Genomic DNA, 41,584 nt, shown 5'->3' on the forward strand with positions numbered 1-41,584 from the left:
TGCTGGCGACCATAGCAAGAGTGAACCACCTGATCCCTTCCCGAACTCAGAAGTGAAACCTCTTCGCGCTGATGGTAGTGTGGGGTTACCCATGTGAGAGTAAGTCATCGCCAGCTCATTATTCGAACACCCTCAACTCACGTTGGGGGTGTTTTTTTATGGGAGAAAGAAAATATTAAAAACTATAAAAAGTGAAGGCAAAATAAAACCATCAGGGGATGGTTTTAAAGAGTAAGCATACTTTCTAAATTTGATTAGATTTCACGTAGTTGTCGACGTGCATGTTTAAGTGCTGTTCTTAAACCCTCTTCTAGTGTTGGATGGTAGAACGGTTTATCTAAAATATCCTCAAGTGTGAGTTCTTCATCAATCATCCAAGCCAATAAGTGCGCCATGTGCTCAGCAGCATCCACAAATAATTCAGCACCTAATAACTTTTGACTTTTATTATTAATATAAACTTCAATCGCACCTTTATTTTTTCCCAGCACCAAAGCGCGACCTTGTTTTTCATAAGAAACAAAGCCTGTCGTAAATGCAATATTTTGCTCTTTCAGTTGTTTATAGTTTTGTCCTACAGATGCCATTTCAGGTGAGCTAAACACAATACCCATAGGTGTTAATGTTTTAATATTTTCAATGTTTGGAAAGTTTAAGCAATTATGTACAGCTAGACGTCCTTCATGTGCTGCTTCATGTTGAATGGGGGTGTTAGTGTGTGCATCACCCACAATAAAAATAGCATGCCGTCCGAGTTGTTTGGTGTGTGCATCAATTGGGAGCTGTTTGATGTTGTTAAAACTCGTATCAATATTTTCAAGTTGAAGCTGATCTAAATAGCTGCGTCTACCCGTGGCAACCAATACATAATCGGCAGTTAAGCTCTGTGTTTGTCCATCTTCTTGATATTCAATTTGCACGCCTTGTTCTGTTCTTTGTAGTTGTGTTGGCAAGGTTTCAAATTTGATATTCAATTCTTGACTAAGTGTATTTTGTGCAATGGTTTGTAGTTCTGGGCTGCTGAGTGAACCAACTTTACGACTACGTGCAAAAATAGTGGTCTCTACCCCTAAGCGTTGCATAGCTTGAGCCAATTCGATTGCAATTACACCACTGCCAATGACGGTCAAAGATTGCGGTAAGTGCTCTAATTCAAAAATTTGATCTGATGTGATTAAGCGTTCGCCTAAGTTTTCTTTCCAGGCTTGGTCATAAGCAGGAGTAGAACCGACTGCAACAATAAAAGCTTTTGCGTGATATTGTTGTCCATTCACTTGAATTGTATGGGCATCAATAAAAGTCGCAAAGCCTGAAATCTTATGGGATGCTTCCCAGCGATCTACATCTTTTTGTGTGGCACGGGTAAAACGATCACGTAATTGACGTACGTGCGTCATGATTTGGGATGTATCAATTTTTGCATCTACCGTGAGTGCAACTTCTTGTGCATGTTGAATGTCGTGCATGCGATTGGCACTAGAGATGAGGACTTTGCTAGGCATACAACCAACACGGGCACAGGTGGTGTCCCATGGACCGTGATTGATGATGAGTAGGTTTTGGGTGTATTTAATTGCTTCTTTATAGGCGCTAATGCCTGCGGTACCTGCACCAATAATAATGAGGTCGTACATGATGGTTACACCTATTTTATTAAATGGTTAACTAATATTTAATTTATAACCTTTAAGTTGAAATAACTACAATTAACAGCCGATATCACGATTTAATTTGTGGCTTGGAAGATTTACATTGAAAGTTTTTGTAATTTTGAGTAAATTCCGTTAAAAGCCGTAAACTATCTTGCGGGTCTGTGACATTTATAAAAACGATGGGTACGAATATGACATATTTTATTAACTTAAAAAAATTAGGGGTAAAGTCTACAGTATTGGCTTCTTCTATCGCATTGGTTGCGTGTGGTGGTGGTGGAAGTGATGGTTATTACAATACAGACAATAATAGTCAACCAAATACAGGAGGAAATAATGGAGGCGGCAATGAATCTACAGATAATACAGCTCAAGTTCCAGAAAGCTTGAATATTAGTTTGCAAGATTCGAGTGGCCAAAATATTGTTCAGGTTGTAGATAATTCAACTGTACAAATTGCTGTTCAGGTCTTAAATGCAGATAAAGGTGGAATTTCTAGCAAAAATGTACGATTAGCGATTAATGATTCAGATAAATTAGGTGTAACAAGCAAAAGTTCCTTAGTTGCTACAGCTGAAGATGGCATTGCTATTTTTGAGCTTAAAATTCCTTCAATTAATATTGAATCTGGTAAAGTACAATTAACTGCAACTGTAGATGGCACACAAGTTAAACAGGTATATACCCTTAATATTAAAAAATCTAGTGTAATTGTTAGTGATTATACTCTAGATGTGCCACAAGGCCTTACGATTGATTTACCAAATGGGGCAGTTGAATTTTTTGTCCAAGTGACTGATCCAAAAGGTGGTTCTAAGTCAGGACAAACCGTTGAATTGTCTTTACCTGCTGAGTTACAAGGATTGCTTGTAATTAGCAACGGATCATCTGTACAGACAGATAGTGAAGGTAAAGCAAATTTTAAACTTGTAGCAAATAAAAATTTAACTGCGGCACAAATTCAACAGCTTGTAGATACATCTAAAATACTAAACTTTAAACTCATTGATGAGCATCGTGCAGAAAAGCAAGCAACTACGTCTCTAACATTTAAAGATATTGCAACAATTGTCGATAAACTTGAAATTATTAAGCCTGATGCACCGATTGCTGCAAAAAATGGCGAAGCACGTATTCGTGTATATGCCAAAAATTCCAATAAACAAGATTTAGCAGGTAAAAAAGTTCGCCTGGAGACCAATCAATCTGGTCGTGGTGTGACCTTGGATAAAACTGAAGCCATTACAAATGCACAAGGTTATGCGGAATTTATCCTAAAAAGTAATTCTGATACACCACTTGCTTTGAAGGATGAAGGGATTGAACTTAAAGCAACTTTCCTAGAGAACCCTGAGAAATTCGCGACCATTACTGTTGATGTCATTACTGCAGATGATAGTGCAACCGATCAAGAAGCTATTCAACGTCTAGAAATCGCTTCATCTTATAAAATCAATGCAATGTCTGACAGTGTTGAAATTAAGGTAAAAGCGATTGCGAACAATGGACATGCTGCGAAAAAAGGTAAAATCAAACTTACCTTGAATAGCGAAGCTGTAGCGAATGCTGTTAAGTTAGAAGGCAGTAGTGATGGTGTTAACTTTGATTTAAATGAAAGTCAGTCTGTCGGTGCAGAGGGTTATGTCACTTTCAGAATTAAAACACCAGCATCGCAAACAGCAGCAGCTGTAGAAGCATTAAAGGCTTCAGGGATCACAGCGACGTTTACAACAGATAACGGTATTAGCAATAATATTAAAATTGTTGTTGAAGATAAGGCTGTTGCAACTGAAGCAGTTAAGTATCTCTTAATTGACCCAATCAATGAAAACTTTGATCCTACCAAGAACCAAGACATTACAATTAAAGTAAAAGCAATTGGTGAAAAAGGTGGCCCTCTTAAAAATGAAAAAGTATCAATTAAATCTTTACTTTCAGATGATCAGCTGAATAAGTTGAGTCTAAGTTTAAGTACAGCTGCTGAAGTTTTAACAGATGTAGATGGTTATGCAACGTTTGTTTATAAGTATCAATATAATAAATCTGCAGAACAGCAAGCGTTGGCTAAGCAAGGGATTACTTTTACATCCACGGCATTATCTAATCAAAAGACTCAAACAATTAAAGTTAACTTCAATACAAAGAGTGTCAGTGACAAAGTCAGCCTTGATTACTTTACTTTAGATACTGATGGTTTAGCTCAAATTGCACTTAATCAACAAACTGAAATTGTAGTGCGTACGCAAGCCTTTGGTGTTGATGGTGCAGTTCTTGCAAATCAAGAATTAGCTATTGGTATTGATGAAACTGCGATTTCAAATGGTGTTTCATATGCCACAGCAACTAAGCTTGTATCGGATGCACAAGGTAAAGTTGAATTTAAATTAAAAGTTGCAGCACGTAATTTAACTGAATTAAATACCTTAATTGAAAAAGGCCTAACTGTTGCAGTAGTGTCTTATCGTAATGATGGTTCTAAGCATTCGGTTACTCGTAAAATTGACTTAGTTTCAAACTCGATTATTGACACTGGAACGAGTCAAGTGGATTACCTCATGGTAGATCCAATATTAACCCGTTTTGACTATACGCAAAATCAAGAAATTACCGTTCGTGTAAAAGCATTAGATGTCAATGGAAGCCCATTAGCAAAAGAAAAAATTCAATTAAAATCTGCCCTAACTAATCAGCAGATGCAGCACTTAGGCTTAAGTTTTACGACCCAAGCAGAACAAATCACTGATGCATTAGGTTATGCAACGTTTAAACTTAGTTACCAGTATAACGAAACGCCTGAACAAGAAGAGCTAGCGAAAAAAGGTCTTACTTTCAATGCTTTGGCGAATGGTAAGGTCAGCAATATTCGCATTAACTTTAAGGCTCCGAGCGATAGTATTGACTTAAGTTTCTTTACTGTTGATACAGATGGACAAGCCTTAATTTCGACCACTACAGATACACCGATCAAGATCCGTGTCAAGGCAATGGGTACAGATGGTAAGGTTTTAGCTAACCAACGTATTAGTATTGGTATTGATAATACTGCAGTTTCAAATGGCGTAACGTATGCAACCTCTAACAACCTAGTTACAGATGCATTAGGTAATGCTGAGTTCGTTTTAAATGCGAAACCAAAAAATAAAGATGAACTGAATGCATTGCTTGCGAGTGGTGTAACAGTCGCTGTTAAAGCAACTGCAAAAGATGGTTCTGAATATACAACTCTAAGAACGATTAAGCTTATTGAGCAAGAGCAAGTATCGCAAGTATCTTCACTACTAATCGATCCGTTACAAGCAGCATATGACTATACAAAAGACCAAACAATTCAAGTGCGCGTGAAAGCGATTGGTCAAGCTGGTCAGTCTTTACGTAATGAAAAAGTGAGCTTAACGACAGCCCTTAGTGCACAAGAGTTAGCTGATCTGAATTTAAGTCTTGTTGGCGATGCGACGAAACTGACTGATGATTATGGTTACGTGACATTCACATTTGACTATAAATACAATGCACAGTCTCCTGCACAAAAGAAACTGTTAAATGGTTTTGAAATTACAGCAACTGCCAATGGAAAGACGAATAATACGATTATTAACTTTAAAGCACCTGCAAATGAACAAGAAATCAATCTTGATTATTTAGTGGTATCTACAGGTGGTCGTGCAGTTATCTCAACCGATCAACCAACAGAAGTGATAATTACAGCAACTGCATTGGCAACAAATGGTCAGATATTAAAAGACCAGACTGTGAAAATTGAATTGAATGAAACAGAAACCAATAGTGGTATTTCATTTAATTCTGCGACAGAAGTTGTGACCAATGCACAAGGACAAGCCACATTTAAAGTCAACATTGCACCAGAAAATGCATCTGAATTAGAGGCATTGCTTGCATCTGGTTTGAATGTTCGTTTATCTGCACAGCGTGTAGATGGTTCTGCATACAAAGTATCAAGAAAAGTTGAACTTTATAAGTCAGAAGCAGAAGCACCAAGTGAAGTTGATTATCTGATCATTGATCCAATTAGTGTTTATGACTACAGTAAAAATCACATTATTGCGGTACGAGTGAAGGCGATTGGTGAAGATGGTAGCGCATTACGTAATGAAAAAATTACATTGCGCCCTGAAAACATCTCAAGTGCAGAATTAGCGAAACTTAATTTAAGTTTAAATGGTGCTGCTGAGCAATATACCGATGATCAAGGCTATGCTGTCTTCGAATTTAGCTATAACTATGATGCACAATCTACAGAGCAAAAACCTCTTGCATTGAAAGGTGTAGCATTATTGGCGACTGCAAATGGTAAAGAGCAGCGCACAGTTATTAACTTTGCGGAAACTCAAACTAATACGCTTGATTATCTTGTCATTGATATGATTGGTAAAGCTGTCATTGATACGGATGTAGAAAATAAAGTTGCGTTATCTGTGCTTGCAAAAGGTACTGATGGTTCAGTTTTGGAGAATCAAAATGTTCAGATTGAATTAACCAATGAAAATGGTATCAATCTTCTTACAGCTTCGTCAGTAGCAACTGATGCAGAAGGTTATGCAAAATTTGAATTCAGTGTGCATCCAAAGAACCAACAGGAATTAGAAGCATTATTGGCAAATGGCGTAACAGTGAAAGTCTTATCTGCAGTTGCTGATGGATCTGTTCGTCAAGCGCAACGTAAAGTTGAATTAGTACAAGCTCAAGTTGAATCTAAAGTTGAGACTTTAGTTATTGATCCAATCTTAAACTCATTTGACTATACTCAAGATCATACGATTCAAGTACGTGTTAAAGCATTAGATGCTGATGGCAGCACGCTTAAAAATGAAAAAGTCGCAATCACGACAGATATTCAAGAGAAATTAGCACAACTGAACTTTAGCTTGAATGGTGCAGCTGAACAGTTTACTGGTGATGACGGCTATGCGATATTTGTATTTGAATATAAATATGCAAAATCTACAGTACAGCGTGAGATCTTAAATGGTGTAACTGTTACCGCAACTGCAAATGAAAAAACACAGACAACAAAATTGAACTTTAGAGAGTCTTTAACTTCAGAAGCTTTAGACTATATTTCTATTGATACAAATGGTTATGCTGCGATTGAAGAAAACGTACAAACTGATATTACCGTTAAGGTACGTGCAATCAATGTGGGTGGTAAAGCACTTGCTAATCAAGATGTCGCGATCAGCTATAATGAACAAGCACATAATAATGGTGTTTATTTACTTGATCCAACAGGTGCGAATATTGGGGCACAAACCTTTACGCAAAAAACCGATGCTGATGGTTATGTGACCTTTACCTTTAAGGCATTGCCACGTAATAAAGCGGAAGTGCAAAAGCTGATTGATGATGTGACTGGTGATTTACAGGTTACATTAACAGCTAAACGTGCTGATGGTTCGAATTATGAAGCTTCTCGCCGTATTGATTTAAGAGCTCCTGATGTTGAATCTACACCTGCAGAGGTTTTAATTGATCCAATTCTGCAAGCATTTGATTATTCAAAAGATCAAAAAATTATTGTACCAGTAAAAGCGTTATCTGCTGATAAGGGTGCTTTACAAGGTGCGAAAGTAACGATTGACACACCAAATTTAACCTTAGAACAGTTAAAAACTGCTCAGTTAACCTTAACTGGTGAAGCAACGAAGTTTACTGATGCCAATGGTTACGCTTATTTTGAATTTGAATATAAGGTTGCAGGTACACAAGCGCAGATTGATTTGGTCAGCCCAGGGGTTCGTGTCACAGCGACCACCAGCAATGGTAAAGCTGCTATTCAGACCTTGAACTTTAAATCGCCAAATGCGGGTCAGATTTTAGATTACTTTACCTTGAATGCAACTGATTATGTAGTTGCATTGGATGTGAATACACATAAGACAATTCAAGTGACGATTAATGCAAAAGATACTGAAGGTAAGGCATTTGCAAACCAAGTTGTTTCACTTGGTCTAAATGAAGCTGCTTTAAGTAATGGTGTCAGCTTTGCTTCGCCATCTCAAATCATGACAGACAGCAATGGTCTTGCAACATTTGAAGTAACGATTAATCCTCAAAATCAAGCTGAAATTGAGAATCTAGCTGCAAATGATTTGGAATTTACTGCGACTGCACGACGTGCTGATGGTTCTGCATACACGTTAGTTCGTAAAGTTGAATTAGAGAAAGCCACTGTGGTTTTACCAGACTTAGCAGATCTTGTCTTTACGACAGTTGATGGTGACCCATTAGATACAATTTCTGTTCTAGGTGGTGAAACACGAGTCAAAATTACAGCAGTTGATGAAAAGGATAATCCTATTCCAAATACGCCAATCGCAATTGCTTTATCTAGTTTAACTTCTAGTCGTGTGACATTAAGCAATGTACCAACTCAAACTAACAGTAAGGGTGAAGCTGAATTTACGGTTACCGTTTCTGAGGGCGCATATGATGCTAGTTTGATCAAAAATGGTATTGTCTTTGCAGTAGTTGGTACGAACTTAAATAATGGCGATCGTTTACAGCAAACAAGTGTAATTAGTATCACCGCTCCAGCAAATGCTTTAAATCCGCGTTTAACATCAGATGTAAAAACAGTGACAGCTGGGCAAACAGTTAAAGTGTATGCAGCTGTTAAAGATGAAATGGGGATTAATACTGCTAATGGTACACCAATGCAATTAACTCTGAATCCAGAAGCGATAGCTGCAGGTATTAAGCTGAGTGCTGAAGGAGTGGTAATACAAGGAAACGGTTCAGTTCCTATTGACTTGATTGTGCCAAAAGGTATTACAAAAACAGTATTAAGCTCTATTATGGTTACGGGTACTATTCGTGATCCACGTGGTAATAAACTTCAGACGGATCTAACTTTTACTGTTCAAGATATTAGTAATCCTTATCACTTGACGATAGATAGCAGTCGAGTATCTTTGTCATCATCTGGTGATAGTGCATTTGTAACAGTTAAACTTCTTGATGCGAATCAAGGTGGAGTTGCCAATGAAACTGTAACTTTAGCGATTGATGACCCACGTAATGCTACGAGTATTAATGGTTCTTCACAAATTACAACAAATGAGTTTGGTGAAGCTGTATTTGAAGTATCAATGAAATCATTACAGGGAATATTATCAACTCCTGTTCTACCAATTGAATTAACAGCAACACATACCACTGCAACAGGTGCTATAGTAACTCAACCTAGTAGTATTCAAGTCCATTCACCAACAGTTCTAGCACCAACATTAGATTTAAAAATCAAGTCATCTAAAGATAAATTGAATCTAAGAGGCGATAGTGTTGAAGTGTCTGTATTAGTAGTAGACTTAGAAGGATCAAGTCAAGCTGGTAAAGCTGTAACTTTAACAATTCCAGCTTATAGACGAAATGGTGCTTATATTCATGGAGCATCAACTATTGAAAGTGATGAAAATGGTTGGGCAAAATTTACAATTGTTATTGATGAAAGCTTGCGTGATCGAAACTATGACTTTGCTACTGCTGACCTACGTGTAGAGGCTATTGTTAAGGATGAACAAAATACAGAACGACGTGTACCTCATCGTATTGATGTTGTAAATTCAGAAGTGCCAGTTACTGTTGGTTCTATTGCTGTTAACTTTAACCCAACAGAGATTACATCAACAGCTAATGGGGTTTATTATCAAAAAGAAGGTTCTGTTCAATTAGTTGATGTTGATGGTAAACCTGTTGCAAATCAGGATGTTGTTCTGGATATTCGTCCAACTTCTTATGTCATCGGTGAATGGGTGTTTGGTATTCAAAAAGATCCATGGAAAGTCGTGACTAAACCTGTTTTAGATGCAAGTGGTAATCCTCTAACTAATCCTGATGGGACACCTAAGACAGAAGATGTAAAAGAATTGGATGCAGTTTATCCATTCACAAACTTGAAAGGTTGGATTAAACCAAATGATTATTACTATCCATTAGTTAATACAACTCCTTCACAGACATTAGCAAAGAACGAGGCTATTACTTGTCCAATTAATGCGAGTAATTCAACTTGGATGGCTAATGGACAAGCATTACGTGTAGTTCGTTTCTTAGGTGGTACAACAAATAATAGTACGACACATCCATATACTGCGACTTATCGTACAGATAGCACGGGTAGATTTGATTTCATTATTGAATATCCGAAAGCTAATGCACAATGGGTATCTGTAGAAGTTGGTGCGAAGGCGACACTTGCACGAATACAAGATGGAACACCAATTAGAGGTTATACAACACTAACCCTTCCAAGTTTAGCGAGTGACTATGCTGCCGATGGAAGTTATGCTCCTAACCGTATAAGTCCATATACAACTTGTGTTAATTGATCTAACTAAAAAACAGCGCTTCGGCGCTGTTTTTTTTGAGAACTTCTTTTTAAAAGTTAAACAGAAGTTCCCATGCTGACACCCACAGTAGGCTTAAAATTCATTGAACTACAACCCATCAATGCAAGACTGCAACATATAACCAGTAAAAATTTACTCATTAGGTCAAGCTCTGAAATTAAAAGGAAATGTTAACTAAAAGTACATTTCCCCCAAATACCTTAGTCATCCAGCAGGTCCATCTGTTTCGCCAGTTGATATAAGTTATTAGAGCGATTTCCTGTACGGCAGAACATCAAGATCGGTTTTGGTAATTCGTTATAATGGTTAGCAAAGGTGCGCACATCAAGCTCAGTAATCTGGCCGGCAACTACTGGCTGGAAGACATAATCCAGACCTGCACTGCGAGCAGCTTCCTCAATTTGTACGCTGGTTGGCTGTTCAGGGCCACCTTCCATATCTGGGCGGTTATTAATAATTGACTTAAAGCCTTTCTCTACAACTTGGCTCACATGTTCAGGACCAATTTGACCCGCAAAACCGACTTGTTCAGACATGGGAATACTCCATCATTTTATTCATGACAATATGCTTTATGATAGCATTAAGCAGATTCAAGAGCAGAATGTTCTGAAATATTTATAACGATGATAACGATAAAATAACGCAATGGAGCGCTTATGCATTCCTATATGGTTGAGCCTTTATATGTCAAAAGTGATCACGAGGTGATTGCTGCAGATTTTTATCGCCCTAAATCTATAGAAAAACCCGCGGTGATTCTGATGGCGCATGGTCTGGCCGTCTTACGTCATTTTAAATTGGTGCAATACGCACAATATTTTGCTCAGGCAGGCTATGCGGTGGTGCTATTCGATTATCGCTATTGGGGCGGGAGTACGGGGCGTCCACGTGAATTGGTATCCATAGAGGCGCAGTTAGATGACTGGCGCAGCATGATTTCACATATTGCGGAACGTAAGTCGATTGATGCCAAACGTATGATTCTGTGGGGAACTTCACTGAGTGGCGGATATGTGCTGAGTTTGGCCTCACGCTTACACAATATTGCCGCGGTCATGGTACAAGTGCCTTTTGTAGATGGTGCGGAAAGTGCCAAGTTATATCCTTTGCAGCAACTTCCGAAAGCCCTAAAAATCTCCAGTCAGGACTATATGGGAGCAAAGGTGGGAATGGCGCCCAAGACCTTGCCGGTGGTTGATCGTCATGAACTCTGTTTTATGCCGACACAAGACAGTTATGAAGGATATCTATCCATTGTGAATCCAGATTATTACTGGAGTGGTCATATCCCAGCCCGGGTATTCTTTAAATTGATGCGATATCGTCCTATTCAGGAAGTCCGCAAAATCACTATTCCTGTCCTGTTTATCGCAGCACAACAAGACAGCCTGATTCCCATTGAAGCCAGTCGGGAAACCGCAACCAATATTGCACCATTTGTACAATATCATGAGTGGAATATGCGGCATTTTGATATTTATCATGGTGAATGGTTTGAAAAAGCAGTCTCGACCCAATTAGAATTCTTACATCAACATATTGGAGTGCGCTAGATGATCATTGTATGCCCGAATTGCCAGGCTAAAAATCGTGTGCCTGAAGAAAAATTAACGGCCGATCCAGCATGTGGTCAGTGTCATCAAGCTTTAGTTCCATTAGCGCCGATTGAGCTAAATGAACAGAACTTTAGTCAGTTTGTCACCCATAGTGATCTTCCCATCCTGATTGATCTATGGGCAGACTGGTGTGGTCCATGTAAAATGATGGCACCACATTTTGCAACAGTTGCCAAGCAGAATCCGCAGGTGGTGTTTGCCAAAATTGATACCGAGGCCAATCCACGCTTAAGCAGTGCATTCCATGTGCGCAGTATTCCAACACTGATATTGATGAATAAAAGCAATGAAATTGCTAGAATAAGCGGCGCGCTACGAGCGACTGAATTACAACAGTGGTTGGATCAGAAACTCAATGCCCAGTCTTAATGCACTGTTCGTGCTAATTTAATGCAAATGTCCGGAGTGAACGTGTCAGATTCTCATGCAAAACCAGAGGGAGTGCTTTCCCTACAAACAATTGCCATGCCAGCAGATACCAACTGGAGTGGAGATGTCTTTGGAGGCTGGATCGTTTCACAGATGGATTTGGCTGGTGCGATTCATGCCGAGCGTTTTAGTAAAGGACGTTGTGCCACGATTTCCATTAACCAAATGACTTTTTTGGTGCCTGTAAAAGTGGGCGATGTGATCAGTTGCTACACCAAAATTTTGAAAGTGGGCAATACTTCAATTCAAATGCAAATTGAAGTGTGGGACAGCCATGATGATTCACGTGAAGCTGTGCGTGTTACCGAAGGGGTATTTACCTTTGTTGCGGTTGATGTCAAAGGCTCAAAACGTCAGATTCCTGAAGAAGCCAAACAGAAGTTTTTAGAAGCTCAGGCTAGTCAAGCATCATAAGTATCAAGCTAGTCAAACATCGTAATGAAAAAAATCCCAGCACAGTAGCTGGGATTTTTTCTTGGAGAGGAAACAGGCGTTAGGCTTGTTTCTGCTTTAAATGTGCTTTTGACACCCATGCCCACAACATTTCACACTGAATCGGAGCTTCGCCTGATTCATCAATCACACTGACATTGACCAGTGTTTCACCTTTGTCGGTGCTGTGCATGAGTTGTTGCTGTTCTGGGCTGAGTGTGGCAATGGCTGTCATTGCACCTTGAGTTGGACGTTTAAAGTCCACTTTCAGGCTTTTAATCAGCACAATGGCACTATCAGGTACATTCATAGCAGTCACAAAACCTGTAGCAGTTTCGGCAAGCAGCGCCATAGCACAGGCATGTACCTGTCCAATATGGTTTTGCATGGCTTTATGATTGGCAAGACTGACCACCACTTGCGATGGGGTTACTTCTTGATAGCGAATTTTCGCAGTGCCCACCATCGGCACGACACGGCCAAAGGCTTGACTTAAAAGGCGGCTTTGAATGCCTTTCGGCAATTTTGATGTTGCTTTGACCAGTTTATTTAAGCGATTGGTTGGTGCCATGACATCCCCAAATTAATCTTTAAAGTTGTTAAATTGCAGCGGCAGACCAAATTGTTGCTCTTTCAAGAACGCCATGACTTGTTGCAATGTATCGCGTTTCTTGTCGGTCACTCGAATTTTGTCACCCTGAATAGAAGATTGCACTTTAATGCCACTGTCTTTAATGGCTTTGTTAATTTTTTTTGCGGTATCTGAGTCAAGACCATCTTTAAGTTTGATCACTTGAATCACATTTTTACCCGATGCGGTCATTTTTTGTGGGTCAAGCGCCTGAATGTCGACTTTACGCTTATAGAAGTGATTTTCGAGCATGGTATACACTTGCTCACATTGGAAATCACTTTCAGTGGAGATTTTAATCTCTTTGTTTTTTTCATTGAGGTCGATAGAAACATCCTGACCACGAAAATCGAAACGAGTACCGATTTCTTTTTGTGTGTTTTGAACCGCATGATTCACTTCAAAAAGTTCTAATTCAGAAACAATATCGAAAGAAGGCATAATGAAGACCTTTGCAAATGGAAACAATATCTGAGATGCTAGGGATGTTTTCTTCATTTGCCAAGTGTTGTTTTACATCAAAGGAGTGCGCAATGATCCGTAAACAAGAAATTACAACATTTGAGTTCCCAGCTGACGCGATTATCTGGGATGTACGTGATGCAAGTGCTTATGCAGAAGCTCATGTTAAAGGTGCTGTGAATCAGCCAATTAACGATCTATCAGCAGAGAGTCTTACTCAGGTGTCGGCGGATCAACCCATTTACATTTTATGTGGTGGCGGAAGTAAAGCCCCACGTGCAGCGGAAAAACTAGAAGGTTTGGACAGCTCACGTGAATATGTGGTTTTAATGGGTGGTACACGTGCTGCGCGCGACGCAGGCATGCCTTTGGAACAAGGTCACTAAGTATCATCAATATGAAGAAAGCGCCGTAAGGCGCTTTTTTGTTGGGTATCGTTTTATTTCTATTTTCTCTAAGCGAGCGTTAGCTTGAAGGTGGAGGAGCTTTAAAATAAGGCTTCTTGGTTTTCACCTTTTTTTGAAAACGTGTAGCTGCCAGTTTTTGTACTAAGTTTTTAGGTACAGCGCAGGCTTCTGCTAAAACTTGTGCCGCCAGTATTTCACTGCACAACGGGGCAAATAAAAAGCCTTTAGAACCGAGTCCTGCAAAGCTGTAAATTTCCTGATCATCACGCATTTTGCCAAGTAGGGGAAAATAATCCTTACTTTGGGCGCGTAGCGAAGCGCGACCTTGCCAAGTATCTACGGGTGCTAAGTTTTCGGCATACGCAGGAAAGACACTGTGGATAAGTTCGTAGTTATGCACATGGTCTTCTGCCAAGACGTCACAATCTTCCCGATTTGGATAAAACGATGCACCTAAAATCAGTTGATCGGCATTGAGCTGCATGCAATAGCCGCCATAGCTATAGGCTTGTGATAATGGCAAAGCCTGATCTGTATTATTTACCCAGCTAACTTGCCCACGAATGGGTTTAAGCACAGGGTAATGCTCAAAAAAAGCACCGCTTTGCAGCGCTGCACAGACGATGACATGATCAAACACTCCAAGTTCAGTATCTACGCTGTGTAAGATCAGTTGCTGTGCTGTCGTGGTGATTTGTTTAATTTGAGCTTGCTGAAACTGAATGTGCGGATGCGCAAGAATTTCATCACGCAGTTGATGTGGAGAAACTGCTCCTGCTTGCAATAAGCTTAAACTGGCAAAGTCGCTTTGTGGCGTAAGTTCGGTTGCACTCTGTGCTGCTAAAATACCTTTTGGGTATTGTGTGGCTAAATCCAGCAATTCATCGGCATGTTTAAGTGCCAGTTGATGAATCTGCAACGGACGAAATGCTTTGAATGCGGCATAGTGATTTAAAGCATGTTGCCATGCCAAAGTCATTAAATGATCAGCACTTTGATGAATTGGGCAAAGTTTTGGGTTTAAGAGTGCCAAAGGATTGCCAGAACCGCCTGCAAGTGGCGCTGTTTGGTCATAGAGCGTGACTTGATGCCCTCGTCGGGAAAATGCCCACGCACAGCTTAAACCCGCAATTCCTGCGCCTATGATCGCAATATGGCGCTGTTGGTTGCTTGTTGTGGTATTTGTTGTAATTTGAGTTTCGTTCTGATCGGATATTGGCTCTATTTCAGGCGCTTGCCAGATGGCTTTCAGCATTTCCCGTTTATGCCCAAAACCGCGTGGGCGGGTGATGTGAATACCGTGTTGTTTTAAGCCACGTTTGAGTACGCCTGCCACACTAAATGAGGCAAAAGTCGTGCCATAATCGGACAGTGCTACAATCGGGTTGAGCACGGTTTCCTGCCACATATCGGGGTTACAGGCGGGTGCAAAGCCATCTAAAAACCACGCATTGACAGGAGCAGTTTTAGCAATGACAGGAAAAACTTCCTGAGCATCGCCTAGCCATAAATCTAGGCTAAAGCGTTCATCTGGAAAGTTTAAACGATGACAGCCTGCAATAGCGGCAGGGTATTGCTGAATCAGCTGTTCAGACAGATGACTGAGTTCGGGCCAAGCCGCTAAGGCACGTATAAGATCGGCTTTGCAAAGTGGAAATTTTTCGACAGAAATTGCGTGTAAATGGCTGTGATTATTAGGGCGTACCTGTTGCCATAATTGCCAAAGCGCTAAAATATTTAAGCCTGTACCAAAGCCTGTTTCGCCTACACAAAAATATTCAAAATTATTCAGCGCTGCTAAACGGATGGGTAAGTCATTGCCCTGTAAAAACACATGCCGCGTTTCGAGCAGGCCATTGTCTTTAGAGAAATACACATCACCAAACTGTTTGGAAATGGGCACATCAATGCCATCGACCAGTTGCCAATCCAGCTCGGCAGTTTGAATAGGCTGAAACAAAACAAAAGTCCTTTAAATGAAAAGGTGCGCAGTCAGATTACCATTGACGACGACGCTTGGTATAAACATAACTGGCAATTAGAAAGCCGAGCAATACGCCTACTGCCAGTGTCGCTGCACCATATAAAAACATTTGTGCACTGCGTTCACTTTGCAGCACTTGGACTTGCACGCCTAAATTATCATTTTTAAGTTGCAGTTCCTGATTTTGTGCTAAGGCATCTAGGTTGGCCTGTTCGAGTTGTTGCAAACGTGTGCTTTGATCTTTAATCAAGGCTTTGGTTTTGGCTTCCTGAAGGGCTTTATTTTTGGCAATTTGTTCTGCAGTTAGGGACTTATCTTGTGCAGGAGTAACCCCATTGGCTGTTGTTACAGTTGCCGTGTTGGTCACAGCAGCAGGAGCAGGTGCATTAGGTGTGGTTGTGGCTGGCTCAACTGCATAAACAGGTGAACTGAGCAGAACAGCAACAACACTGGCAACAACGAAACGCATAGCGCTTATCCTTGAGGGAATGCTTTATTGAATGGCTTAACGTCAATGTGGCTATATACGCCTTCTTTTAAGAAAGGTTCATCTTGTAGCCAAGCATCGAGTGCTTCACGACTGTCAAAATCGACAATCATGGTGCTGCCATAAAAGCCTGCTTGTGGATTGCTTGGGTCTTTTGGCATTGCCCCCGCCACAATTAAGCGACCTTCGGCATCGAGTTGTTGCAAACGTGCAAGATGTGCAGGACGGGTCGCAAGACGTTTTTCCAGTGTACCTTCACGGTCAGTACAACTCAGAACAAATAAAGGCATAGTTACTCTCGAATATCGCAGATCAGAAATTATTCAGATGTTTTAAAGTATTTGCGCAATACAATAAACTGCACAATGATAAAGGAAAACATCACAATCATGTCACCAAAAGCAGTGAATTCGCCCCAATATTTTCCGTCCATAAATAAAAATGCAAAAAATACGTGTAGGAAAGACATGACTGCAAACATGGCTGCCCAAGTATAATTCAGGTTTTTCCAGCCAGCTTCGGTCAAGTTGAACACAGGCCCAAATAAGCGTTGAATCAGTGGTTTACGGTCTTTGCTGAACCATGGTGATAGCAAAAAAGCACCTGCAAATACAATGTTTAAAATGGCAGCTTTCAGGCGAATATAAAAGTCATCGCTTAACATTAAAGTAACGCCACCAAAAATTACGGTCATAAACAGCACAATCCACTGTTGTTTATCTAAACGGAATTTTTGCATGATGAACAATGCGCCGTACACCACTAACATCGAGATGATCAGACCTGTGGTGGCCACCAAAATATGGTTGTTATCGACACCGCCTGCAGAGCCGATGAGTTGTAGTAATTGATGATTAGTGTCTTTTGGATCTACAGTTTTGTATAAATAAAAGAAAATAATGAGGGGCACAAAGTCTAAAAGTGCTTTCATGTTAGAGTATCTAAATCTGATCAAATAAATGACATAGTATAAGTGATGCACGGCGTAGATTTACATACACACAGTAATATTTCTGATGGAACTTTGTCACCTGGAGAATTGGTGTCTGCGGCAATTCAGCAGGGCATTCATACCTTGGCATTGACTGATCATGACACAATGGATGGGCTGGCTTTGGCAGAGCAAGCGGCTCAGGGGCAAGATTTAAAGATTATTTCGGGAGTGGAAATTTCCAGTCAATGGTCACGTCCTGCCACTAAAAAAAGCTATAGCGTGCATGTGGTGGCGCTAAACATGCAAAATCCTGCACCTTTACAGGCGCTGCTGGAACAGCAAAAACAAATTCGTGCAGAACGTGCCAAACAAATTTGTGATTTACTCACTCCGCTGATTGGACAAGATATTTATAATGATGTACTTCTTAAAGTCGAAGGCGTAGCAGATCGGATTACCCGTACGCACATTGCCAAAACCTTACAAGAAAAAGGCATTGTAACGCGTGTGCAGCAAGCATTTGATAAATACATCAAAGAAGGCAAAAAGGCTTATGTGAAATTTGATGGCTTGAGTTTGGAAGATACGATTCGGGTAATTCATGACAGTCAGGGTTTTGCCGTGTTGGCGCATCCAACCCGTTATGATTTATCTGCGACCAATATTCGTTATTTGATTGAAATTTTTGCCAAATATGGGGGTGATGCAGTGGAATTGCCGCCTAATATTGACCCTGCATCGACCCGTCAAATGGTGGATCGCATGATTGCTGAACATGGTCTAAAAGTATCTGTCGGCAGCGATTTTCATGGTGAAAATATGCCGTGGATTAAATTGGGCAATATTCCGCGGGTGAAAGATGGTCAAATTGGGATTTGGGAGAGTTTTGTTGAGTAACTCCCTCATCCCAACCTTCTCATATAAGCAGATGTGATATCCATTATTAAAATTTAGAAAGGATAAAAACTCCTTCTCCCTCTGGGAGAAGGTTGGGAAGAGGGTCTAAAGCAAATTATTGTCCTGTGCCTGAATTGGTGGTGGCGTTGGTTTACCCAACGTACCCAATAATTCAATTTCAATGGTTCTTACCATGGCATCTAAAGGTAAGTCATTGCTTTGCGTGCCAAAAGGTTCTTCAATTTCAGAACTGAGCGCATCCAGACCTAAAAAAGTATAAGCCAAAATACCGACCAAAAGCGGAGTCGCCAATCCGAGTGTAGACCCTAAACTAAAGGGCAACATAAAACAGAAAAAGTACACTGTTCGGTTAAGTAGGACTGAATACGCAAAAGGGAGCGGTGTGGTAGCAATACGGTCACAACCCGTGAGTACCAAACTCAGCTCTGTGACGTGTTGATTCATTTGTGTGTAAATAATATCGGAAATTTCGCCCTCTTTAAGTGCTTGCATTAACTCCCATTGAATCAAACTGAGCGTGTATTGCGGCGCATTGGCTTGTTGATACAGTTGGGTAATTGCTTGCTGACTCATGCCACTGGTTTGAATTAACTCGGTTGGATTGGCAGTTTGATGACGCAGGCGGTCGCGCAAGACATTGGCAAATACAATGACGTGCTGAATGACGCGTTCACGTCGTGCTTGACTAAGTATACGGCAGTCGCGGTCAAAGTGGCGCGCGTTGGCAATCAGCATGCCCCAAAGTTTACGTGCCTCCCACCAACGGTCATAACAGGCAGAGTTTTTAAAGCCCAAAAAAATCGACAGCACCACCCCAATTAAAGTAAAGCCAACCAAAGGCAATTCTGGAAAATGAAAATAACCAATATAAGACAAACCGCCAATAATGGTGGAGATCAACATCACCAAGCCCAAAGGCGGTAAGACCTTCGGTAAAATCGTGCCCCGCCAAGAAAACAGTAAGTTAAATACACTGGGTTGATCGACTATCATTTTATTAGAATCATCACAATTTTTTGATGATCTTCTGTGCTTGTGCAGGCTTTGTCAATATACAAATTTTAAGTGTGCTCAAATTTAAGCAGTTGTTGTTCGGCAAAGGAAAAATTACCTTCACTTGAGATGATACAGTGATCGATCAAACGCAGCTCTAGCAACTGACAGGCTTGCTGAATCTGCTGCGTCAGGACTAAATCTGCAGGTGAAGGTTGTGGTAAGCCGAAAGGATGATTGTGTGCAATCACAATCGCTGTGGCATGTTGACTAATCGCAAAACGTAGCAATTGATTAATGGAAATTTCACACGAATTTAATGCACCATAAAATAATTTTTTAAAGCTGATTTTGCGTAAACAGGCATCAAGGCAAAGCACCGCAAACACTTCTTGGGTTTCGCCCAAAAGTTCAAAACGCAGATACTCCATCAAGCGTTTGGAATTGCTAAGCTCAAGTGCATCTTGTTTTAAATGTTCGGCTACATAGCGCCGTCCAAGTTCTTTAACTGCCATGAGCTGTGAATATTTACTGTTACCCATGCCGTGAAATTGACACAACTCGGCAATGGGTGCATCGAGTAAAGTAGTGAGATTGCCAAAATGCTGAATTAGCAATCGTGCCAACTCCACCGCAGAATGTTGCTGTGAGCCTGAGCGCAAAAAAATAGCCAATAGTTCGGCATCAGATAAACTGGCAGCACCATTTTGAATGAGACGTTCACGTGGCCGTTCTTGTTCAGGCCAATGTTTAATAGATAAATGCATTGTTATTTGACTTTGTTATTCTAAATTTGAAACTTAAATCCCAACAGATCTCTTGGGAATGACATTATTTAATGCTATTGTGAGCCCCACTGCAACAAAAAGGTGGCTTATTTGTGAGCTTCGATTTAAGCGTACTCCCTCATAAAAACATTATTTTAGCTGTGACAGGCGGCATTGCGGCCTATAAAAGTGCGATTTTAGTGCGTCGTTTAAAGGATGCAGGGTTTAGTGTTCGCGTGGTCATGACCAGAGGGGCACAAGCTTTTATTACACCGCTGACCTTTCAAGCATTGTCGGGCAATCCTGTACATACCGAATTATTAGATACCGAAGCCGAAGCAGGCATGGGGCATATTGAATTGGCACGGTGGGCCGATTTAATTTTGGTTGCGCCCGCCAGTTGCGACACCTTAGCCAAATTTGCTGCAGGTCTGGCCGATGATTTGCTCAGTACTTTATATTTAGCCACCACTGCACCAGTTTGGGTTGCACCTGCCATGAATCAGCAAATGTGGGCAGCCAAAGCCACACAGCGTAACTTAACCACTTTGGTGGAAGATGGCGTGCATGTAATTATGCCCGATGCGGGCGAACAAGCCTGTGGAGATGTTGGTTTAGGGCGTATGCCAGAACCTGAAGCTTTGGCGCATCAGGTGACGCAGTATTTTCATCAGGCACAGCGTGCTTTGGTGGAAAAATTTGGCATGTTGGCAGGCAAAAATGTCACCATTACAGCAGGCCCAACCCGCGAAGCTTTAGACCCTGTGCGTTATATTTCTAACCATAGTACAGGCAAAATGGGTTTTTCTTTGGCTGCAGCCTGTTATGCAGCAGGGGCAAAAGTCACGCTTATTGCAGGCCCAGTTAGTTTAGATACGCCAAATGGGGTACAGCGAATTAATGTGTCTTCTGCAATTCAAATGCTAGATACCAGTTTGCAGATGCTTGAACAAGGCTGTGATATTTTCATCGCTACAGCCGCGGTGGCAGATTACCGTGTGGCAGAAATTGCGGAACATAAAATTAAAAAATCAGGCGATGAGCTGAATGTGGCGTTGGTCAAAAACCCTGATATTGTTGCGACCATTGCGCAACAGGAAAAACGTCCGTTTATGGTTGGCTTTGCTGCAGAAACCCGCAATGTAGAAGAGTATGCAGCAGGCAAGTTGGTGGCGAAAAAACTGGATATGATTGCCTGCAATGACGTTTCCCGTGCCGATATTGGTTTTGCTTCCGATGAAAATGCCATGACGGTATTTTTTGCCGAAAGCTACCGTATGGAAAAACGCGATTTGGAAAAAGCCTCGAAACAGGAAATTGCGCAGCAATTGGTCGAAGCGATTCATGATGCCTTGTATCGAGATCCATCTCAGGATGATGATTTTTAATTTTGATCGTCCATCAGCAAACGGATGACATAAAAAACCGCTGAAATTTCAGCGGTTTTTTTATATCCAATCGCGAATTAAGCTTGACCTTCAGCTGCAGCGGCTTGAGCACGTTGCATATTGGCTTCAAACTCGGCATCGAAGTTGATTGGCGTTAACAATAATTGTGGGAAGCTGCCTTTGGTAACCATATCATTCACTGCTTCACGCAAGAATGGGAACAAAATGTTCGGGCAGTATGCGCCAAGAATGTACGGTAAACGCTCTTCTTCAACGCCATCAATCAGGAAAATACCAGCTTGGGTAACATCAACAATAAATGCAGTATCGCCCGCGTTGTTGGCTTGAACCACAACTTTTAATGCTACTTCAAAGTGGGTTGGATCAATTTTTTCTGCAGAAGATGACAGGTTGATGTTCAATTCAGGCTGCCATTCTTTGGTAAATACTTGTGCCCCAGGAACTTCAAAAGAAATGTCTTTGGTATAAATACGCTCTAATGCCAATTGTGGTTGAGCTTGTTGTTCTTCACTCATGTTAAATCCTTAAGAGTTGGTTATCGTGTTATGTTTATGCCAATAATTGATCGAGCTTGCCTTCGCGATCTAACGCATATAATTGGTCAAAGCCGCCAATAAACTGGTCATTGATGAAAATTTGTGGAACGGTACGATGATTGGTGCGTTGCATTAATTCAACACGTACTTCAGGCGCTTCATTCGACAAATTAATTTCTTTATAGGCAACGCCTTTACGCTCAAGGAGTTGTTTTGCACGAATGCAGTATGGACATACAGTCGTTGAATAAATAGTGACTTCAGCCATGATTGTTCTCCTTGCGAAAAATATTGGGTAAAACTATTTGCTTTTTACTAAAGGTAAACCTTGTGCTTTCCAGTTGCTAATACCGCCATCTAAACGATAGGCATCGGTATGTGCGACCTGTTGTAAAGCACTGCCTGCAACCTGACCCAAGTTACAGATAAAGACCAATGGACGATCTGAGGTTTTTAACTCTTCAACATGCTTGGTAATTTGGCTATAGGGAATATTGCGGCTACCACTGATATGACCTTCACGAAAATCTTTGGCATCACGTAAATCAATCAACATGGCATTTTTAGCTTTGACTAAAATACCCAAAGATTGTGGGGAAATTTTGCGACCATTGCGTTGACCTTCTAACACAAAGAACAACACTACCAATACAGCCAGCGTCCCAAATAAGAAGGGATGATTCCCCATAAATTCGAACCAACGTTCCACAAGTCACCTAATTACAATGTCAAAATTGTTCAAGAGTATAGCGTATAAATATGGCGATCAAAAACACCGCTTCAAGAGCAGCGCCATAATAAAATTAATTTTTTTGTTGCGCTTCGGCAATTTCATCACACAGTCTTAAATAACTGTCTAAACGACGCGATAATATTTCACCTTCTGCAGCAGCCAGTCGCAGCGCACATTGCTTTTCATGTTTATGGGTACAGTTGCGGAATTGGCAATGCCCCAGCAGGTTTTCAATTTCAGGAAAACCATTTTGAATTTTATCTTGGCTTAAGTGCCATAAACCAAATTCACGAATCCCCGGTGAGTCAATTAAGGCTGCACCATCTCCAAAGCCAATTAAGCGGGTAGAGGTTGTGGTGTGTTGTCCAAGTGCTGAGTTTTCTGAAATGATATTGGTCTTTTGCGCCGCTTCAGGCACGATGGCATTAATCAGCGAGCTTTTCCCCACACCCGATTGTCCAACAAAAGCCACCGTTTCACCTGCCAAACGTGCCGCCAAATGCTCTAAATTCGCATCGGACTGGGTTTGCATGACTTCATACCCCAAGTCTTGATATTCCTTAAGCAAGTCTAAAATCGGGTCGTTTTCTTTGAGCAAATCAGATTTGTTTAAGACCAATAAGGCGGGAATATCGGCATCGGCACAAGCAACCAAATAGCGGTCAATCAAGCCCGGTGCAGGTTCAGGCAAAGGCGCAAAAACAATCACAATCAAACTGATATTGGCGGCAACAGGTTTAACTTTGTGATAACGATCAGGTCGGGTCAATAAAGATTGGCGTGGATGAATCGCGGTAATAATCCCTAAACCTGTATTCGGATCGGCTTGCCATTTGACCCGATCTCCCGTCACCAATAATTCTAAATTGGTACGAGTGTGACAGCGCCAAATACTTCCCATTTCAATAGGTTTCCAAAATGGTTCTGGCTCACCTGCGTGCACCACCGGTTTTTCAGGATGAATTTCAGGAACAGATAAAGCCTGAACTTCTAATTGACGACCATAGTGTTGTACCACCAAGCCTTCTAAATCATGTGAAGTGTCAATGTCTGCCTGACGTGACTTGTGTTGTTTTTCAATTCGACGTTGCTGTTGTTCAGTCAATCGACGCTTACGAATTAAAGCCATTCATATCCTAAAAAAACCATGAACTCAGGATGGCAAAAATAGCATGAAGCGGGGGCACAGTTACAGCCAAGAAGCAAGAAATTTGCTATTATGCTGTTTTTAAGCCGAATAAGATTGCACATTTATGAGCAGCACGCCTGATACTCGCCTCATTTGGATTGATTTGGAAATGACAGGTTTAGATACCGATAACGACCAAATTATTGAAGTGGCTACCATTGTGACCGATGATCATTTAAATATTTTGGCAGAAGGTCCTGTGCTGGCTGTGCATCAACCTGATCGTATTTTAAATGCCATGGATGAGTGGAATACACGTCAGCATGGACAATCGGGCTTAATTGAGCGTGTGCGTCGCAGCAAACTCACTGCGCAGGATGCAGAGCAGCAAACCATTGAGTTTCTAAAAAAATGGGTCAATCCTAAAACATCGCCAATGTGTGGCAACTCAATTTGCCAAGACCGCCGTTTTTTACACCGTTTAATGCCTGAATTGGAACAGTACTTCCATTATCGTAATTTGGATGTTTCATCAGTGAAAGAGTTGGCAAAGCGCTGGCGTCCAGAAATTATGAGCGGTTTGAAAAAGAATGCGTCGCATTTGGCGATGGATGATATTCGTGATTCGATTGCTGAGCTGAAATATTATCGCCAATACTTTTTTATTATGAATCAGGACTAAAACCTTTTTCTGCGTAGGAGATGGAGCTGTAACAGTAACAGCGATCTCTTACGCTTAAACTGTGTTGGTCACTCATAAATAAGAAATAATAAGATATGACTCAGCATTGCCTTATGCCTTACTTTATATAAAGATATTAGAGGCAAGTTTGTATAAAGCTAAGCAATGCTTAGGTGTTCATTGGTTAAAAGCCAAGCAAAACCAAAAGCTTTATTTTCCTGCCTGCCAAAATGCTTCACCTGCCTGAATTGGGTCGCCTGTTTGCGCCAAAGTCTCAAGCCAGACATCATATTGCGCGATGATTGGATGTTGGCTAGGGTGAAAGTCAGGTTTAAACCAATCACGATATTGTGATTGCATTTTGCGTAATTTCCCTTGTTTGCCAAACAGCCATTGCAAGCCACGTACATTCATTTTAAGGCGCTGGGTACGATTAAACCCATCGCATCTCAGCATGACATTGGCGCGGTACAGGGTAAATCCGAACATTAAACCTGTGGTCAGCACCAACGCCATTTTTCGGGTCACTTCAGGCACATTGCCCACCTGTTGCATCACATCAAACGCCACATCACGATGTTCCATTTCTTCAATCGCATGCCATGCAAATAAGGCGCGGACATAAGGATGTGCATCTTGTAGCGTGTCTTTTTCGCCATAAAAAGTTTCTGCCATAAGTGCAGTTAAATGTTCCGCAGCCGCTGTCATGGCGATGTTGTATTGGGGCGAGCGATATTTCAGTTCAAACTTAAACACTTTGTTTAGACGCTGAATAAACTGATCTACAGGCATGCCTTGATCTTTCATAACCTGATTCATTTTGTCGTGTGCAATGCCGTGCTGAGCTTCTTGCCGAATAAAATCGGCAACACGTTGTTTTAAGTCTGGGTCTTGAATTTGATCACGGAACAAACGTACCGATTGAATGAAATAACGCTCGCCATCAGGAAAAGTCAGGCTTAAAGCATCAAACATGCGGGTCAAAAACGGGTCACCTGCAAACCAGTAACGCGGCACATCGGCTAATTTAAAATCGAGATTGCTGCGTACTATGGGCGCAACATGATATTGGACAAGTGCATTCATTTTATTTTATTTCACTCTGGTCAATCCTGTTTGCATTATGTCGGGCTTTGGCAGATTTGTTTTGACAGTATTTGCCAGTTTTTATACATTAAACGACAAAAGAAAATGATGCATGTCAAAATGAGCAAGCACATGAGCGAAATTCAAATTCCAAATGGCTATTATCAACTTTGGTTACGCTATTTATCTGCACAGGGCAGAGTTCCTGAGCAGCTTGGATTTTCGCCTGCACAATTGCAGCATTTACAGCATGTGTTAGCATTGCCTATGGATACCCAATCGTCTTATCAATTTTTTAATGAGATCATCCAACACAGTATTCAGTTTTTAGATTGTCCAACGCTTGTTTTTGAATTGGCGCGTTATATTCAGCCTGAACATTTTGGTGTGCTCGGCTATATGGCATCGCGTAGTAATAGTGTTGCAGAAGCCCTTCAATATATGATGCGTTTTAGTCGTTTGGTGGTAGATGGTACGGCAGCCGTACCGATGCGACTGGAACAACAACCAGATGCTTTATATTTATCATGGCCGTTGGTGGATGAAAAATACAGCTTGGTTCATGAAATGACTTTTGCCTGTATGACTCAATTGGCCATGCAAATTTTTGATTTTCAACACTCTCCGATACGGGAGATTCATTTTGCCCATGCACCGCGTATGGCGATGCTGCATTATGAAAAGTTTTATGGTTGTAAGGTTTTATTTAAGCAAGCGGAATATCAAATTGTTTTAAATTTAGAAAGCCTCAGTTTAAAACCACAGCAAGCCGATCCCTCTTTAATTCATTTACTCACCAAACAAGCTGAAGATGCGATTGCGTTAAAACCACAATTAGAAACCGTGCAGCAGCAAGTCCAAGAGCAGGTGGCGCATTATTTACGTTATGAACAGCAAGTGCCGAGCATTGAATGGGTGGCGCAGCGTTTATTTCGTTCAGGGCGTACGTTACAGCGTCAGCTTAAACAGGAAGGTACGGGTTTTAAACAGATTCTGGAAATAGAACGGATGCAGCGCTGTGAAAACTTACTGCGACAAAATGTGAGCCTAAGCGATATTGCACAGTTGTTGGGTTATTCAGACCAATCGGCTTTGGCGCGTGCCTATAAAGCCTGTACAGGACAGACCTTGCTAAAACGTAAACAGCAGTTGCAGCAAGCTGAGGATGCACTTTCTCTACAGCAAAATACGCCATAAATAGTATGGATTGGCTCATTATCAACAGGTGATTTCGCGCTAAGAGATTGAAAATAAGCTGTGTGTAGCCATGACCGAATCAGCTTTTGCAAGGTTGATAAAGCCTAAGATAAAACCTGAAGTTGTTTATTTTTATCAATATTTTTAAATTTAAAAGCACGATTGAGCAAGTTTCAAAAACCGATAAGCAGGCAAAATTAGGCATCTTTGATCATTGAGAAAAAAGCGCAAATATCAGTAAATGTAGCCTCGCGGTTGTTCTGAATAAATCGTTTTGCAAACAGAAATGCAGCAACTCATGCCTGTGCGCTATTCATTGAGTAAAAAATAGCGTTACAATGGGTCAATTTGTATTTCTACAATAGCAAATGTCTCAGTTTTAATCATTCAAGGAAAATACAACCCTATGTCACGTTTAGCCACACGATTTGCACAGCTTGAATCTCAACAGCGTAAGGCCTTGGTTTCTTATGTTATGGCAGGTGACCCTCATCCAGAAGTCACAGTTCCGTTGTTACATCAAATGGTCGAGGCAGGGGTAGATGTCGTTGAATTAGGTTTGCCGTTTTCAGACCCAATGGCTGATGGTCCAGTAATTGCCCTCGCTGCAGAGCGAGCGTTGGCAGGTGGAACCAATACGCTAGATGCTTTAAACATGGTCAAAGAGTTCCGTCAAAAAGATCAGGAAACTCCTGTGGTATTGATGGGATATTTAAACCCTGTAGAAGTCATTGGTTATGAAAAGTTTGTTGAATATGCACATGACTGTGGTGTCGATGGTGTACTTCTGGTCGATTTACCACCTGAAGAAGCCCAAGAATTTGATGAAGTCCTGAATAAATATGGGATGAATCAAATTTTCTTGTTAGCGCCAACTTCTACACCAGAGCGTATTCAATTTGTTGCAAACCAAGCCAGTGGCTTTATTTATTATGTTTCTTTGAAAGGCGTGACGGGTGCAGCAACACTTGATGTTGCAGAAGCAGCAACCCGCATCCAACAGATTAAAGCTGTAACCAACGTGCCTGTGGGTGTGGGTTTTGGCATCAGTGATGCTGCATCTGCCAAAGCAATGGGCGCGGCTGCCGACGCAGTCATTGTCGGAAGTGCTTTTGTAAAACAATTTGCGAGCTTAGCACCAGAACAAGCCGTCATTGCAACGGTTAATAAAGTGAAGGAGCTTCGAGCTGCGCTCGATGAGTTAGTATGAATCAAGAAGTGAAAACAGGGAAAATTCTAAGCCCATCGACGCCGTGGACTGCACGTGGTGTACCTGGTATTGAAACACCAGATGAGCAACAAGCGTTAAAAGCGATCTTTACTGAACCAACGATTGAATGTCCAGAATGTCATGCCTTGGTGACACGTACGGCAATGTCGTTCAACGCTTATGTATGCCCACAATGTGATGAACATTTACGTATGAAAGCGCGTGAGCGTTTAACTTGGTTCTTTGACCAAGTGCAAAACGAATTAGGTCAAGAATTCTCTGCCAAAGACCCACTCAAATTTGTAGACAGCAAAGCTTATCCTGAGCGTATGACTGAAGCGCAAAAGAAAACGGGTGAAACCGAAGCTTTAGTGGTGATGCAGGGCTTATTAAAAGATATGCCAGTCATTGCTTGTGCATTTGAGTTTGATTTTATGGGCGGCTCAATGGGTACCGTAGTGGGTGACCGTTTTGTGCAAGCTGCTGAACGTGCGATTCAGCAAAAACAACCGTTAATTTGCTTCGCAGCATCGGGCGGTGCGCGTATGCAAGAAGGCATGTTGTCATTAATGCAAATGGCGCGTACTTCTGCAGCAATTCAACGTATGAAAGAAGCAGGCTTACCTTACATCGTAGTATTAACACATCCTGTATATGGTGGTGTAACTGCATCATTGGCGATGCTGGGTGATGTGCACATTGCAGAACCTAAAGCGATGATTGGTTTTGCGGGTAAACGTGTCATTGAGCAAACTGTACGTGAAAAACTGGAAGAACCGTTCCAACGTGCAGAATACTTACTTGATCATGGTGTGGTCGATCAAATTGTCCATCGTCATGCATTACGTGATACAGTTTATCGTATTCTTGCGAAACTGATGAACTTGCCTTGAACACAGCACCTCTTGCAACCGATGATTTAAACACATGGCTCAATTATTGGAGCCATGTTCACGTTACGGGTATTGATTTAGGTTTGGAACGGGTCATTCCCGTTGCAGAAAAATTGGGTGTAACCCATCCTAAAGCTAAAGTCATTACGGTTGCGGGAACCAATGGCAAAGGCTCAACCACAACCACTTTAGCGGCTATTTTAAATGCGCAGGGCTATCGGGTTGGGTTGTACCAATCGCCGCATATTTACCGTTTTAATGAACGGGTCAAATTAGCAGGTGTCGAGGTCGATGACCAAAGTTTGATTGATGCTTTTGTGCAAGTCGATCAAGCACGACGTGATTGCGATCTGAGTTTATCTTTCTTTGAAGCCACGACTTTGGCAGCCTTTGTGATTTTTAAAGCACGTGACTGCGATGTGTGGGTGCTTGAAGTCGGTTTAGGCGGACGCTTAGATGTGGTCAATGTCGTTAATCCAGATGTGGCGGTTATTACCAATATCGGTTTAGACCATGTCGATTGGTTAGGCGATAGCATCGAAAAAATTGCCTATGAAAAAGCAGGCATTATTCGTCCTAACATTCCTGTCATTTTTGCAGGTCAGCAAGATTTGCCTCAAGCTATTCAAGATAAGGCAGCAGCTTGTAATGCACCATTGTTTACCCTGAATCGTGATTATTTTTATCGGGACATGCAAGATGGTGAGTCGTGGATGTTTGCTGCATCGGGTTGTACCTTAAAACTTCCAACAGGCAGTTTAGCCCTCGATAATATTTCAACGGCTGTGGCAGCAGTCTTGCACAGTGGTTTAGAAATCACCCAAGACGCAATTGCACAAGGTATTCAAACGGCCAAATTGGCGGGACGTTTTGAAATTCGTCAAATTCAGGGCAAAACCGTGATTTTTGATGCAGGACATAACCCGCATGGCGTTGAATTTTTGTTAAAGCAATTGCGCAATTTCTTAAATTACAATAAACAGTACACTGAAGTGGTCAGTGTTTTTTCAATGCTTGCAGATAAAGATATAAATTCTGTGGTTGAGTTATTGAAAGATAGTGTCGTAATGTGGAAAATTGCCACATTAAATGTGCCTCGTGCGGCAGAGATCACGGTTTTGGATCAGGCTTTGCAAGGCGAAACAATACAACACTTCGACAGTATACAATTGGCTTTTAAATCAGCACTGGATGAAACAAAAAATAATCAGCTGATTTTGGTATGTGGATCATTTCATACCTTAGAAGCGGTATGGGAGTATTTGGAAGAATGTCAATGAATAACAAACAGCGCTGGATGGGTGGCGTTGTTTTATTAGGTGGTGGTGTTTTATTGGCAGCATTGCTTTTAAAAGGGCAAGAAGAAATACATCAAAATAATGTGAAAACCCCAAGCCAAGCTGAACAAGTTCAGAATAAAAATGCCAATCAAGCAGAAATGGTGCAATTGCAGCCTTTAACTGTCGATGTGCAAACCGAGCAGCGTCTGCTTGAAGAACAACGCCGTGCACGTGAAAAAGCAGTGGCAGAGCAAGAAGCGCGCGCAGCCGAATTTTTGGCAATGCAGCAACAGGCTGAAGCTGAAGCAGCACGTAAAGCAGCAGAAGAATACGCAGCTTTAAATGCCCTGCGTTCAGGTCAGCAGCAAAGCTCAGACAATATTCCACCTGAACTGGTGGAAGATGAACAGGCTAAGCAAAAACGTTTGGCTGATGAAAAAGCCGCTCAGCAAAAGAAGTTAGAGCAGCAAAAGGCAGCAGATGCCAAGAAGGCTGCAGAGCAAAAAGCAGCACAAGAGCGTAGTGCCGCAGAGAAAAAAGCTGCAGATGAAAAACGGCTAGCTGAAGAAAAACGAATTGCGGAAGAGAAGCGCAAGGCTGAAGAAAAACGCCAAGCCGATGCAAAACGTAAAGCTGAAGAAGAGCGTAAAGCGGCAGAAGCGAAAAAAGAAGCAGAACGTAAGGCTGCTGAAGAAAAACGTAAAGCAGATGAAAAGCGTAAAGCCGAAGAAGCCGCTAAGAAAAAGGCTGAAGCAGAAAAAGCGCGTAAGTTACTGGAAGAAGGCGACAAGCAGTGGATGGTACAAGTGGCTTTGGCAGCCAACCAAGCCAATGCTGATGCTTTGGCGGCTAAATTAAAAGCCAAAGGTTATAAAGTCACCCAAAGTCCAACCTCTAAAGGTGTGCGGATTATGGTAGGGCCATCTAAAGACCGTGATGCTGCAGATGCAACCCGCAAGAAAATTACCGCAGACCCAAGTTTGAATATGAAATCTGCATGGGTGATTGACTGGGTACCGTTAGATAAACGTGACTAGATCATTCGATCAAAATGTTTATTAAAAAGGATTTAATCTTTTGGGTTAAATCCTTTTTTAATGCTGATTGAATTTAGGCGTGTTTCAAATGCTTTGATTGTAAAAAGCCTATCCGAAGATAGGCTTGCTCATGTAACACTTAATTAAGTGCGGTTCGGTTGTTTGGTCAAACGTAAATAAGGCTTGATGGCTTTATATCCACTTGGGAAGCGTTCTTTAAGTTCCGCTTCATCCTGAATGGCAGGCACAATGACCACATCTTCACCATCTTGCCAGTTGGCAGGCGTTGCAACCTTGTAATTGTCAGTCAGTTGTAGTGAATCAATGACACGTAAAATTTCGTGGAAATTACGTCCTGTAGAAGCAGGATAAGTAATGATCAAGCGTACTTTTTTATTTGGATCAATAATGATTAATGAGCGGACAGTCAGTGTTTCGCTGGCATTCGGGTGAATAAAATCGTACAGGGTAGACACTTTACGATCTTGGTCAGCAAGAATTGGGAAATTAACCGTTGTATCTTGAGTTTCGTTAATATCTTGAATCCAGCCTTTATGAGATTCAGCATCATCTACAGAAAGTGCAATCGCTTTGACATTGCGCTTGCTGAATTCATCTTTCAGTTTTGCGGTATAGCCTAGCTCGGTGGTGCAGACAGGTGTGTAATCGGCAGGATGCGAAAATAGAATGCCCCAGCTGTCACCTAAAAATTCATAAAAATCAATTGGGCCTTCATTTGAATCTTGCGTGAAGTTGGGTGCAGTGTCACCTAAGCGAATAGTCATTGTGTACCTCTGTCTTGTTTTGTTGTGTGATGTGTGCGTACTACTATGCGCCATTCCTTTTGCAGAATTAAATAGTGTTTTTGTATGTGCTTATGAGTAAATTGAATATGCTGTGTCGTTTTTATTGCATTTTCAAAATAGATTGATGTGTGATTGCTATATATCGTCCGCTCGAAATTTGTTACATTAACTGCCACTTAGCAGCGAGAAATGGCAAGTAGAGATTGGAATTTTTAATAGGTTTTTGTGCAAAACCCTTGTACTTCAAATTTCTAGCACCATAATAACCACTAAGAAAAACCTATTTATTTGACAAGCAAGATTTAGAGAGTTTATTCATGTTGGCAAGTCTGATCGGAGGAATCTTCGGTACTAAAAATGAGCGCGAACTCAAACGCATGCGTAAAATCGTAGACAAGATTAATGCGCTCGAGCCGACGATATCTGCCTTAAGCGATGCAGACTTATCTGCAAAAACCGAAGAATTCAAACAACGTTATAACAAAGGCGAAAGTTTAGATAAATTATTACCAGAAGCATTTGCAGTATGTCGTGAAGCGGCTAAACGTGTCATGAGCATGCGTCACTATGACGTGCAGTTGATTGGTGGTATTACCTTGCACGAAGGTAAAATTGCAGAAATGCGTACAGGTGAAGGTAAAACCCTAATGGGAACTTTGGCCTGCTATTTAAATGCTTTAAGCGGTCAGGGCGTGCACGTCATTACTGTGAATGACTACTTGGCGCAGCGTGATGCTGAACTCAACCGTCCTTTATTTGAGTTTTTAGGTTTAAGCATTGGCATTATCTACTCCATGCAAGACCCGACTGAAAAAGCACAGGCTTATCGTGCAGACATTACTTACGGTACCAATAACGAATTTGGTTTCGACTACTTGCGTGACAACATGGTGTTCTCACTGAGTGAGAAAAAACAGCGTGGCCTGACGTATGCCATTATTGATGAAGTGGACTCGATCTTAATTGATGAAGCACGTACCCCATTAATCATTTCTGGTCAAAGTGATGACTCATCGCAGTTATATGCAGCAATCAACACCATTCCGCCAAAATTGCATGCACAAAAAGAAGAAAAAGTAGCCGATGGTGGACATTTCTGGATTGATGAAAAACAACGTACTGTAGAAATGACCGAAATTGGTTATGAAACGGTAGAAAATGAATTAATTCAAATGGGTTTATTGGCAGAAGGCGAAAGTCTGTATTCTGCATCTAACCTGAATTTGGTGCATCACGTATCTGCAGCTATTCGTGCGCACTTCTTGTATCAACGCAACGTGCATTACATCATCCATGATGGTGAAGTGATTATTGTCGATGAAAACACAGGTCGTACCATGCCTGGCCGTCGCTGGTCAGAAGGTTTGCACCAAGCGGTAGAAGCCAAAGAAGGTCTAGAAATTCAGCCCGAAAACCAGACTTTAGCGACCACAACCTTCCAGAACTATTTCCGTTTATACAAAAAGCTTTCGGGAATGACGGGTACTGCAGACACTGAAGCTGCAGAAATGAAAGAAATTTATGGTCTTGATGTGGTCATCATTCCAACCCACCGACCAATGATTCGTAACGACCAAAACGATTTAATTTATTTAAACCGTACAGGCAAATACAACGCGATTATTCAAGAAATTCAACGTGTGCATGAAGCAGGTGTCGCACCAATTCTGATTGGTACAGCGACCATTGAAGCTTCAGAAATTTTATCGGATAAACTGCGTGAAGCGGGTATTCAGCACGAAGTATTGAACGCGAAGCAACACGAACGCGAAGCTGACATTATTGCGCAAGCAGGCTCACCACGTGCGGTGACTATTGCCACGAACATGGCAGGCCGTGGTACAGATATTTTGCTAGGTGGTAACTGGAAAGCCCTGCTAGCCAAAATTGAAAACCCAACCCCTGAAGATGAAGCGCGTTTAAAGGCAGAGTGGGAACAAAATCACGACATGGTGTTAAGTTCAGGTGGCTTACACATTATTGGTTCAGAACGTCACGAATCGCGCCGTATTGACAACCAGTTGCGTGGTCGTGCAGGTCGTCAGGGTGACCCAGGCGTGTCACGTTTCTATTTGTCACTTGAAGATGACTTAATGCGTATTTTCGCAGGTGATCGTGTTGTAGCAATGATGCGTGCTATGGGCTTGCAGGAAGATGAAGCGATTGAACACAAAATGGTGTCACGCTCTATCGAAAATGCACAGCGTAAAGTTGAGGCACGTAACTTCGACATCCGTAAAAACTTGTTGAAATACGATGACGTAAACAACGAACAACGTAAGATCATTTATTCACAGCGTGATGATATTCTGGCAGAAAGCACGCTGCAAGACTATATTGAAGAAATGCACCGTGAAGTGGTCACAGGTATGATCGCCAATTATATTCCACCAGAATCGATTCATGATCAATGGGATATTGAAGGTTTAGAGCGTGCCTTGCGTGATGATTTGGGCATCGAATTACCAATTAACCAATGGCTCGAAGATGATCGTCGCCTAGATGAAGAAGCTTTAGTAGAACGTATTGCCGATGAAATTGTCACACGTTATCGTGCACGTCGTGAGCAAATGGGTGATGAATCTGCAGCGATGTTAGAACGCCACTTTATGCTCAGTTCACTTGATCGTCATTGGAAAGATCATTTGGCGGCTATGGACTATTTGCGTCAAGGGATTCATTTACGTGGTTATGCACAAAAGAACCCTGAGCAAGAGTACAAAAAAGAAGCCTTTAACTTATTTGTGAATATGTTGGGTGTGATTAAAGCCGATGTCGTGACCGATCTTTCGCGTGTGCATGTCCCAACACCTGAAGAATTGGCAGCGATGGAAGCTCAACAGCAAGCGCAAGCAGAAGCGATGCAGCTTAATCTTTCACATGCTGATGTAGACGGTTTAACGGGCGAAACCTTTGAATCAGAACCACAGTATAGTGCTGCTGAGCAAACTGTTGTTGCGCCTGCGAGCCGTAACTCGCCATGCCCATGTGGTTCAGGACTGAAATATAAACAGTGTCACGGTAAAATCTAAACCTGACTTGTTACAACTTAAGCAGAACTTTGGTTCTGCTTTTTGTATTTTGGGGCGCAAAATCTTTGTGGTAATAGTTTTGCAAGATGTGTATAGCATTTGCAGATTTTGGAATTAAATGCTATTTAGTTGCACATGCAATATCCACGTGTGGAACAAAAAATGAAAAAAGTATTACAACCTTTAATGATTGTTGCCTTGAGCTTGCCTACTTTCGCATTTGCAAATGCGGCAACAACGACAACTCCTGCAAAAGTTCAAGCTGCTGTGGGTGCGACCACTGCACAGGTACAAGTGGATAATGGTCACGTGACTGTGGCAAGCCCACGCACAGGTATTCGTTATACCTTTGCCAATCCAGATCAGCGTCCAATCGTGTTGCATACTGCAGCGATTGCACCTGCGAATGCTGCCAATGTAAATCGTATTGTGGCTGCAAATCCTGCTTTATCTGCAGCAAGTCAAGAACGTGCAAAACAGGCTTTATTGGGTGAAACCGTGGTTGCGACTACGCCATAATCCAAATAGGCTCAATCAGTATAATTTTAGTTGCTGATGCATTACATTGAAGATTAAAACCAGTCCATACGGGCTGGTTTTTTATATATGACCTTGTGTATTAACAAAAGTTGAGTCAAGCAGGGAGGATGCTCGATTTTTTCTTCAATTTCCACTAAGCTGTGACATTCTCAAATTTGTACTGGAAATTTCAAAATGGCAGTTGGTGACGTCTCTATGCCACACATGCATGTGGTCAAAGGTGTAAAAATTGGTTCAGCAGAGGCTTATGTGCGTTATCAGAACCGACGTGACCTGGTTATTTTTGAATTTGCAGCAGGCTCAAATGTAGTGGGCGTATTTACTCAAAACGCATTTTGCGCTGCGCCTGTGCATGTGTCCAAAGCACATTTAGCTCAAGGCAATCCGCGTTATTTGGTCATTAATACAGGTAATGCCAATGCGGGTACAGGCAAATTGGGTATGCAAAATGCAGAAATCACCTGTGCCAAATTGGCTGAATTGGCAGGTGTATCTACCCAAGAAGTTTTGCCATTTTCTACAGGTGTGATTGGTGAGCAATTGCCGATTGAGCGCTTGGTTGCTGGTTTAGCGCCTGCGCTGGCATCGTTACGTGAGGATGCTTGGCATGATGCTGCGACAGGTATTATGACCACAGATACCACACCCAAAGGTGCATCTGAGCAGTTTGAGTTAGATGGCATTACTTATAGTATGACAGGTATTTCTAAAGGCGCAGGTATGATTCGCCCAAATATGGCGACCATGCTTAGCTATGTTGCAACCGATGCACCAATTCAACGTGACATCTTGCAGCAATTGCTCAAACGCAGCGTAGAACAATCATTTAACCGTATTACTGTAGATGGCGATACCTCGACCAATGATTCATGTATCTTGGTGGCGACAGGTCAGGCGGGTGGCACTGAAATTTGCAGTGAAAATGACCCGCGTTATGCTGTGGTATTAGATGTTTTGAATCGTGTGATGTTGCGTTTGGCACAACTGATTATCCGTGATGGTGAAGGTGCAACAAAATTCATCACGGTACGTGTTGAAGATGGTGACAATACCCAAGAATGTTGTGATATTGCGTACAGCATTGCACATTCACCATTGGTAAAAACGGCCATTTTTGCCTCAGATCCAAACTGGGGGCGTATTCTTGCTGCAATTGGTTATGCAGGCGTGCCAAATTTAGACGTTGAAAAAATTCAGGTTTGGTTGGATGATGTGCAAATTTGCAAAGATGGCGGTGCTGCTGCCGACTATACCGAAGCAGCGGGCGCGCGAGTCATGGCACAAACCGAAATGACCATTCGTGTAAATTTAGGACGTGGTCAAGCGACAGATACAGTCTATACTTGTGACTTGTCTTACGATTATGTCAAGATCAACGCGGATTACCGTTCGTAAAAATTCAAATTGAGTGATAAAGCCTCCGTTGTGAGGCTTTTTTAGCATTCAATCGGCAAAGGGCTGGTGAATGAGTAAATTGCCCCCATATCATCAGTGACTTGAGTAAGCTTGTGTTCGGGCAAGCATGAAGATAGAGAAGACGTTGTTATGAATGATGCGACCAATTTAATTGCCAATGAAGCCAAATCAATTGTGCAGGCGCATTTAGATCGCTTGGGTGAAACCAAAGAACATCATTTGAGTGAGCAAGCCAAGCAGGAAAAATTTGCGCAAATTAAAGCAGAACTCGAAAAGCACAATGCTGTCTTGGTTGCCCATTATTACTGCGATCCTGAAGTACAGGAACTGGCTGAATTAACAGGTGGCTGTGTTTCGGATTCACTGGAAATGGCACGTTTTGGTCGTGATCATGCGGCAACCACGTTGGTCGTAGCTGGTGTAAAATTTATGGGCGAAACTGCCAAAATTTTATCGCCAGAAAAAACCATTCTTATGCCAACTTTAGAAGCGACTTGTTCGCTAGACTTAGGTTGTCCTGTCGATGAGTTTAGCCGCTTCTGTGATGCGCATCCTGATCATACAGTCGTGGTTTATGCCAACACGTCCGCTGCGGTAAAAGCGCGTGCAGATTGGGTCGTTACCTCAAGCTGTGCGGTTGAAATTATTGAACATCTCGATAGCTTAGGTGAAAAAATCATTTGGGCGCCAGATCAGCACTTAGGACGCTATATTCAAAAGAAAACTGGCGCAGATATGCTGCTTTGGGATGGTTCGTGTATTGTGCATGAAGAATTCCGTTCACGCGGTATAGCCAATATGAAAGCCATGTATCCGGATGCAGCAGTTTTGGTGCATCCAGAATCACCAGAATCAGTTATTGATGTAGCTGATGCAGTGGGCAGTACCTCGCAACTTATTCAAGCGGCAAAAACTTTGCCACACGAGCGTTTAATTGTGGCAACAGACCGCGGTATTTTCTACAAGATGCAGCAAGCTGTACCAAATAAAATTCTAATTGAAGCACCAACTGCAGGTGAGGGTGCAACCTGTCGTTCATGCGCACACTGCCCGTGGATGGCGATGAATGAATTGGATGGAATTTTGCATGTATTGCAAACAGGTGATCAAGAAGTATTCGTTGAACCTGCCATGGCAGAACGTGCTAAATTACCACTAGATCGTATGTTGAATTTCAGTGCGAGCTTAAAACGCTAAAATTGATTGAAAAATATCAAAAATGCTTGATAAATATACGGTTGAAGCTTTTTTTTAATTTTTTTTAAATATAGGTGTTGACGTCTTCGGGCGTCGCGCCTAGAATGCACACCGTACCGCACGATGTGCGATACACAAAAAGCTGAGATGAATCGGAGCATAGCACAGCCTGGTAGTGCACCTGGTTTGGGACCAGGGGGTCGTAGGTTCGAATCCTACTGCTCCGACCAATTCTTCAAGGCAACGTATCGCATGATATTATGTATCATCGGTCATGCGCCTGTAGCTCAGTTGGATAGAGCATCCGCCTTCTAAGCGGATGGTCACAGGTTCGAATCCTGTCAGGCGCGCCATTTTTTGGTAGCTTGGTATAAAAGAACCAAACATGATGGTGGATGTAGCTCAGTTGGTAGAGCCCTGGATTGTGATTCCAGTTGTCGCGGGTTCGAATCCCGTCATTCACCCCAATTTCGGAGCATAGCACAGCCTGGTAGTGCACCTGGTTTGGGACCAGGGGGTCGTAGGTTCGAATCCTACTGCTCCGACCATTTTTTAAATAGAACAGATGCTAAGTAGAAATGGTCAAGTCAATAAAGATACCGCGTTAAGTGGTTTTTTTATGCCTGAAATTTGTGAAAGCCTTGTTAGGTTTAAAATTGGCTTCATATTAGTTATTGGTCGGCATAAAAAAGCCTCAAGAATGAGGCTCAATATAAGAAAAGTTTTAGTGTCTTTTTTATTAAGGCACAATCGTCACATTGACGCGTCGGTTGGTGGCACGATTTGCTGGTGTGTCATTGCTTACCATTGGTTGTGTTGCACCACGTCCAATCACCTGAATATTTTTTCTTTCAAAACCCTGATCTAAAAAGATCTGAGCCACATTTTGGGCGCGTTTTTCCGATAGGGTTTGATTGTAGCTGGCTAAACCTACGTTGTCTGTGTGACCAATAAACTTGAGTTTATCCAAGTCATATTTATGCAGCTGTTGTGCCAATTGGTTGAGGCGTTCTTTTTGGCTATTTTGAATGGCGTATTCATCAAAACCAAATAACAAGCGTTCAGGCAGGGCTAAGGTCCAGCCATCATCACTCAAAACAAACCCTTCATTTTTAAGCATACGTGCTTGTTTATAGCTGACATTGCCTAAGCTCATACATGCGCTGAGCGAAACCATAACTAAAATGAGGGAAGTGATCAGAACCTTTTTAAGCATAAGGAACCTGTTTATTGTTTGATTGAGGTGAAATATACCATTTTGATTGATCACGTTTGGCTTTGAGCATTGCGCGATCGACATCGGCAATTAAATTTTCAGGAGTTTTTGCATATTCAATCAATGCTACGCCAATACTGACATTTAAGGAAACTTGTTGCTGTTCATACTTAAATGTAGAGGTATAGCAAGCATGAATCTTTTGACAATAATCCTCTAATTCTGCGGTGGAGTGTGAGCCAGTTAAGATTACTGCAAACTCATCGCCACCTAAACGCGCAACAAACGCATGTGAGGGCAAAATCTGAATTAGACAATGTGATGAATCACGTAAAATATTATCGCCCGTCAAATGCCCAAATTGGTTATTGATTTGGTTAAAGTTATTAATGTCTAAAAAAAATACTGCAGCCGTAGCAGAAGGCTGGGTAAATAGCTTAAACAGTGTTTCATAAAAATAATTACGATTTGGCAACTGCGTTAAATTGTCGTATTGCGACTGAAATTGCAATTTATGATTTTCAACCAATAAATTCTTATGGGATTGTTCAATCTCATTGAGTAAGCCATTAAAGGCATAACTTAGTTCATGAAGTTCTTGAATATCTGAACTTGAAACGCGCAGCTTATAATTTTTTTGTGCACTGATCTCCTGTGCCGAGCTGACAATAGAACTTAAAGATTGCATGAGATATTGATAAATTGAATTAATTGACCAAAACACAGCAATTAAAAGCAAAATAAAACCGAAAATTAATCCTAAAACGATTTTATAAAAAAAACTGACCAAGTCACTAGAGTTTCCATACACCACCAACTCACCATAGTTTTGCTGATCATGGTCAATACTCAGCCGAACAGGATGATTAAAAAACAGATAGTCCAATAAAGCCTGAATTGAAAAATGCTCTAGACCTTGCTGTTCAATAAAGGCAATACGTGTCTGTTTAGGTGAGCGTACTTCAATTGAACGAATAGAATAACGCTGCGTATGTTCAGACAGAATTTCGTTCAGTGTTATTTGGTCATTGAATACAACAGCTGGTTGAATACGTTCATTTAATGCTGCAGATAAACTTTGCAAACTATTTTTTGCGAAGGTGTTCATGGTGTAGGTTGAAATGACCAGAAAAATCATTGAACAAATTGTAAAAGTCAGAGCAAAGATAGTGAGTTGTGCGCGTGTGAATAATTGATGCAAGGTAATTGGAGTGTATAACTGCTTCATGAGTTTGACTCCGATGTTTTTGCAAGCAGTAATACACGCGGATCAATATGCACTTGAGATTGAGTCAAGCTTTCCATGTTGACTTTAAAAGCATAGTTATCATTTTTTTTATAAAGACAAAAAGCGCTGCCAGTTTCACATTCCAGATTGTTTAAACTAATAGATAGGGCTGGAAATCGAACTTGAGTATTTAAGGTATGTTGTTCTTGTGCAGCAGAAAGCGTAGAAAAAATTAATATTTGACAATTACTTTTAGATATTTCATGGCTTTGAATGGGTTGAATGTCATATTTATTATGTAATGGGGCATGTTTTTTGAATTGTTGTGCAATATTATCTTGATTTACGACACAAAGTTTGGGCGTGCTAGCTTGCCATTTTGCATACGCTAAAATGGAGAATGTAGTGTTATAAAGATTTGATGCAGGTGCAGCATACAAAATAGGTGTTTGCATTGCTACAAATGACAGCAAGGTTATTATTTTTAAATTTTGAGTCATTTCAATACAACACGAATGAACATAAAAGTAGTGTAGCTAATATTGGAAAATAAGCATACTGCTAATTTTGAGCAAGAATAATACAGATCTAAATGATTTTGCCGAATAAATAACCGTTCGGACTAAAAAACTCATAAAACTTAAAAAGAGGGGTTGCAAGGCGAAATATTTCACCTATAATGCACATCCATCGGCGGTGATGAAGATTAAAACTTCTGATAAAACAATGACTTGGTTAAGAATGATTGAGTTGGGTTTTAGAAAGAAAGTTTAAAATAATTTAAATTACCAGTTGACACTTTAGAAATAAAGCGTAATATAGCCGACCTAGCTTGATGCTGACGAAGCATCGAGAAGATCATTAAGAGATTATGAA

36 protein-coding genes, 4 tRNA genes and 1 rRNA gene are annotated in these 41,584 nt (G+C 41.4%); 22 read left to right on the forward strand and 19 right to left on the reverse strand.

Translation table 11 applies throughout. The features are described from left to right. Position 1 precedes the first annotated feature (1 nt). Positions 2–116: ribosomal RNA gene (gene rrf / locus FTV28_RS11480) — 5S ribosomal RNA — on the forward strand. A 138-nt stretch (positions 117–254) separates the two neighbouring features. Here rrf and FTV28_RS11485 read toward each other — a convergent pair. Continuing rightward, complete coding sequence (locus tag FTV28_RS11485; protein WP_179990513.1) at positions 255–1,634, reverse strand: dihydrolipoyl dehydrogenase; 1,380 nt, start codon at positions 1,632–1,634, stop codon at positions 255–257. Between the two features lie 209 nt (positions 1,635–1,843). Between FTV28_RS11485 and FTV28_RS11490 the strand changes: the two genes are divergently transcribed. Next, positions 1,844–9,997 (forward strand): hypothetical protein, encoded by an 8,154-nt coding sequence (locus FTV28_RS11490; RefSeq protein WP_179990515.1) that lies wholly within the window; start codon positions 1,844–1,846, stop codon positions 9,995–9,997. Between the two features lie 221 nt (positions 9,998–10,218). On the opposite strand, the gene FTV28_RS11495 is transcribed toward FTV28_RS11490, so the two are convergent. Next, positions 10,219–10,554, reverse strand: coding sequence for a TIGR01244 family sulfur transferase (locus FTV28_RS11495; RefSeq protein WP_179990518.1), 336 nt, complete (start codon positions 10,552–10,554; stop codon positions 10,219–10,221). A 123-nt stretch (positions 10,555–10,677) separates the two neighbouring features. On the opposite strand from FTV28_RS11495, the gene FTV28_RS11500 reads away from it, so the two are divergent. The 3 genes from FTV28_RS11500 to FTV28_RS11510 are packed head-to-tail and all read left to right on the forward strand — an operon-like array spanning position 10,678 to position 12,480. Next, complete coding sequence (locus FTV28_RS11500) at positions 10,678–11,574, forward strand: alpha/beta hydrolase (protein WP_179990520.1); 897 nt, start codon at positions 10,678–10,680, stop codon at positions 11,572–11,574. Next, entirely contained in the window at positions 11,575–12,006 is a 432-nt protein-coding gene (trxC, locus tag FTV28_RS11505; protein ID WP_179990522.1) for a thioredoxin TrxC, read from the forward strand. A gap of 42 nt (positions 12,007–12,048) precedes the next feature. After that, entirely contained in the window at positions 12,049–12,480 is a 432-nt protein-coding gene (locus FTV28_RS11510) for an acyl-CoA thioesterase (RefSeq protein ID WP_004976232.1), read from the forward strand. A 79-nt stretch (positions 12,481–12,559) separates the two neighbouring features. On the opposite strand, the gene FTV28_RS11515 is transcribed toward FTV28_RS11510, so the two are convergent. Then, on the reverse strand, positions 12,560–13,069 hold the full coding sequence (locus FTV28_RS11515) for a DUF4442 domain-containing protein (protein ID WP_179990524.1): 510 nt from the start codon (positions 13,067–13,069) through the stop codon (positions 12,560–12,562). A 12-nt stretch (positions 13,070–13,081) separates the two neighbouring features. Continuing rightward, on the reverse strand, positions 13,082–13,570 hold the full coding sequence (locus tag FTV28_RS11520) for a YajQ family cyclic di-GMP-binding protein (protein WP_004976234.1): 489 nt from the start codon (positions 13,568–13,570) through the stop codon (positions 13,082–13,084). 92 nt (positions 13,571–13,662) lie between these two features. On the opposite strand from FTV28_RS11520, the gene FTV28_RS11525 reads away from it, so the two are divergent. After that, positions 13,663–13,977, forward strand: a complete 315-nt coding sequence (locus tag FTV28_RS11525) for a rhodanese-like domain-containing protein (protein ID WP_004976235.1) — start codon at positions 13,663–13,665, stop codon at positions 13,975–13,977. A 79-nt stretch (positions 13,978–14,056) separates the two neighbouring features. Here the strand turns inward: FTV28_RS11525 and mnmC are convergent, their stop codons facing one another. Genes mnmC through FTV28_RS11545 form a run of 4 tightly spaced genes read right to left on the reverse strand, consistent with a single transcriptional unit; the run spans position 14,057 to position 17,400 of the window. After that, the gene (gene mnmC, locus FTV28_RS11530; RefSeq protein ID WP_179990526.1) at positions 14,057–15,958 is read right to left on the reverse strand and encodes an FAD-dependent 5-carboxymethylaminomethyl-2-thiouridine(34) oxidoreductase MnmC; all 1,902 of its coding nucleotides are present in this window, start codon (positions 15,956–15,958) and stop codon (positions 14,057–14,059) included. 37 nt (positions 15,959–15,995) lie between these two features. Further along, a complete protein-coding gene (locus tag FTV28_RS11535; protein ID WP_136143969.1) occupies positions 15,996–16,451 on the reverse strand; it encodes a hypothetical protein in 456 nt (151 codons plus the stop codon). Positions 16,452–16,456: 5 nt separating this feature from the next. Next, positions 16,457–16,759 carry a YciI family protein gene (locus FTV28_RS11540; protein WP_004976238.1) on the reverse strand — a complete coding sequence of 101 codons (303 nt, stop codon included), beginning with the start codon at positions 16,757–16,759 and terminating at the stop codon, positions 16,457–16,459. A 29-nt stretch (positions 16,760–16,788) separates the two neighbouring features. Further along, the gene (locus FTV28_RS11545; RefSeq protein ID WP_004976239.1) at positions 16,789–17,400 is read right to left on the reverse strand and encodes a septation protein IspZ; all 612 of its coding nucleotides are present in this window, start codon (positions 17,398–17,400) and stop codon (positions 16,789–16,791) included. 45 nt (positions 17,401–17,445) lie between these two features. Here FTV28_RS11545 and FTV28_RS11550 point away from each other — a divergent pair, with 45 nt between their 5' ends. Further along, positions 17,446–18,300, forward strand: a complete 855-nt coding sequence (locus tag FTV28_RS11550) for a PHP domain-containing protein (RefSeq protein WP_131261955.1) — start codon at positions 17,446–17,448, stop codon at positions 18,298–18,300. A 105-nt stretch (positions 18,301–18,405) separates the two neighbouring features. On the opposite strand, the gene FTV28_RS11555 is transcribed toward FTV28_RS11550, so the two are convergent. Both FTV28_RS11555 and radC read right to left on the reverse strand, forming a co-directional pair. Beyond that, positions 18,406–19,314 (reverse strand): bestrophin family protein, encoded by a 909-nt coding sequence (locus FTV28_RS11555; RefSeq protein WP_154321041.1) that lies wholly within the window; start codon positions 19,312–19,314, stop codon positions 18,406–18,408. Between the two features lie 68 nt (positions 19,315–19,382). Then, positions 19,383–20,081, reverse strand: coding sequence for a DNA repair protein RadC (radC, locus tag FTV28_RS11560; RefSeq protein WP_154321040.1), 699 nt, complete (start codon positions 20,079–20,081; stop codon positions 19,383–19,385). 113 nt (positions 20,082–20,194) lie between these two features. Between radC and coaBC the strand changes: the two genes are divergently transcribed. Continuing rightward, positions 20,195–21,469, forward strand: a complete 1,275-nt coding sequence (coaBC, locus tag FTV28_RS11565) for a bifunctional phosphopantothenoylcysteine decarboxylase/phosphopantothenate--cysteine ligase CoaBC (protein ID WP_179990529.1) — start codon at positions 20,195–20,197, stop codon at positions 21,467–21,469. 77 nt (positions 21,470–21,546) lie between these two features. Here coaBC and secB read toward each other — a convergent pair whose 3' ends face one another. From secB to rsgA, 4 genes are all read right to left on the reverse strand, one after another. Then, positions 21,547–22,005 (reverse strand): protein-export chaperone SecB, encoded by a 459-nt coding sequence (gene secB, locus FTV28_RS11570; protein WP_004976246.1) that lies wholly within the window; start codon positions 22,003–22,005, stop codon positions 21,547–21,549. Between the two features lie 34 nt (positions 22,006–22,039). Beyond that, positions 22,040–22,297, reverse strand: coding sequence for a glutaredoxin 3 (gene grxC, locus FTV28_RS11575; RefSeq protein WP_162164696.1), 258 nt, complete (start codon positions 22,295–22,297; stop codon positions 22,040–22,042). 30 nt (positions 22,298–22,327) lie between these two features. Next, positions 22,328–22,735, reverse strand: a complete 408-nt coding sequence (locus FTV28_RS11580; protein WP_004976250.1) for a rhodanese-like domain-containing protein — start codon at positions 22,733–22,735, stop codon at positions 22,328–22,330. Between the two features lie 94 nt (positions 22,736–22,829). Continuing rightward, entirely contained in the window at positions 22,830–23,888 is a 1,059-nt protein-coding gene (gene rsgA, locus FTV28_RS11585) for a small ribosomal subunit biogenesis GTPase RsgA (protein WP_154321039.1), read from the reverse strand. Between the two features lie 124 nt (positions 23,889–24,012). On the opposite strand from rsgA, the gene orn reads away from it, so the two are divergent. Beyond that, positions 24,013–24,570, forward strand: a complete 558-nt coding sequence (gene orn / locus FTV28_RS11590; RefSeq protein ID WP_004976254.1) for an oligoribonuclease — start codon at positions 24,013–24,015, stop codon at positions 24,568–24,570. A 210-nt stretch (positions 24,571–24,780) separates the two neighbouring features. On the opposite strand, the gene FTV28_RS11595 is transcribed toward orn, so the two are convergent. Next, the gene (locus FTV28_RS11595) at positions 24,781–25,656 is read right to left on the reverse strand and encodes a metal-dependent hydrolase (RefSeq protein ID WP_004976256.1); all 876 of its coding nucleotides are present in this window, start codon (positions 25,654–25,656) and stop codon (positions 24,781–24,783) included. Between the two features lie 132 nt (positions 25,657–25,788). On the opposite strand from FTV28_RS11595, the gene FTV28_RS11600 reads away from it, so the two are divergent. The 5 genes from FTV28_RS11600 (at position 25,789) to FTV28_RS11620 (ending at position 31,273) form a co-directional block, all read left to right on the forward strand. Next, the gene (locus FTV28_RS11600) at positions 25,789–26,853 is read left to right on the forward strand and encodes an AraC family transcriptional regulator (protein WP_104853059.1); all 1,065 of its coding nucleotides are present in this window, start codon (positions 25,789–25,791) and stop codon (positions 26,851–26,853) included. Between the two features lie 406 nt (positions 26,854–27,259). Then, a complete protein-coding gene (gene trpA / locus FTV28_RS11605) occupies positions 27,260–28,063 on the forward strand; it encodes a tryptophan synthase subunit alpha (RefSeq protein WP_004976260.1) in 804 nt (267 codons plus the stop codon). Further along, positions 28,060–28,956, forward strand: a complete 897-nt coding sequence (accD, locus tag FTV28_RS11610; RefSeq protein WP_154321038.1) for an acetyl-CoA carboxylase, carboxyltransferase subunit beta — start codon at positions 28,060–28,062, stop codon at positions 28,954–28,956. Before trpA ends, accD begins: the two co-directional genes overlap by 4 nt. Then, on the forward strand, positions 28,953–30,236 hold the full coding sequence (gene folC, locus FTV28_RS11615; protein ID WP_179990531.1) for a bifunctional tetrahydrofolate synthase/dihydrofolate synthase: 1,284 nt from the start codon (positions 28,953–28,955) through the stop codon (positions 30,234–30,236). Before accD ends, folC begins: the two co-directional genes overlap by 4 nt. Then, entirely contained in the window at positions 30,233–31,273 is a 1,041-nt protein-coding gene (locus FTV28_RS11620) for an SPOR domain-containing protein (RefSeq protein ID WP_179990533.1), read from the forward strand. Before folC ends, FTV28_RS11620 begins: the two co-directional genes overlap by 4 nt. A gap of 143 nt (positions 31,274–31,416) precedes the next feature. Here FTV28_RS11620 and FTV28_RS11625 read toward each other — a convergent pair whose 3' ends face one another. After that, on the reverse strand, positions 31,417–32,058 hold the full coding sequence (locus FTV28_RS11625; RefSeq protein ID WP_179990535.1) for a peroxiredoxin: 642 nt from the start codon (positions 32,056–32,058) through the stop codon (positions 31,417–31,419). A 338-nt stretch (positions 32,059–32,396) separates the two neighbouring features. Here FTV28_RS11625 and secA point away from each other — a divergent pair, with 338 nt between their 5' ends. From secA to FTV28_RS11665, 8 genes are all read left to right on the forward strand, one after another. After that, a complete protein-coding gene (gene secA, locus FTV28_RS11630) occupies positions 32,397–35,111 on the forward strand; it encodes a preprotein translocase subunit SecA (RefSeq protein ID WP_179990537.1) in 2,715 nt (904 codons plus the stop codon). 162 nt (positions 35,112–35,273) lie between these two features. Next, positions 35,274–35,630, forward strand: coding sequence for a hypothetical protein (locus FTV28_RS11635; RefSeq protein WP_026438462.1), 357 nt, complete (start codon positions 35,274–35,276; stop codon positions 35,628–35,630). A 195-nt stretch (positions 35,631–35,825) separates the two neighbouring features. Beyond that, a complete protein-coding gene (argJ, locus tag FTV28_RS11640; RefSeq protein WP_131261960.1) occupies positions 35,826–37,046 on the forward strand; it encodes a bifunctional glutamate N-acetyltransferase/amino-acid acetyltransferase ArgJ in 1,221 nt (406 codons plus the stop codon). A gap of 150 nt (positions 37,047–37,196) precedes the next feature. Then, entirely contained in the window at positions 37,197–38,264 is a 1,068-nt protein-coding gene (nadA, locus tag FTV28_RS11645; protein ID WP_179990540.1) for a quinolinate synthase NadA, read from the forward strand. 153 nt (positions 38,265–38,417) lie between these two features. After that, a tRNA-Pro gene (locus FTV28_RS11650) sits at positions 38,418–38,494 on the forward strand. A 46-nt stretch (positions 38,495–38,540) separates the two neighbouring features. After that, positions 38,541–38,617: transfer RNA gene (locus tag FTV28_RS11655), tRNA-Arg, on the forward strand. A gap of 38 nt (positions 38,618–38,655) precedes the next feature. Beyond that, positions 38,656–38,731, forward strand: a tRNA-His gene (locus tag FTV28_RS11660). A 4-nt stretch (positions 38,732–38,735) separates the two neighbouring features. Beyond that, positions 38,736–38,812, forward strand: a tRNA-Pro gene (locus tag FTV28_RS11665). 191 nt (positions 38,813–39,003) lie between these two features. On the opposite strand, the gene FTV28_RS11670 is transcribed toward FTV28_RS11665, so the two are convergent. The 3 genes from FTV28_RS11670 to FTV28_RS11680 are packed head-to-tail and all read right to left on the reverse strand — an operon-like array spanning position 39,004 to position 41,208. Then, positions 39,004–39,480: an OmpA family protein gene (locus tag FTV28_RS11670; RefSeq protein WP_179990542.1), complete on the reverse strand. Its 477-nt coding sequence runs from the start codon at positions 39,478–39,480 to the stop codon at positions 39,004–39,006. After that, positions 39,473–40,708 (reverse strand): diguanylate cyclase, encoded by a 1,236-nt coding sequence (locus FTV28_RS11675; protein ID WP_104853067.1) that lies wholly within the window; start codon positions 40,706–40,708, stop codon positions 39,473–39,475. The genes FTV28_RS11670 and FTV28_RS11675 overlap by 8 nt, the downstream gene beginning before the upstream one ends. Further along, positions 40,705–41,208, reverse strand: a complete 504-nt coding sequence (locus tag FTV28_RS11680; RefSeq protein WP_096902398.1) for a YfiR family protein — start codon at positions 41,206–41,208, stop codon at positions 40,705–40,707. Before FTV28_RS11680 ends, FTV28_RS11675 begins: the two co-directional genes overlap by 4 nt. Positions 41,209–41,584: the final 376 nt, after the last annotated feature.

The sequence above is a fragment of the Acinetobacter sp. YH12252 genome (assembly GCF_013417365.1).
In the GTDB taxonomy this organism is placed as follows: domain Bacteria; phylum Pseudomonadota; class Gammaproteobacteria; order Pseudomonadales; family Moraxellaceae; genus Acinetobacter; species Acinetobacter towneri.

Bases quoted from the DNA above. Each gene is read 5' to 3' on its own strand.
- secB (WP_004976246.1), bottom strand. From the start codon at position 22,005: ATGAGTGAAGAACAACAAGCTCAACCACAATTGGCATTAGAGCGTATT.
- trpA (WP_004976260.1), top strand. From the start codon at position 27,260: ATGTCACGTTTAGCCACACGATTTGCACAGCTTGAATCTCAACAGCGT.
- FTV28_RS11490 (WP_179990515.1), top strand. From the start codon at position 1,844: ATGACATATTTTATTAACTTAAAAAAATTAGGGGTAAAGTCTACAGTA.
- FTV28_RS11535 (WP_136143969.1), bottom strand. From the start codon at position 16,451: ATGCGTTTCGTTGTTGCCAGTGTTGTTGCTGTTCTGCTCAGTTCACCT.
- orn (WP_004976254.1), top strand. From the start codon at position 24,013: ATGAGCAGCACGCCTGATACTCGCCTCATTTGGATTGATTTGGAAATG.
- FTV28_RS11520 (WP_004976234.1), bottom strand. From the start codon at position 13,570: ATGCCTTCTTTCGATATTGTTTCTGAATTAGAACTTTTTGAAGTGAAT.
- FTV28_RS11670 (WP_179990542.1), bottom strand. From the start codon at position 39,480: ATGCTTAAAAAGGTTCTGATCACTTCCCTCATTTTAGTTATGGTTTCG.
- FTV28_RS11550 (WP_131261955.1), top strand. From the start codon at position 17,446: ATGCACGGCGTAGATTTACATACACACAGTAATATTTCTGATGGAACT.
- argJ (WP_131261960.1), top strand. From the start codon at position 35,826: ATGGCAGTTGGTGACGTCTCTATGCCACACATGCATGTGGTCAAAGGT.
- radC (WP_154321040.1), bottom strand. From the start codon at position 20,081: ATGCATTTATCTATTAAACATTGGCCTGAACAAGAACGGCCACGTGAA.
- secA (WP_179990537.1), top strand. From the start codon at position 32,397: ATGTTGGCAAGTCTGATCGGAGGAATCTTCGGTACTAAAAATGAGCGC.
- FTV28_RS11680 (WP_096902398.1), bottom strand. From the start codon at position 41,208: ATGACTCAAAATTTAAAAATAATAACCTTGCTGTCATTTGTAGCAATG.
- trxC (WP_179990522.1), top strand. From the start codon at position 11,575: ATGATCATTGTATGCCCGAATTGCCAGGCTAAAAATCGTGTGCCTGAA.
- FTV28_RS11625 (WP_179990535.1), bottom strand. From the start codon at position 32,058: ATGACTATTCGCTTAGGTGACACTGCACCCAACTTCACGCAAGATTCA.
- rsgA (WP_154321039.1), bottom strand. From the start codon at position 23,888: ATGGCTTTAATTCGTAAGCGTCGATTGACTGAACAACAGCAACGTCGA.
- FTV28_RS11495 (WP_179990518.1), bottom strand. From the start codon at position 10,554: ATGTCTGAACAAGTCGGTTTTGCGGGTCAAATTGGTCCTGAACATGTG.
- FTV28_RS11620 (WP_179990533.1), top strand. From the start codon at position 30,233: ATGAATAACAAACAGCGCTGGATGGGTGGCGTTGTTTTATTAGGTGGT.
- FTV28_RS11595 (WP_004976256.1), bottom strand. From the start codon at position 25,656: ATGAATGCACTTGTCCAATATCATGTTGCGCCCATAGTACGCAGCAAT.
- FTV28_RS11540 (WP_004976238.1), bottom strand. From the start codon at position 16,759: ATGCCTTTATTTGTTCTGAGTTGTACTGACCGTGAAGGTACACTGGAA.
- FTV28_RS11675 (WP_104853067.1), bottom strand. From the start codon at position 40,708: ATGAAGCAGTTATACACTCCAATTACCTTGCATCAATTATTCACACGC.
- FTV28_RS11545 (WP_004976239.1), bottom strand. From the start codon at position 17,400: ATGAAAGCACTTTTAGACTTTGTGCCCCTCATTATTTTCTTTTATTTA.
- FTV28_RS11515 (WP_179990524.1), bottom strand. From the start codon at position 13,069: ATGGCACCAACCAATCGCTTAAATAAACTGGTCAAAGCAACATCAAAA.
- FTV28_RS11635 (WP_026438462.1), top strand. From the start codon at position 35,274: ATGAAAAAAGTATTACAACCTTTAATGATTGTTGCCTTGAGCTTGCCT.
- FTV28_RS11485 (WP_179990513.1), bottom strand. From the start codon at position 1,634: ATGTACGACCTCATTATTATTGGTGCAGGTACCGCAGGCATTAGCGCC.
- nadA (WP_179990540.1), top strand. From the start codon at position 37,197: ATGAATGATGCGACCAATTTAATTGCCAATGAAGCCAAATCAATTGTG.
- FTV28_RS11600 (WP_104853059.1), top strand. From the start codon at position 25,789: ATGAGCGAAATTCAAATTCCAAATGGCTATTATCAACTTTGGTTACGC.
- FTV28_RS11555 (WP_154321041.1), bottom strand. From the start codon at position 19,314: ATGATAGTCGATCAACCCAGTGTATTTAACTTACTGTTTTCTTGGCGG.
- FTV28_RS11500 (WP_179990520.1), top strand. From the start codon at position 10,678: ATGCATTCCTATATGGTTGAGCCTTTATATGTCAAAAGTGATCACGAG.
- accD (WP_154321038.1), top strand. From the start codon at position 28,060: ATGAATCAAGAAGTGAAAACAGGGAAAATTCTAAGCCCATCGACGCCG.
- FTV28_RS11525 (WP_004976235.1), top strand. From the start codon at position 13,663: ATGATCCGTAAACAAGAAATTACAACATTTGAGTTCCCAGCTGACGCG.